The following is a 57,671-nucleotide window of genomic DNA, read 5'->3' on the forward strand; positions in this document are numbered from 1 at the left end:
ATTATTCAACTTAACAATAATAAGCAAATTATAAATATATTTAATAACATGAATATGGCAACTAATGAAACATCAGAAAGCCGATCAACAATTACAAACAGTTCAAACAAAGATAGATTAACCAAACGTGGATATTATTGGAAATTTGCATCTGATATATCATCAGACAATCTAAATTTTATTAATGAAGATATTAAAGAAAAATATTATGAAATGACCGCATAAAATTTTATGGGTAGTCAGGCATTATGCTTGGCTACCCATTTTTTTACTTTTATGTTATACTTCTTTTAGAGAGGTGAACGCAATGACAAGATATGGATATGAACCAGGATTCTGCAAATTACTCCACTACAATGGTCTGTGGAGAGTTGAGTATGAAGGATTCCCTGGGCACTTCAAAAAAGTTAGAATGGCATGCACTTGTATGAAAGACGGGTGCGACAAAGATTGTGAAGTGTTCGAGACTGTTCCAGATATTAAAGCTTCAGATATGGAATGGTATTTACGAGATGAAGATGGAAATATAGTTTAAAAAAAATAGACAGTTGAGTATAACCTCTTCTGTCTATTTTTTGCTTAATTGGAAAAAAGTGTGTATGTGTATGTACGACAACCTAAAAGTTATCATACATATATTTTATTCCGTTCTTCTTTATTTGTCAATGATATTCCTAACTTCTTCTACAGTTAATCCTTTTTCTTTAAGTAAATTAGCAAGATCCTTCATAGCCTGTTCTTCTTTCACAGCTGTCTCTTTCTTCTCTGCTGCAATGAGATCTTTAGCAAGCTCTTTTTTCTGTGCTCTCAATCCTTTGATATCTTCTGTGAGTTTTATAATCTGTTCTTCTATGGATGTAATTTGTGATTTAATTTCTTCTGATGTTGATTCTACTACTCGTCTTTTACCTCTCATTTGAAGCACCTCCTAATATAATTATAAATAATCATATCATAAAATTATAAGAGGTGCAAGATATTACCGGAGTGTTAACATTGTTTCATCTACCTCCTCTGGTAGTTATTTTAGGAAAATTGTCTCATTGTACTGTTCGGTTTTGACACCATTTGTACACCATTTTTGTGTTAAGTTACGTGAAGATATAACATGATACGTGAATGTTAATCCTTTAAATTCAATATATAATGGTTAAAAATGGCCATATTTATTTATTTCCATTTTCTTCATGAAAATGCTTATATTTTTCTACAAACATCAGCAGGAAACTGACCATAAGAAATCCGCAGGATACCCAGATCATTCTGGTTCCATAACATATGGACAGGTTTCCACCAATTCCGGCACCCAATGCAAACATAAAAATGATTCCGAAATAATACATTGCCTGTTCCAGCTGTTTTGATTTTCTCTCACGAAAATAAACGGACAATGCTGCAGTACCGCTACGCAGGTTTCCGATACACATGGTACTTGCATAAGAATAACCGTTTACCTTGCGGAAGGACTGTACCTGCATTGCACAGGCAAAGGATGCCATGGCATTTGCCAGCATGTTGTATTCGGTTGGCAGGAAACCTACTGTAAATAAGATCAGGATTTCTGCCAGCAGAACACCCTGTCGCCAGTGGAGCTTCTGAGCATATTTATAATTTGCCTGTATTTTCTCCGCAACCCATACGCCCAGTGCAAAGAAAATAATAGGAAAGAAGTACCCCAGTCCTGCAGTCACTTCCCCTGCCATAAAATGCTGGCTCATAAGAACCACGTTTCCTGTCTGTGCATTACAGAATACTTCGTTTCTTGCATTATAGGTATAAGCATCCTGGAAACCTCCTGACAGTGCCAGGAATGCACTGTTTAAAAAGGCTTCCGACATTTGTATTTCGTGTTGATTATGATCTTTCATGATTTTCCCCGTTCAAGTTTATTTGCAGTTATCTCCTGTACAGATAACTGCCTTTATCCTTTTACCGTTTATTCTCAAACATTCGAAATCCGCTGCTTTACTGCGTAAATTGCTGCTTTTTCATGTTTGGCGGGTCCCTTTTTGACCCTGATTATCATGTTATACGTTTATAGACCAAATGTAAAAGATATAATTCATATTATTGCATATATGATTTTTATATATTGGATACAATATATATATAATTTTGGCTATATAAAGCAACTTCCATATACTGTATGTCTACAGCATATGGAAGTTATTTTTTTATGTATCTGCAGAATTACTTATCTCCGTGTTCTTTGAGATATTCTGCTTTTCCCATCTCGTACAGATTATTACCTTCTGAGTCAATGATGACTACAAGAGGCATATCCTCTACATATAATTTACGAAGTGCTTCTGCTCCCAGATCTTCATATGCGATCAGTTCGGCCTTTTTGATGCATTTTGCAAGAAGCGCACCTGCACCGCCGATAGCTCCGAAGTATACACCATCATATTTCTTCATGGCATCTACTACTTCCGGAAGGCGGGCACCTTTTCCGATCATTCCTCTTGCTCCTACAGACATCATTGTGGGTGCATAGGCATCCATACGTCCGCTGGTTGTAGGGCCTGCGGAACCGATGACTGCACCTGGTTTTGCAGGAGTTGGTCCTACATAGTAGATGGTTGCATCTGTAGGATCAAATGGAATTTTCTCACCTTTTGCAAGGGCCTCGCACATTCTCTTGTGTCCTGCATCACGGGATGTATAAATAGTACCTGTTAATAATACCTGATCACCTGCATGGAGAGTTCTTGCCAGCTCTCTTGTAAGTGGAAGTGTAATTTTCTTTTTTTCCATCTCAGATCACCTCCGATTTATGGCGTGTTACATGACAGTTAATGTTAACTGCACATGGCATACCTGCAATATGAGTCGGCATTGTTTCGATATTCAGGCCGATGGCTGTTGTCTTTCCACCAAATCCCTGAGGTCCGATTCCAAGCTTGTTTACTTTTTCCAGCATTTCTTTCTCAAGATCAGCATAGAACGGATCCGGATTCTGAGTATCCAGAGGTCTCATCAGTGCTTTCTTTGCAAGAAGTGCACATTTGTCAAAGGTACCTCCGATACCAACTCCCACTACCATTGGAGGACATGGGTTCGGACCTGCGGTCTCTACTACTTCAAGGATGAAATCCTTGATTCCCTGTAATCCTGCAGATGGTTTGAACATACGAATCTGGCTCATGTTCTCACTTCCGAAGCCTTTCGGGCCTACTGTAATCTTTACCTGATCCCCGGGAACGATTTCTGTATAAATCATAGCCGGTGTGTTGTCGCCTGTGTTTCCACGGCGAACAGGATCCTTTACTACAGATTTTCTTAAATATCCCTTGTCATATCCCCGGCGTACACCCTCATTGATGGCATCTGCAAGATTTCCCCCGACAAAATGTACATCCTGTCCGATTTCAAGGAATACGCATGCCATTCCTGTGTCCTGGCAGATCGGTACATTCTCTCTGTCTGCAATGTCAAAATTCTCGATAATGTTGTCAAGGACACCCTTGGCAATCTCTCCGTCTTCGCATGCGCGGCATGTTTTGATAGCGCATTTTACGTCTTCCGGAAGATGTTCATTTGCTTCGATACAGAGTTTTTCGATGACATCTGTAAGTCTGCTTACTTCTACTTCACGCATTCTGGTAAGCTCCCTTCTCTATTTCTGGATATGTCATTAAGCAATGACCTATTCCCTTTTTTATTATATCAAAGCTTTCCGGTAACGGCAATTTCCTGTCACCGATACCGGAATATTTTTTATCAGCGCTGCTCGTGACGGGCATATTTTGGAAGCAGTAATGGAGATACTTTGTCAGTATGTAAATCTGCTTTGTCCAGTTCGTCTGCATATTTGTAGATATGATCCAGGTTCATTTCACCAAGCTCTACATTCTTGCATTTTGCAGCTGCTTTTTTACCTGCATTTCTTCCGAATACGATCACATCCAGAAGAGAGTTACCCATCAGTCTGTTTCTTCCGTGGATTCCGCCTGCCGCTTCCCCTGCAACTAAAAGGTTGGGAAGTTCTTTTGTAAATCCGTCACCGTCAATCTCAAGACCACCGTTCTGGTAGTGAAGTGTTGGATAAATAACGATGGGAACTTTTCTCATGTCAATACCATAGTTCATATACATACGGAACATAGCCGGGATTCTCTTTTCGATCGTTCCCTCACCACCAAGAATTTCGATCATCGGAGTGTCAAGCCATACGCCTTTCAGTCCGCCAGGAACTTCTACGCCGCGGCCTTCTTCGCACTCGCGGATAACACCGGAAGCATTTACGTCACGGGTTTCAAGGGGATGGATATAAGCTTCTCCGTTTGCATTGACAAGCTGTGCACCAACGGAACGAACCTTTTCTGTTACCAGAGCACCCATGATCTGGGAAGGATAAATTGCTCCTGTTGGATGATACTGGATAGAATCCTGATAAAGAAGGGAAGCACCTGCTCTGTATCCAAGTACAAGTCCGTCTGCAGTTGCACCGTAGTGATTGGATGTGGGGAATCCCTGATAATGCATTCTTCCTGCACCACCTGTTGCGATTACAACTGTTTTTGCTCTTGCCACAGAATAATCTCCTGTTTCCATATTAAGGAGAACTGCACCTGCAACCTGTCCTTTTTCATCTTTGAGAAGTTCAACAGCTGAAGTAAATTCAACTACCGGAATACCAAGGTTGATTACTTCGTCTCTGATGGTACGCATGATCTCAGAACCGGAATAATCCTTTGCAGCATGCATTCTCTTTCTGGAAGTACCACCGCCGTGTGTAGTAACCATGGTTCCGTCTTCTGCTTTATCAAATTCAACACCAAGGTCATTGAGCCATTTGATGGCATCCGGAGCTTCCATTACTAGTCTCTTTACAAGTTCCGGTTTTGCTGCAAAATGTCCGCCGCCGAAGCAGTCCAGATAATGCTGTACAGGAGAATCATTCTCTTTATCTGCTGCCTGGATACCGCCTTCTGCCATCATTGTGTTGGCATCACCGATACGAAGCTTTGTAACGATCATAACGTCTGCACCTGCATTGTGTGCTTCAATGGCACAGGAAGAACCTGCACCGCCACCGCCGATTACAAGTACGTCTACATCATAATCAATTTTTGTAAGATCGATTTTTTCGTTGATCAGACGACTTGTTGAATGCAACATTTCTGCCAGTTCCAGAGGAGCTTTCTGTCCTTTGTTTGGTCCGACTTTAATTTCTGCAAATGCGTCTGGATTATAATCTGGATGGAATTTCTGAAGAAGAGCGTCTTTTTCATCTGCTGTCAGACGTCTTGGCTCTGTTGCCATACGCTCTGCTCTTGTAGCCTCTACCTTTTTGATGGATTCCATCATATTTTCTGGATATGGTGCATACATATTCTTACGCCCTCCTTATTTCTCAATGTCTCTGTTGTTATAAAGTTCCTGCATCTCTGTGATAGGTTTCTGCATGATCTGCTCAATCAGGTCATCAAATTTACCTTCGTGGATCTCTTCCACACGGTTTTCAAGATGTTCGCTCTTAGGTGCAATATATTTACCTGTGAGACGTCTTGCCAGAAGACCTACCATCGGGTGAGAAATGCCGGCCGGGCATCTTACGGAACAGCATCCGCAGCTTACGCAGTCAAAAGATTCTTCTGCGCATTTTTCCAGTTCACCTCTCTGCGCATATGCGATGTACTGCATTACATTTAAGTCCTGAGTACATGCTTTTGTACAGGCATTACATCCGATACAGCTGTAGATTTCCGGATAAAGTTCCATCATTACCTGCTGATTTGGCTGAAGTTCTTCTATATTGTAGGTTCTCTTGTCTGTAGGGAAGAATGGGATGCTTGCTACATACATTCCTTCTTCTACCTTTGTCTGACAGGCAAGACAGGTTTTCAGTTCGTTCTGACCTTTGATTCTGTAGATGGTTGCACAGGCTCCGCAGAATCCGTGTCTGCATCCGCAGCCTCTCTTCAATGTATAACCGGCATATTCCATGGCAGTCATAATTGTAAGTTCTGCAGGTACACTGTATTTCTTACCGAAAAAATATACGTTTACCTTATTTTCCATGTTGAAGGTCCTTTCTTTTATTGTTCATTGTCTGTATGCTTTTTTTAATCAGGGGGGACGCCAGGGAAATTGGGTCTCGCCCACGGCCCCGTCGTAACGCGCTGCCGAACTAATCGCCAACTACGACTAAGCCGCTCGGGAGAGCCCTCGCGCCTAAGTCTGCGTAGGCGCTGGATTTCGTCATCGCTAAAACCACTCCTTAAAAGGGCACTTAGGTCGAGACCCAATTCCCCTGGCTGTGCGCTGGCCAAGCGGCGCCGTATACAGGCAAGGTCTCCTGCCATTAACGATAATGCCCACTCCATATATAGAGCGGAAAATCAGGAGGGGCCTCACTGCGCCCTCGCCCCAGCCAGCTTTTACAAAAAAATCATCCAAGCTCCATTACTGTCTCGTAAATCCATTACAGTAAAACTAGCGTCTCGCCCTACCGTCTTGAAGGCTCAGCATTTCGGAAATTTATATTCCTAAGCAGGCTTTTTTGGAGCGTTTTTAGGCGAGGTGAAATCCACTGGTGCATCGCTTCGCAAATAACTATGCCAATCACGCAGGATGCGGATTCGAGTGTGCGGATGAAAAGACGCAGGTGTAGCGGGCTACGCCGAGGCTTTTTCATTTGTGCAATCGGATTCGCAGACAAGTGAGTGGTATAGCTATTTCGATAGTGATGTGCCAGCTACGGAGACTTAGGCGCGAAGGCTCTCCTGAGCGGCTTAGTCGTAGTTAACAGTTAGTTCACCGAACCGTTGCTCCTTTGCCTGCGTGGAATATAAATTTCCGGAATGCGTCCGTCCCTTCACCAACCAATCAGTATTCTGCCGGCAGTTCGTCGATTTCGTCGCAGCGGAATACCGGGCCGTCTTTGCAGACGTATTTGGAACCGATATTGCAGCGGCCGCATTTACCTACACCGCATTTCATACGAAGCTCCAGAGTTGTATAAACCTGTTCTCTGGAGAAGCCCAGTTCTTCCAGTCCTGCAAGAACGAACTTGATCATGATCGGCGGTCCGCAGACAAGTGCTGTTTTGTTTGTATCGAATCCAATCTCTTTTAAATAGGAAGGAACGAATCCAACATGTCCGTCCCAGCCTTCCTGTTCGCGGTCAATTGTCAGATAAACATTGACTCCCTCTGCCTTCATCCAGACTTCCTGGATTTCTTTTAACTGTACCAGGTCATCTGCAGAACGGGAACCATAGAGGATATCTACTGTTCCATAGTCAGCACGGTTATCCAGTACATAGTTGATCACAGAACGAAGTGGTGCAAGTCCGATACCACCTGCGATAAACAGAAGGTTTTTACCTTTTAATTTATCTTCTACAGGAAAATGGTTTCCGTATGGTCCGCGGACTGTGATCTCATCTCCAACCTGAAGGCTGTGAAGATAATCAGTCAGGGAACCGCACTTTTTGATACTGAATTCCTGATATTCTTTATTTGTAGGTGAAGAAGTAATGGAAAACATACCTTCACTGACACCTGGTGCGCAGACCATTGCACACTGTCCTGGCATATGTTCAAAAAGCTTTCCTCCTTCAGGAGCATTTACACGGAAGGTCTTAACATCCGGTGTTTCCTGACGGATATCTGTGATCACACCAACCTTCGGGATCAGTGTATCTAATGTATAATTTTTATGGCAGGTACATTCACTCATTATTTTTCACCTCCCTGATTTTCAAAAGCTTTGATAACTTTTACGATATTTAAAGAGGACGGACATTTCTCTACACAGCGCCCACATCCTACACAGGAGAACATTCCATTGTTATTTACCGGATAGTAAACAAGCTTATGCATGAATCTCTGACGGAAACGCTGCATCTGGCTGTTACGGTTATTACCGTGTGCCATCATGGTAAAGTCAGAGTACATACAGGAATCCCAGCAACGATAACGCTGTACGCCATGGCCTGTGTTGTAGTCTTTGATATCGTAGCACTGGCAGGTCGGACATACAAATGTGCAGGTACCACATGCCAGACATGGTTTGTAAAGTTCTTCCCATACAGGAGAATTAAAACGGTCCATGTAATCTTCCTGTCCCCATCCTTCAAGAGAAAGATTAGAATATGGAAGTTTCTCTACGATCGCACGAATTGCAGTTTTCTCTGCTTCTACTTTCGTCTCGTCTGTATCTGTAAGAAGCTCTGCAACTGCTTTTGTAAGAGCTTCACCCTTCTCTGTGAGAGGTTTCCAGTAAAGTTCTCCTTCAATCATCCATGTTGCAACATCTGCTGCCGGATCAGCACAGTCAATGCCAAACACTTTACAGAAACAGCTCTCTTCCGGTTCATGACATGCAAGTGCAACGATTGTTCCATGCTCTCTTCTTGCTGCATAGAAAGTATCGACCGGATCACTTAAAAATACGTTGTCCAGAACCTTTACTCCCTGTACATCGCAGGCTTTCATACCGAATACAACGAAATCCTTTTCCTGTAATGCCTGTGGCTCGATGGAAATATTTTTTTCCTCTTTTTTACAGGTGTAAAGATTTTCACTCTGCGGAAAGAATGCATCTTTTGGTGATTTTACGGTTTTTAAAGTATCAAGACAAACTTCTGCATCTTCACTCCATGCCTTAAAGTTTACCTGGTCACTGACTTTAACCGGTAAATATAAATCCCGATCTGCGGCAATCTTATGGAATAATGCCTGCAGATTCTCTGCTGCTATTTTATACATACATTATCCCCTTTCTGCCACGATTCCTGGCTCAACATCTTCAAATGTAAAGTTTGTAAGAGGCCCTTTGGAAGTAGTATCCTCTCCGGCCTGATATTCTCCGTAGAACTCATCGATATCTTTGATAAATTTACGGTTAAACAGGTGAAGGGGGATTCCCTGAGGACAAACTCTGCTGCATTCACCACAGTCTGTACATCTGCCTGCTACATGGAATGCACGGATAATGTGGAACATCTTTTCTTCAAAGGAATCCACATTTGCTTTCTGTGCACTGTCAAACTTGTTGCTGTCAAATACACATTTACGGCAGCTGCATGCAGGACAGACATTACGGCAGGCATTGCAGCGGATACATTTGCTTAATTCATTCTGGAAGAAAGCAAACTTCTCTTCAGGGCTCATTGCCTCGATCTTTTCTACTTCCGCAAAACGGTCTGCATCTTTTGTCTCTTTGGACTCTCCCATCAGCTCATCGTAGATCTTATGTTCTTTTCCTTTACATACATGACATCTTTCAAGCATTGCATCCTTGTATGCACAGGTTTTCTCACCATAAATAGTCTGAATAGTCAGTGTTTCTGCTTCATCTGTGATCTCTGCACCGGAAACGCTCTCAATACCTTTGATTCCCTGTTTGCGGATCTTCTCAATATCCAGTTTTCCTTTACATCCAACACCAATGATATAAGCTTTCTCACGGTCTACACGATGCTCTTTGATCAGCTGGTTAAAGCTGTAGGTATCGCATGGTTTTAAACAAACCAGTGTCTTGCCTTCCAGTTTGGAAGCTTCGATCATATATTTGCTTAAGTTTGCACCGCAGAATCCGTTATATACAAAATCTTTCAGAGATTCTTCTGTTTCAAAGTAAGCCGGTTCCGGATTGTAAGGCAGATCTCCGGCTTTCCATCCCAGAACTCTTGCAACTGTACCGCCAGCAAGCAGTTCTTTTGCACGATTTATCAGCTCCTGCATCTTAAATCCTCCAATCTTACGTTCTTACCGAGTGAATGGATCTTCTCTACAAACTCATTCATAGTCTGGGAGAATTTCACACCTTCAGCAGCGGAAACCCATTCTACTCGTGTTCTTCCGTTTTCCACACCGATGTAGTCCAGCATGGAGAAAAGAAGTGTCATACGTCTTCTTGCATAGTAGTTACCTGTGCTGTAATGACAGTCTCCAGGATGACATCCACACATGATCACACCGTCAGCACCTTTCTCAAAAGCACGGAGGATGAACATTGGATTGACACGGCAGGAACATGGAACACGGATGATCTTTACGTCAGCCGGGTAAGAAAGACGGCTGCTTCCTGCAAGGTCTGCACCTGCGTAACTACACCAGTTACAGCAGAATGCTACAATCTTAGGTCTGAATTCTTCGTTTGTTTCTATCGACATATTGCATCTACCTCCGCGATAATCTGTCTGTTGGAAAAGCCCTGCAGATCCATAGCACCAGACGGGCAGGCTACTGTACAAGCGCCGCATCCCTGGCAAAGTGCTGTATTTACAACGGCTACTCTTCTTGTTTCACGGATACCGTGGTCATTTACCTGTTTATCCTCATAGGAAATTGCTCCATACGGGCAGACATTTGCACATGTAGAACATCCGTTACATAACAGTTCATCGGATTTTGCTGTACATGGGTTAGTTGTCAGTTTATCTTTTGCAAGAAGACCGATTGCCTTAACTGCTGCAGCACCGGCCTGTGCAACTGTCTCCGGAATATCTTTCGGTCCCTGGCATACACCGGAAAGGAAGATACCTGCTGTAGGAGATTCTACAGGACGAAGTTTTGCATGGGCTTCTGTGAGGAAGTTGTTTGTATCAATACTTGCTGTAAGCATAGTAGCGATCTTACGAACATCCGGGTTCGGTTCAATGGCTGTTGCAAGAACGACCATATCTGCTTTCTTAAGGATTTGTTTGTTGTCGATCAGGTCAGATCCCTGTACAAGAAGGCTTCCGTCCGGCTGTGGAATAACTTTTCCTACCTGGCCTTTGATGTAGTTTACGCCGTACTGTTCTACGGCTCTTCTGTAGAACTCATCGAAGTTTTTACCTGGAGTACGGACATCAATATAGAATACGGTTACATTTGTATCCGGATATTTATCACGGATCAGCATTGCATGTTTTGCTGTGTACATACAGCAGATCTTGGAACAGTATGGTTTTCCTCTGTCATCGGAGCAACGGCTTCCAACACACTGGATGAATACCAGTTCCTTCGGAGCTTTTCCATCGGAAAGACGCTCTAAGTGTCCTTTTGTAGGACCTGCTGCGTTCATGATACGTTCCAGTTCCAGGGATGTGATAACATCTTTACTCTGGCTGTACGCATATTCATCATATTTATCAAGTTTGATGGTATCAAAACCTGTAGCAACTACGATTGCACCGTATTTCTGTGTTACGATCTCATCCTGCTGATCGTAATCAATGGCTCCTGCCTGACATACTTTGGAGCAGACACCACATTTTCCGGTTTTAAACTTGATACAGTTCTCACGGTCAATAACCGGAACATTTGGGATGGCCTGTGCAAACGGAGTGTAAATAGCAGTTCTGTTGTTTAATCCTCTGTTAAATTCATTAGGGATCTTCTTGGACGGACATTTTTCCTGACAGACACCGCAGCCTGTACATTTGTCCATATTTACACTTCTTGCTTTCTTTCTGATATCAACGGTGAAATCACCTACGAAACCGCTGACATGTTCTACTTCACTGTATGTATAGATATTGATCTTCTCATGGGCTGCTGCCTCAACCATCTTCGGTGTGAGGATACATGCAGAACAGTCAAGTGTAGGGAATGTTTTGTCAAGCTGTGACATTCTTCCGCCGATACTTGGAGTTTTCTCTACAATATCTACTTCATATCCTGCATCTGCGATATCCAGGGCTGTCTGGATTCCGGCAATACCGCCGCCGATGATCAGGGCTCTCTTTGTAACACGGCTCTCTCCTGGCTGAAGAGGTGTGTTTAAGTTTACTTTTGCGATTGCTGCCCTGGCAAGGATCACGGCCTTCTTTGTAGCCTCTTCCATATCCTTGTGGATCCAGGAACAATGCTCACGGATATTTGCAATCTCCACCATGTATGGATTCAGGCCAGCTCTTTCAGCTGCTTTTCTGAATGTTGCCTCATGCATACGTGGAGAGCATGAACAGACAACAACGCCTGTCAGGTTTTTCTCTTTAATGGCTTCCTGAATTTTAGCCTGGCCTGCTTCTGAGCACATGTACTGGTAGTCTTCTGCATGAACGACACCCGGCTCTTTGGCAGCTAATTCAACAACTTTTTTTACATCTACCGTAGCGGCGATATTACTTCCGCAATGACAGACAAATACACCAATTCTCTGCACGCTGGCTTACCTCCTGTATCTTCTGAATGCACTTACCAGAAGCTGCTGTGGCAGTTCCGGATCAAGAAGCTGTGGTATCTCATCTGCTTTCAGATAATCGCCGCCTTTTTCACGGACAACTAACTGTCTTGCTGCATCGATGATCTTTCCCGGTTTTACATCTCTTGGACAACGCTCTACACAGGCGAAGCAGGAAAGGCATTTCCAGAGAGACTTTGAATTGACAAGTGCTTCGATATCTTCATTTACAACATAGGATACAAACTGATGTGGCTTGATATCCATTTCATTGAAAGATGGGCAGGTAGCAGAACATTTTCCACATTTCATACATTTCAGCGGATTGGTTCCGGAGATCTCTTTGATCTTTTCTGCTGCTGAATGCTGGTTTCTCATTTTGCCACCTCCTCTTTTACTCCGAGGGCTTCTGCAAGGAGCTCTGTGAAATAATATACAGGCAGTTCGCTGGAAGCGTTTTTATTTAAATTATATTTACACAATGGACAGGCTGTGATCAGCATATCTGCGCCAAAGCCTTGGGCACTGTCTTCTATTTTCTGACACATGTTCTGGGACATTTCTTTTTCTTTGAGAGAAATGTAACCGCCGCAACATTCATTTCTATATGGATAGATCACCGGTTCTGCACCAAGTGCGCGGATGAAATCTTCCATGATAGTTGGATTCTCCGGATCATCGAAAGCCATGATCTTGCCCGGACGTAATAAGAGACATCCGTAATAGGCTCCGATTTTCTTTCCTGTAAGCGGGTTTACTACCTTCTCTTTCAGCTTGTCGAAACCGACCTTGTCGCGAAGTACTTCCAGATAATGGAGCACTGTTGTCTCGCCTTCATAAGGCTCATCAAGCTGCATGTAATTATTTGCTCTGGTGCGGATATCCTCCACATTTTTCATATCATCATTGACACGTTTGATCACGTGATGACAGGCAGAGCAGATTGTTACCAGATCCTGGCCCTTTTCTTTGGCCTGATTAAGAGCACGTACAGAAGAAAGCTTCGTAGCAATCTCGTCAGTTCCCAGAGGATAAACACCTCCGCAGCACTGCCAGTCTTCGATCTCTTCCAGTTCAAACCCAAGTGCTCTGGCGCTGGCTCTGGCATATTCGTCCAGATCTTTCGCCTTGTTTCTCAGGGTACAACCCGGATAATAACTGTACTTCATACTTAACATTATCCTTTCTTAGTTGTTCAGGTAAATAGTGATAATCATATGATTCTTTGTCTTTTTTTTAACGATATATAGACAAAAATATAAATCAAGTCTAATACAATTACTTTTTATATCTTTGTTGAGACATAGAAAATAAAAGAGTTTGCACACCCTTCCTCCGCATTAAAGGAGTGTATCAGCTCGATTTCCGAAAACATCATATCATATTGATAACAATTTAACAAGTATTTTTTTCTGATTTTTCTCTTTTTTTGTTATTTTACAAACAATCTTTTAATTGATTCTGACGAAATATAAATCCAAAGGAAGCAGGATTTCCCACTTCCTTTTGGACTTTTATTTTTAAAGGTCAAGCTGAGCAATAATCTCTTTCAGTGCGTCTGCACTCTTCTGCAGCTGTTCAATCTCTGCTTTGTTCATTCTCATAGGAATTTTACCCTGCACGCCATTTGGTCCTACCAGAGTCAGGGTACTGAGGCAGACATCTTCGATTCCATATTCTCCATGCATCATAGTGGATACTGTGGAGACAGATTCTGAGGAAGATACAAGAAGGCTGCAGAGTTTACAGACGGAAGAGGATACCGCATAGAAGGTTGCACCTTTCTTGGAAATGATCTGTCCGCCGGATTTCTGTACATACTGAAGCATAGCCTCTTTATCCACAGGTTCAATATCTTTGCCCAGTTTTTTCTCAATTTCATAGTATTCATCTACACTTACGCCTGAAATATAGGCACCGGTCCATGGGATAAAGGAGGTATCTCCATGTTCCCCGAATACATAGGCATGAATGTTACTCTGCGCAATCTGGAAATGCTGGGAAAGTCCGCAACGCAAACGTGCTGAGTCGAGAATGGTACCGGAACCAAGGATCTGGTTTTCCGGAAGTCCTGAAATCTTTGTAAAGACATAAGTCATAATATCAACAGGATTACTTACAATAAGATAAAGAGCATCCGGTGCTGCCTTTACGATCTCCGGTGTGATGGATTTAAGGATGTTTACATTTGTCTGTGTAAGCTCAAGTCTTGTCTGTCCAGGCTTACGCGCAATACCGGAGGTGATGATCACAATATCGGAATCCTTTGCATCTTCATAATCACCGGCAATAATAGAGATTGGATCTCTGAAGCAGGTTCCCTGAATGATATCAAGAACTTCACCCTCTGCCTTCTGTTTGTTGATATCGATCAGAACAATCTCAGATGCGATATCCTGGCTTGATAAAGTGTACGCAATTGTAGACCCGACGCTGCCGGCACCAATGATAGTAATTTTACTGCTCATAACCTTAATACTCCTTTTTTCCTGATAAATTTTCAGCCATATCTTGATGATATTGTATCTAGATATGTACAATAGTGGTCTTGAAAATCATATCACATCGTCAATCATTTAACAAGTTATTTTTATCAAATAAAGTGTTAAATTTTATTTTTATAGCTTTTTGATGACTTTTTTTCAATTTTTTCTTTTGTTTTGTTATGTTTTTCACAATCATTCGCAAATACTGGGGCAAAAAAAACAGGGTTTGACTTTATTCTATCATCTATAAAGTCAAACCCTATTTCATATCTCCTGGTCTGCCATTGCAGTAAACTGCTCTTCCGGATGAGGACGTGAATAATAAAAGCCCTGGATGGCATCACATTTCATCTCTTTCAGCAATTGAACCTGACCGGAGTTTTCAACGCCTTCTGCAACCACCTTCATATCCAGTCCATGAGCAAGGGAAATTACCTGCTGCACCACCTTTTTTCCCTTTGGCTGTTCAATATAATCTATCAGCTTTTTATCAATCTTCAAAGTAGAAAAGGGCAGCTCATTCAAACTGGTGAGAGAAGAATATCCGGAGCCAAAATCATCCATATGTAAAAGGAATCCGGTTCTGACAAGTGCCTCTGTAATCCTCCTGATCCGGTCGCTATACAGGGCAACAGTCTCCGTAAGCTCTATAGGTACACAGGAAAAAGGGATTTCTGCACCCTTCACAATCTCCACATAGCGCATCACCGTACCGCTGCGATGCAGACTTGCCCTGGACAGATTGACTGAGATCGGAATCAGCTCCTTTCCCTGCAGCATCCGTCTTCTCTGATAACAGCAGACTCGTCTGAATACATATTCATCCAGTTTTACGATCTGACCATTCTTTTCATACACAGGGATAAACTCTCCGGGAGATATGATTTCTCCATCCGGTTTCTGCCAGCGCACCAGTGCCTCCGCGCCTACAATTTTTTCTGTTCCCACGCTGTACTTGGGCTGATAATACACCACAAATTCCCTGTTTGCCACAGCACCCTCAAAATCACTTTCCAGCTGTCGGCTGCGTATCTGCTTTTCCCTCATCTCCGCAGTATAATAAGAGACATTACTTTCATAATTACCACGGATATTTTTGATTGCCATAAAGCCACGACCGCAGATTGCAGATACAGGAAGTGTTTTATCAATGTGCATATAAACTCCATAATTAATGGTCACATTAGGAATGGGTGCATGATCTGCGATCTCTCTGATATACGTTTCCATTTCGTCCTTATCAATCTCCGGTATCCCATAAATAAGACAGGCAAACTGGTCACTTCCATATCTGGAAACCAGCCCATGCCGGATAAACCCCTGATATGCCTTTGCCATATAGCACAGCAGTTTGTCCCCTGCAGTCGCTCCATAACTGCCGTTGATCAGCTTAAAATCCTTTACATCCGCAACCACAACATGAAAATCTTCCTCTTTTTTTAATTTGAACAGAGTTTTGGCATGATGAAAAAAGGCCTGTCTGGTATACAGACCAGTCAGCTCATCGTGTTCCACGGCAGCCAGAATCCGGGCAGATTCTCTCAGCTTGATCACATTGTTGATCCTTCCAAGCACAATCTGCGGATTATAGGGCTTAATTATAAAATCCACAGCTCCCAGCTCCAGACATTTTAATTCTGTCTCCTGTCTGCCACTGGCAGTCATGACGATGACCGGAATAGATGAAAGCAGTGAATCTCCCTGCATTCTTTCCAGGAATTCATATCCATCACATATGGGCATGCATACATCCAGAAGAACTACTGCCAGCTCCTGGTAATGCTCTGCCAGGCATCGCAGACCTTCTTCCCCATCACAGGCTGTCAATACCTGATATCTGTCAGACAAAATTTCTGCAAGCATTTCTCTGTTTAACTGGTTATCCTCTACCACTAATACCTTACGCTTTGCATCATTGCCGGCTTTTTTCAAGGTATATTCTGTCATCTCTTTTCTCTGCCTGTGGTTCTTCATTTTTTCACATTTTCCCTTCTATGTGATTTGGATAATTTACTCCCTCCGGAAGCGGATCCCATTCATTCAGGCCCAGACTCTGCCGATATCTGGCCTGTTCCATCGTCAGCTTTGGAAGATCGTCTTTCAGATATTCCATCAATTCATCAATTCCCTCTCTGGTCACATTGTTTACCAGAAAAATCCTCTCACAGCCCGAATTGATCAGCCACTGCCTCACCATGGGAATATTGGCATAAGGAGAATCTATCTTGGTTATGATCCCGATCAGCGGCCTCTGGATAAAGGAATGACTGCCGGAAGCAAAAAGATTAAAAGGCTCATCTGCCGCCTGCACAATACCTACCACATCTGCCTCAAAAGAGAAACAGGCAAGCCCCACACTAAAGCGTTTGGACTCTGCATATTCTCCCGGTGAATCAATGGTATCATCCTCGGTATTGGTATATTGTGTTTTTACATAGTGAAGCTCTTCCCCTTTCAGCGCCTGGGTGAGGGAAGTTTTCCCTGCCTCACTTCTTCCCATAAGAAAAATTTTCTTCATATATTGTCTGTCACCTTATTCTGTATCAGCTTTTGTAAACCGGGCAGGTTTTAAAGCCCAGCACCTGGTCAAAAAATCTCACAACCTCTTCTACTGCTGTCTGTACTTCTGTCAGCCCGCCTGTCAATATCAGAGAACCACAGAAACGATCCATAAAACCAATCTGTACATCAGCGCTTTTCAACGCCACATCAGCAGCCACTACAACTGCCTCCCAGGGCGTAAAGCGGATCATCCCCACAGCTTCCCCTGTATGGTCCTCTCCCTCATGGGTGCCGATATGCAGTCCCAGATTCTGATAAATACAGGAAGAAGAAGGACTGATCACATGAGCCAGACAGACTTCCTTACCCGGAACCCGGACCCTGATCATACGGAGCTTCTCTCCCTTAAGTTTCTCAAAATCCTCATGATATATCTTTTCCAAAAGCTCCTTTGTTGTTATTCCAGCCATTCCAACACTTCCTATCTCTTGGTGATGTCACATACTACATAGCCCAGAGTATCCCGGAAATAATCCACGATCTCCGTCAATGCAGACATTACGTCAGAAATCTCCCCTGTAATGATCAGTGTTCCTGTAAAACGGTCTGCAAAGCCAAGATATACATTTCCGCTCTTTACTGCAATGTCAGAAGCGATCACTGCAGATTCCGGAGGTGTCATATTCATAATTCCAATTGCAGAAGAGCGATAGTCCAGCTGAGGGTTCAGACCCAACTTCTGATAAATGACAGGGGCCGGACCTCCCATTACATGTGCAAAAGTAATCTCTTTACCTGCCACTGTTTCCTGTACAATTCTTATCTGTTCGCCATGGTCATTTGCCATTTTAAATCTTCCTCACTTTCAAAGCATACTTTCACTTAGTACTCTAATCGTACTATCTCCCCCATTTTATGTCAAGTTAAAATCTTCCATTTTTGTGGTTTTTTGTTACTTTTCGATTATCTTTGTTACTGTTTGTTACTGTTTGCGCACACTCTGCTGCAAGGTATTTGGAACAAAAAAAATCCCGGAAGCTCATTTTCTGAGTCTTCCGGGCCTTTTTGCTTATGTATTACAGTCCAACAGCTCCTGTCACATCACCATTGATCACATAGTATGCTGCATTTTCTTCTGGTTTGATGTATATTTTAACATCCTTCAGATCTTTTTCCTTCTTGCCCATTTCTTCTGTCCAGATCTTCTTCACATTTTCCAGAACATCCTTTGCATAAACCTCTTTGCCAAGGAACTGTACATAAACTTCTGCGTTTACCTCTTTCTTTACAGTTCTTCTTGCTGCCGGTTTTTTCTCTGTTGCCGGCTTCTTTTCTGCTGTTGGTTTCTCAGTAGTTTTCTTTGCAGTTGTTCTGGTTTTTCTGACTGTAGTTTTTGCAGGAGCCTCTTTTACTTCGGTTGTCTGTACTGTAGATGTATCAGGTTCTGCTTTTTTTGCAGTTGTTTTTGGTGTCATATTTATAGCCTCCTTACAAGGTAATCCAACTGTAGACTCTGGAAATCCACAGCTTTCGATATCCTGTTACCGGAATAGAATACTACTTTTTCTGTTTTTTTGCAATAATTATATTCCCAGATTTTCCAAATCCTCCTGCATATAAGCTTTTAACCGCTGTTTCAAAATTTCATTTTGTTCCAGACTCAGGTTCTCATCCAGCTCCAGGATCTGCGCTGCCGTTTCACTGGCAGCCTTCAGAATATCCCCATCCTGATAAATATCACCCAGTTTGAACTCTAGCAGACCACTCTGTCGGATCCCAAAGAAATCTCCCGGTCCCCTCAATTTCAAATCTTCCTCTGCAATATAGAAACCATCATTGGATTTATTCAAAATTTCCAGACGTTTTGATATTTCCTTTTCTTTATTTCCCTGCATAAAAATACAATAAGACTGGTGTTCTCCTCTTCCCACACGCCCCCGAAGCTGATGAAGCTGCGCCAGGCCAAAACGCTCTGCATTCTCCACCATCATTACGGTTGCATTGGGAACATTCACTCCTACCTCAATCACTGTGGTGGATACCAGAATCTGGATTTCTCCGGAAGCAAAGGACTCCATAATCTCATTCTTTTCTCTGGAATGCATTTTCCCATGGAGAAAAGCAACTTTAATATCAGAAGGGAAAATCTGTTGAAGCTTTGCTGTATAATCCAGAACATTTTCCCCGTCCATTCCCTCGCTTTCCTCCACCATTGGACAGATCACATATACCTGTCGTCCCTGACGGATCTGCTGTTCCATAAAAGCATAGGCTTTGGGCCGGTAAGAAGTATCTACCACACAGTTTTTTACCGGCAGTCTCTGTGCAGGAAGCTCATCGATCACAGAAATATCCAGATCTCCGTAAATAATAATTGCCAGGGTTCTAGGAATAGGCGTTGCACTCATAACCAGTACATTGGGAGGATTTCCCATGGTTGTCAGGGCCTCTCTCTGTTTCACCCCAAATCTGTGCTGTTCATCTGTGATCACCAGTGCCAGCTGGTTATATTGGACCTTTTCCTGGATCAGAGCATGGGTTCCAATTACAATATTTGCCTCTTTGGATGCAATCTGTGCATATTTTTCCCTTTTCTCCCTGGCTGTGTCCGATCCGGTAAGAAGCAGAGGATGGCAAAAATCAATTTTCTGTTCCTTCAGAAGCTTTTCCATAGCCTGAAAATGCTGTCTGGCAAGTACCTCTGTCGGTGCCATCAGCACCGCCTGGTAGCCATTTTCCGCAGTCATGATCATAGACAGAAAAGCCAGGATTGTTTTGCCGCTTCCCACATCTCCCTGCACTAGCCTGGACATCAGCCCATGACCGCTCAGGTCTCTTTCAATCTCATGCCACACATTTTGCTGGGCTTTTGTCAAAGCATAAGGCAGATTTTCAATGATCTCCTCTGTAGTCCATACAGTATGCATGGGAAAAGTATTGACTGTACTCTCTGTTTTTTCTTTCAAAAGGCGCACTGCAAGAATAAACAGCAGAAACTCATCAAATACCAGCCTTCTCCTGGCCGCGATCAGCTCCTGCATATTTTTTGGGAAATGAATGGCAGACAATGCAAAATTGCAGTCTGCCAGATGATACCGTTCCCTGTACTCCTGGGAAAGATATTCCTGATGGAGATATCCGTCCTCCAGAGCCTGATGGAGCAGCTTCACAATGGTTTTATTGGACAGCCCTGATGTGAGGGCATAGATTGGCTGGAGACTGTGCAGAATCTCTTCGTAAGCTGCAGGGGTAAATATTTCCGGATGTTCCATCTGAAGCTTTCCCTGCTTGCGGGTAATCCTGCCCCTGAGAACAAATACACTTCCCTTTTTCAGAGTGGAACGTAAATAAGGCATATTAAACCAGGTAACAGGAAGCCTCCCTGTTTGATCTGCCACTGTGGTTGTTACCACCTGGAGATTACGTACCTTGTTAATATAGACACCCGTTGTAACGGTAGCTGTTATGGCAGCTACCGTAGATTCCTCCAGAGAACGAATCTCTGCCGGTGCTTCATAAATATCATAGGTACGGGGATAATAATGGATCAGGGAATCTGTGTCAATAATGCCCAGTCTGGCAAACAGGGCTTCCGTTTTCGGGCCTACACCTTTTAGTGTATGAAGTGAGGGCATCTGTTTATTCTACCGAAATCACGTAGTAATAAATAGGCTGGCCCCCTGCATTTACTTCTACGTCACAGTCAGGATAAAGCTCTTCTACTGTGGATGCAAGTGCTTCTGCCTCAGCCTGGTCAGTATCCGCACCGTAGTAGATGCTGACTACTTCTGAGTCATCGTCCATCATAGCTGCGATAGTTTCCTTCGTTACCTCCAGTCTGTCCTTGCCAACTGCAAGGATTCCGGAATCGCCGATTCCCATAATATCGCCTTCGTGGATTTCCTTGTCATCAATACGTGTATCCCTGACAGCATAGGTGATCTGTCCGGTTTTTACCTGGGAGATCGCCTGGAGCATATTTTCAGTATTTTCAGCGCTGTTTTTCTCCGGCACATAACTGATCATTGCCGTGATTCCCTGAGGAATGGTCTTGGTAGGTACTACCACGATTTCCTTGTCTTCTGTCAGGTCACGGGCCTGGTTGGCTGCAAGAATAATATTTTTATTGTTTGGGAAGATGTAGATGGTCTTTGCATTTACTTTTGCAATGGCATTTAACATATCCTCTGTACTTGGGTTCATGGTCTGTCCACCCTCAATCAGGTAATCCACTCCCAGTTCCTTGAAGATTTCAGTCATTCCCTTTCCTACAGATACAGAGATAAAACCTACCTCCTTAGGCGGCTGAGCTGCAATTGCTGCCTCCTCCTGCTTCTCCTGTTCTCTGGCCAGCTTCTGTGCATCTTTGATCAGCTTCTCCTGATGCTCCTCACGCATATTATCAATCTTCATACGGGACAATGCTCCGAAAGTAAGAGCCTTCTCAAAGGCAAGTCCCGGATGATTGGTGTGTACATGTACCTTTACAATCTCATCATCTGCCACCAGAACAATAGAGTCACCGATAGACATGAGGAATTTCTTGAATTCATGCTCTGTCTCCTCAGGCATTGGCTTATCCAGAAGAATAATGAACTCTGTGCAATAACCGAATTTAATATCCTTCTCTGTCTGTGCATCGATTTTGGTCACTGCAGGACCTTTGGAACCGCTGAACTGTGTATAATCCACTTCTTTGCCCAGATAACCATCATAAGCTCCGTGGAAAACTTCTACCAGTCCCTGTCCGCCTGAGTCAACAACTCCTGCTTCTTTGAGAACCGGAAGCATCTCCGGTGTTCTGGCAAGAGTCTCCTCTGCATGAGCGATCACTGCCTGGAAAAAAGTATCCAGATCCTCTGCAGTCTCAGCAAGCTCCACAGCCTTGGCTGCAGCTTCCTTTGCCACTGTAAGGATCGTTCCCTCTTTCGGCTTCATTACTGCTTTGTAGGCAGTTTCCACGCCTTTCTCCATAGCTGCTGCAATGGCTGCCGCATCCAGATTTTCACTTTTCCGTACACTTTTGGTGAAGCCACGGAGAAGCTGTGAAAGAATTACACCGGAATTTCCGCGCGCTCCTCTAAGGGAACCGGAAGAAATGGCTTTTGCAAGAGTTTCCATATCTGTCTCACCCAGGGAGCCTACCTCTGCTGCAGCTGCCATAATTGTCATCGTCATATTTGTTCCTGTATCTCCGTCCGGTACCGGAAACACATTCAGTTCATTAATCCATTCTTTCTTCGCTTCCAGATTCTTGGCTCCTGCAAGAAACATTCTGGAAAGTACTCTGGCATCTATGGTTTTGTTATTCACCACAAGTTCCTCCTCTATCCTAATCAATTGCCCGTACACCTTCTACAAAAATGTCGATTTTTTCGATCTCCATTCCTGTAAAGGCCTCGACTTTATATTTTACATTGCTGACAAGATTGTCTGCAATTGTACTTATATTTACTCCATATGCTACAATTACATGGAAATTCAGGCGGATTTTATTGTCCTCTGTAATCTTAACACTGATACCATGTTTCAGGCTTTTTCTGCCTAAGAGCTTTACCAGTCCGTCCTTTACGCTGACTGCTGCCATGCCCACAATACCAAAACACTCTACTGCCACACTTCCAGCATAGGTTGCAATTACATCTGTGTCAATTATGATCTGACCCAATCCGGAATCTATACGTCCATTCATATGGTTACCTCCAATGCTCTATATTGTTAGATAAATGTATTATAACCTTTTTTTAGTGATTGCACAATGTTAAATTTCGTCTTCTCCCCTTTCATATAAAAGAATTTTTAGAATTTTCTTTTTTTTGCTTGCAAAAGAGTCATTCATCTGTTACAATGTAGACTGTTGAAAAAAAGCGTCAAGGAGGTGCTATCATGGCTAAATGTGCAATCTGTGAGAAAGCTGCTCATTTCGGAAACAATGTAAGTCATTCACATAGAAGATCCAATAAAATGTGGAAATCTAACGTCAAATCCGTTAAAATCAAAACTGCTGAAGGCGGAGCTAGAAAGACATATGTATGTACTTCTTGCTTAAGATCCGGTAAAGTAGAAAGAGCATAAATAACACCTGTACCCCTGTTCTGACAGGGGTATTTTTTTGTCTTTTTATGTGTTTGATTTGATTAAAAAGAAGGCTGCAGATTCCGCAGCCTTCTATAGTCTCTATAGTCCTTTGATTCTTCTGCAGTTTCCTGCATTTTTACTGACTCAGTGGCAGAACAGATGATATCCCAGGAGCAGAAAAGCTCCGGCTGTAACTACCAGAATCACATTCTCAGCAATAAGAAATCCTATCACCATCCCCAACCCAATAAAAAACAACATAAAGCCAATCAGCTTTTCCACTTTTTCTCTGCCTTTTCATTGGTTTGGTATAGTTTATGCTTCTTCCCCTTTTCCTGATGCAAAACGATCTACAAAATCAGGAACCATATCCAGAATCTTGGTAAGTCCATCCTGATTTTTTACATTTACCAGCTTGGTAGTACCATTCTGAATGACCAGAACTGCACAGGGAGTCATCTTACCGGTCATTCCGCCGCCGCCATTGTCCTTCTTGTCACCGGAAAAAGCACCGGCACCTACGCCAAAAGCCACATCAACCAACGGAAGAATAATGGTATCACCAATGTGAATCGGTTCCCCTACCACAGTTTTTGCAGCAATAAAGCTGTCCATACCTTTGAACAATGAGTTTACAGTTTCTTTGAAATTATTCTCGTTTGCCATTCTTATGCCCTCCTGGTTTTCCATCGTCTTATGACATATTTTATATTTTTATTGAAATAAATACTAACCGCTGCCCGTACAAATACAATTCCGTATATCCTGCCTTTTATTCTCACATTTCCCTGACAGTAATTTTCTCCGCTAAACAGGGGTCTGACCTCGACACAGTTTTTATGGAAAGGAATGGTCATTCCAAGCACTGCAAGGATAGCTCCTGTTATAGAGAGATCCTCTGTGGAAAAAGTAATCTCTCCATCCATCTTGGTTGGCATCACATGGCGAATCAGAAATTTTGCATGTGTCCATACAAGAGAAATCCCTGCCTGCACCCTTGGGTGTTCCAGAAAATCTCTCCACCAGGTTATCTGCTCTCCCACTCTGCACAGCGCAGTCCGGATATGATGTATTCTGTCCCATATTCTCTTTCTCTTGCTCTGTATTCCTGACAGCAGTTTCCTGACAGGGTTTACCTTCTTTTCTTTTTTATCTGAGTCTGTCTTTTGTTGAGATTTTTCCGGTGCATCCTGTGGCTGGCTATCCACCGGACTGCTGATCATTTTCTCAGATTCTGCATTCACCGGCTTTTCCGGAATTTCCTCTGATCCGGCATTCACCGGTCTCTCCGGGATTTTCTCCGGTTCTATTACTTCCCTTTGATTCTCCTCACTCTCTGAGGGATCCAAGGAATGCTCTTTGGTTTTTTTTCGCCTGTTCAAAATTTTGTCCACAGGAATTCCAAACAACCGGAATGAGGTCTGCAGATTTCCCTCTGCCCAGACAGCCCTCAGCACAACTCCATGAAACAGCCAGCTGATCTGTCCCTCTCCTCTTATCTTTTTCCAGTCATCCTGCTCCTTGGTCCCGGATGCCTTGTACCTGACCGGACAAAAAAGAATCAGCAGAATTGCCAGCAGAAGCAGTCCCAGCACAATTCCCAGCAGGATCAGTATAAACTTTAATATCAGCCATAAAATATGTAACATCTACTCACCTCTGCACATAAGTCTCCTGTACCAGACTGCGAACCATTTCCAAAGCCTCGTCCTTCCCTTTTGCCATGCCAATGATCTCCGGACAGATTCTGTAATAGCTTTTCTGGAGAAGCATGGCTGCCGGAATGATCTCAAACAGATTAGATGGATTGTCAGACAAAGTAAGAAGATAAATTCCATATACATATTTTCCGGCATCCAGTTTATTTTTTATTTTCTCAGGATCATCAATGCCCTCTCCTGTAAGATAGTCCTTCTTCCATTTCAGCATTCTATACCTGCCTCTCTCTTTTTCAGCATTCCCCTTTTTCATAATTTTAAACAGGGCTGTGTAAAAAACGCAGCCCGGTTTCCGTTAATAATACTTATGCTGTTTTCCCCAGAGCCCATTGCTCCTCATGTCCAGATATTCCTGATAGGCCTTCTCCACAATCTGCTTTTCATTGGAAAAGCGCAGCAGATGATAAATCTCATGGTACTTATAATATCCGGAATCCACAAAAAATTCCTCTCTCTGGGGCTTACTATGATAATTATCCGCAGTCATCAGGTACCAGTGTACCTCCTTTGTAACTACGTCCTCCGGAACGGTAAAGTTATATTGGCTCTTTCCGATATATTTTACAATAGACGCCCGCACTCCGGCTTCCTCCAGCACTTCCCTCAGCGCTGTCTGCTCATGTGTCTCCCCTGCTTCTACTGTTCCTTTCGGCAATACCCAGCCCTCATAACGGTTCCTGTAAGATTTATACAATGTAAGAATCTTACCCCGATGAATTACCACACCGCCACAGCTCGTTGCTTCTATCATAATGCAATCCCTCCTGTTTTGCGTGGTATTAAAAACTGGTTATAGTATACCCCTTTTTTGAGAATGCCGCAACTGTTAAAAACAGTGCAGAATAAATTTATTTCTGTGTTACTGTCCCTTATGGTTCACACACTGCTATCCATTGTTCTGATCATAGTAATATGCATCAAAAAGCTGGCCTGCAATAGGCACTGCAGCCTCACTGCCGGTTCCTCCGTTTTCAACAATAATGGCAACTACCAGATCCGGATCATCTACATTGGAATAACCCACAAACCAGGAATGACTAGATCCGTTTTCATCAAATTCCGCCGAGCCCGTCTTACCTGCCGCTGTATAACCCCTTCCATTCAGGGCAGAAGCAGTTCCTTCCTCTACTACCTTCTTCATCAGCTTTCCCATAAGATTGGCTTCGTTTACACTCATAAGTCTTTTATATTTTTCCGGTTCTGTAGTCTTTATTGTTTCACCGTCACTGTTTTTCACAGAATCAATGAGATATGGCTTCATCAGTTCCCCTCCATTGGCAATGGCACTTGTCAGCAATGCCATATGCATAGGGGAAACCAGAGTATTTCCCTGTCCGATGGCTGTCTGCATCACCTCAGCAACAGAGGATTTCCCATTCAGGCTAAAAGTACTCTTTCTATAGGAAGTAAGAGGAAGACCTTTGTTAAATAAAAGATCCTCTGCAGTTGACCTCAGTGAACTGCCCCCCAGCATGGTTCCTATTTCTGCAAAAGCACTGTTGCAGGAATGGGCAAAGGCACTGTAAAAATCTTCCTGGCCATGTACTTCCCCGCCATAACACCTGATCGTATGTCCTTCCTTGGTAATGCCTCCCTCACAGAGATAGGAAAAATCCTCCAGTGTACCCCTGGTCCGGAAATAGTCCAGGGCAGTGACGATCTTAAAGACAGAACCCGGAGGATAGGCTCCGTTTGTGGCACGATTCAAAAGACTGCTGTCATTCTGATCGTTCACAAGAGCTTCCCAGTTCTGGGCGATCGTGCTGGGATCAAAATCCGGTTTGCTCACCTCTACCAATATCTTACCTGTGGAAGGCTCTATGGCAACCACTGCCCCTCTTCTGTCCCCCAGCGCCTGATATGCTGTTGTCTGCAGATCTGCATTCAAAGTAGAGACTACCGTATCTCCCATATTTTTCTGACTTTTAAACTCATTTTTCATCTGATTCAGGAAAAACTCATGGGAAGTCAGAAGCAGAAAATTCGCCTCGGATTCCAATCCGCTTTTTCCATTGGAATCATAGCCTACCACATGGGAAAATATATTTGCATAAGGATAAGTACGCTCCTCTGTGCCATCTTCATATACATTGGTCTGAGCCAGCACCTCTCCGTCTGATGATTCAATCTTGCCTCTGACAACACGGTCTGAAAAAGTATCCTGTCTGGTGTTATAGGGGCTATTGATAAAATCCTCGCTTTTCACCTTGTCAAAATAAACCAGATAACCGATCAGACTGACAAAAATCAGCACAAAAAAGCAGGATACAAAAGTATATTCCCTGTTGCGGGATCTTCTTTTTTTAGAAATTTCCTGAGCCTTGCGCTTCTGCTGTTTTTCCAGCTCTCTGCGCCGCTTCCTTTCTTCGTTGTCTCTCAATCTCTTCGTCCTCGTCTTCTCTCAAAATATAAAGTCCCTGAATAATTGCCAGCATTAATACTGTACTTGCCACAGAACTTCCTCCATAGCTTACCAACGGAAGGGTCACACCTGTCATAGGAATAAACTTAGTGGCACCGCCAATGGTCAGAAACACCTGAAATGCATACTCAGTGCCAAGGCCCAGGGCGATCAGCTTATAAAAAGGCTTCTTGATCTTCAATGCAATATTTACGATCATCAGGAAGAAACTCATGCACACCAGGATCAGACAGATTCCAAAGATCCCTCCCAGTTCCTCACAGATCGCACTGAAAATAAAGTCATTCTTAACTACAGGGATCTTCTCCGGGGATCCCTGGCACAGTCCCATTCCGAACCAGCCTCCTGTACCAATTGCAAACAAGGACTGCACGATCTGGTATCCCTCATTCTGGTAAACTGCCATGGGATCCTTCCATGCACTCACTCTCTGGCGTACATGACCAAACAGATGATAGGCAATTACAGACCCTGCCGCACCTCCGCCAAGCCCCAGGGCCAGATAACCCACATTTTTGGTAGCTACATAAACCATTACCAGATATGCCGTAAAAAAGATCACTGCACTTCCCAGGTCACGGGAAAGCACCAGAATTCCTACATGAAGTCCTGCCACGATCGTAGCCTGGACTACTGTTCTGAAATCCGCCCCTCTGCGAAGCAAAGCAGCCATAAAAAACACAAAAGTGATCTTGATGGCCTCTGAAGGCTGAATTCCCATCAGCGACAGCTTGGCTCCATAACTGGTCCGAGCCAGCACCAAAACTGCTCCCAGCAAAAGAATTCCCACACCTGCATACAGCCAGGTAAGGTCTTTCAGAAATTTCATCTTACGGATCAGTACAGGAACTGCAAGGGCAACTAAATTCACCGCCGTAACGATAATCAGCTGCCGGGTGGCCGTAGCCACATCCAGTCTGCACAATATGATAAATCCCACACTTAACAGCATACACATATTATTCAGCAGCAAAATGGATGCCTTTTTGTACAGCAGTCTGTACAGGATCTGGATTCCGGCAAAAAATGCCATCATCTCTGCATAAAAGGTTACAACCTGAAATTTTCCGGTTTTCAGATAAATAACCAGAAATGCCGTAAAATCCATAAAGAAGATGAGCATCAGCTGCTGACGTAATGACTCATTTCTCTCCTCCTCACTTTGCTGCTTCACCATATAGAAACAGTGAAAGGTGTAGACCACCATCAAAGTAAGGATCACATATTTGGATAATTCCACAATCACATTAACCATGCATTACTCGGCTCCTCTTTTAAAATGTCCCTTTGTATACTCTCTCTGAGGGGGATCTGCCTCATTCTGATAAACATTCACAAATTCATCCAGAATCCGCACTGCCTCATTCTGATCTTCAATGGTAAAAGAAAGGCGCAGTGCTGCCGGTCCAAGCTTCCTTACCTGTTCTCTTTCTCTCAGAAGTCCATAAGGAATACTATTGTAAATGATATTATAGCAAGGTGTCTTATCCCCTGTATTTTCCATTTTCCATGGATCACAGAAACAGGCTGCAGTGAATTTCTTATCATATCTGTCCTTTAACTCTACCCTTCCCTCATTATGATCACATCTGTAAACATTTTTGCGGACACATTGGGCAGACATCATCAAAGGCAGATATCCATATACCAGCATCTCACTGTGGCTGTTATCTCTGTGCCGGAGTTCCCCTTCATTTAACTCCAGGGGAATGGTATCCCTGAGAACCTTCTGCCCCTCCCAGAAAGCAACTGCCTCATTGTTCCAGGTATACATGCTGTGATCCAGAACACAGTTTTCAGCCAGTCCTTCCTTCTGCAATATGGCAAAGGCCTCCAGATTCCGCACCAGAAATCCTGTCATTCCCTGATTCAGCCATTCTCTGGCCTGCTGCAGATATCCCTCCGGAAGTTCTCCCCGTATGATATGGGGCAAAGCCAGATACATTTCCAGTCCTCTGTCTGTGCCAGCCTTCAGGCACTGCTTCATAGCAGAGAATGGAAGATACATTCCTCTGATCCCCTCTCTTTTATATAACGCAAGAGCTGTCTCAATGTCTTCACAGGAAACATAGATTGGAATGTTTTTCCGTACAGATTTCTTTGCTGACGAGGGAGCAAGGGAAACAGAAGCTGGTTCCTGTCTTCTGTATTTCTGCAGAATTTCCTCCTCCAGTGCAGCCAGGGCCTGTCTGCGCAGCTCGTTCAAAAGCTTCATTGGTACAAAAACACTGTCATCCATCTGGATCTCCAGGCTTTCCCACTCATAGGGAGTATTTCCCAGTTTCTCCATCTGTATCCCCACACGTTCTCTGGTAAGAGGCTGATTCTGTGCATACTGTACCTCTCCCAGGGCCGCTGTCCCATGGGCATCCCCCAAGGATACATCCAGGATGGCAGCGCTTCCGGGATAAAGGATCAGACTGCCCCTGATTTTTTCTTTTTTCTGCACAGGAGCGCAGGTTACATTTCCGGTTTTCTTCTCATTGGTAAAAGCCATCATATCAGGACCATTCTGCATCTGATAATATCCTGTGCAGGAACCTCCACGGTTAAACAGGTCCAGAAGATACTGCCTGTCCTTCTCTTCCACCTTATAATTATCCGGTCCCTTTTCAAAAAGCAGATCCAGGTATTTCCGGTATACCTTTGTCACTCCGGCCGTATATCCAGGCTGCTTCATTCTTCCCTCGATTTTCAGAGAAGTTACTCCTGCCTCCAGGATTTCCGGCAGAATTTCAATAGTGGAAATATCCTTAAGACTGAGAGGACAAAGTTCCCCTTTGTTTTTTGTTTTCCGGCGGATTCCCTTCTCATCCGGCAATAACACCTCATAAGGCAGTCTGCATGGCTGGGCACACTTTCCCCTGTTGCCGCTTCTGCCGCCAAGCACGCTGCTCATAAGACACTGTCCAGAATAACTGTAACACAATGCCCCATGAATAAAAGCTTCTATTTCAATAGGGCTTGTCCTGTGCATCCTGCGGATTTCCTCCAAAGATAACTCCCTGGCAGTTACTACCCTGGATGCGCCCTGTTCCTCCAGAAATTTCATCCCTTCCGGGCCAGTTACTGTCATCTGGGTGCTGGCATGAAGAGGAAGCCCCGGAAACATTTTGCGGACAGCTGCAAAAACTCCCATATCCTGTACGATCACTGCGTCCAGTCCCTCCCTGTAATAGGGCAGAAGATAGTCATACAGCTGATCTGTAAGCTCTCTGTTTTTTAAAAGCGTATTCACTGTCAGATATAATTTTTTGCCATGGATATGCGCGGTATCAATGGCTCTGAGCAGTTCTTCCTCACTAAAATTCTTTGCATAGGCTCTGGCTCCAAAGGCTGCGCCGCCTACATATACCGCATCTGCCCCTGCCCCCAGTGCTGCTTCAAAGCCTTCGTAGGAACCGGCAGGTGCCAGAAGTTCTATCTCTTCTCTTTTCAAATTAATTCCTCTCTTTATTTATAAGCTGTCAGGATCCACAGATTTTTATGCATAAAGGGGAAATCACCGAAGCAATCCCCCCTTTATTATTTCCAGTCTGCTATTTCAGCAGCTCATCGATCTGTTTTTCCAGTTCTTTATTCTTGCCTTCCAGAAGACTTTTCTGCTCCAACGCTTCCTTCTCTGCCTTCTGTGCCTCTTCGATCTGCATACGCAGAGCAATGAGCTCATGCTTCAGATCATACATCTCCTGGTCCTTCTGCTGAAGATCCTGTTCAAAAATCTCTGCCTGCTTTTTTGCCTTAAAATAATCATCTGTAATATTCAGGCTGATGAGAGTATGCTTTGTCTCCATAGGCTGTCTGCCGTAGCCCGGAAGAGCACTTAATTCATCGATTTTTTTATTAATATAGGATGCTACCTTCTGGAAATATTCTTCCGATTCGTAACCTCCCAGCGTAATAATCTTACCCCCTATGATTACCTTTGCTGTATTTTTGACTGCCATCCTATAGCCTCCTGTATCTTAATCACTGCCGTTTCACTGACGCAGCAGCACTATCTTTCGTCATGTCAAGCGGATATTCGCAATCCGCTTCGCTACTTGCTCATAACCGACATACAAGCCGATATCAAATTTATTATACTCGAAAGCAGCTCAAATGTATAGAAATTTTTAAAAAAGTTTTACGAAGCCCCGAGAATTCCTTATTCCTTATCCGGAACAGCATATCCCAGGTGCTCATAAGCCAGCCCGGAGGCCATTCTTCCCCTGGGAGTACGATTGAGAAATCCGTTCTGCAGCAGATAGGGTTCATACACATCCTCCAGAGTTCCGGAATCCTCCCCAATGGCTGCTGCCAGTGTTTCCAGGCCCACCGGTCCTCCCTGAAAATTTACAATAAGAGTCTGCAGGATCCTGCGGTCTATCTTGTCCAGCCCATACTGATCCACTTCCAGCAGATCCAGGGCAAAGCATGCCACATCATAAGTGATCCTGCCATCATATTTCACCTGCGCAAAATCCCTGACCCTTTTTAACAGACGATTGGCAAGTCTGGGAGTTCCCCTGGAGCGCTTGGCGATCTCCGCCGCTCCCCTGGCATCAATCTCTACTCCCAACACCTGGGCAGAACGGATAATGATCGTCTGTAGTTCCTTCTGATTATAGAATTCCAGATGATGCATCACTCCAAAACGATCTCTGAGAGGAGCTGACAAAAGTCCGGCTCTGGTAGTCGCTCCTACAAGGGTAAACTTCGGCAGATCCAGGCGGATAGACCTGGCTGAGGCACCTTTTCCGATCATAATATCAATGGCAAAATCCTCCATAGCCGGGTACAGCACCTCCTCCACCTGACGATTTAGGCGGTGGATCTCATCTACAAAGAGAATATCTCCCTCCTGCAGATTATTCAGGATCGCAGCCATCTCTCCCGGCTTCTCAATAGCCGGACCGGAGGTTACCTTCATATGCACACCCATTTCATTGGCAATAATTCCGGATAATGTAGTCTTTCCAAGTCCCGGAGGGCCATAAAAAAGCACATGATCCAGTGCATCATGCCTCTGTTTTGCTGCTTCAATATAAATTTTCAATGTATTTTTGGTCTTCTCCTGACCAATATATTCATCCAGCGTCTGAGGTCTCAGATTTCCCTCAAGGGCAAAATCCTCCTCTATAACGTCTGTTGTAATTACTCGCTTCTCCATTCACGAAACCTCTGTTTTATTTTTAAAGCATATTTTTCAAAGCGGCCTTCAGCAATCCCTCCACATCATCCGGAGACACCTCTGTCACCTTACGCACTGCCCGGAGTGCATCTGTGCTGCTGTATCCCAGAGCAACCAGGGCCGCTACAGCCTCCTGTCTTCCATCTGAAACATCACCGGAAGCTTCTGCTTTCTCCTGCTCATGGGCAAGCTTTAACTCAAACGCATCTTCAAGCTTTAATTTATCCTTTAATTCAAGAATCAACTTCTGAGCCGTTTTCTTACCGATCCCCGGAGCCTTTGACAGGGTTTTCACATCATCTGAAAGAACTGCAAAGCGAAGTTCATCCGCGGTAATCCCAGATAAAACTCCCATAGCAGCCTTTGGTCCAACTCCATTTACTCCCAGCAGAAGCTTAAACATCTGCAGGTCATCTTTTTTGAGAAATCCATACAACTGCATGGCATCCTCTCTGACCTGAAAATATGTATGGATCTTTACTTTCTCTCCCATAGTAAGCTGGGAAAGACTTTCACCAGTCATATAGATTTCGTATCCAATACCGCCGGTTTCAACGATCACTGAATTTTCCGTCATATCTGCGGCAATTCCATGGACAAATGCAATCATGATAGACCCTCCTGTTTCATTTTCCCCAGAATCTGGCTGCTCTTGGATACAAACAGATCAAAAGCTATATCATTCTTGCCACTGTTGATCACCACATCCGCTTTGGCACGGGTAGGTTCCACATAAAGATAATGCATTGGCTTCACTGTGGTAAGATACTGATTAATAATTCCCTTCATATCTCTTCCCCGCTCTTCCACATCTCTGGAAATCCTTCTGAGAATACGCTCATCTGCATCTGCCTCCACATAAACCTTAATGTCCAAAAGCTCTCTCACTCTTGGATCCGCCAGCAAAAGGATTCCCTCTACCAGGATCACAGGTTTGGGATCGATCCTTAATACCTGGGAAGAACGAGTGTGCCTTGTAAAATCATATACCGGGCATTCAATAGATTCTCCTGCTTTCAGCTTTTTCAGATGCTCTACCATCAGATCTGTTTCCAGGGCATCCGGATGGTCATAATTCACTGTCACCCTCTGTTCAAAAGGAATCCCATCCTGACTGCGGTAATAATTGTCATGATAAAGCACCACCACATCGTCCCCAAAATATTTCTTGATCCTGTTGGTAAAGGTAGATTTTCCTGAACCGGATCCTCCGGCAACTCCGATTACAATACTTTTCATTCTGTATCACGCCCTTCCTTTTTCTGTGCTTTATCATAGCATAAAACCTCATTCCCGTAAAGTCAGGATTCCGCAAAAAAGGAGCCCTGCCCCTTTCGGACAATGGCTCCTTTAAACTTACTGAATAATGTGTCTTGGGCAGGCTTCTTTACATGCCCCGCAATTTGTGCACTTGCTGTAGTCAATATGTGCGCAGAAATTATCCACTGTAATTGCCCCATTGGGACAGGTCTTCTCACATTTCTTACATCCAATACATCCAACTTCACAGGCAGATGTAACTGCCTTGCCTTTTGCATGAGAGCTGCACTGTACGAATGTAGTCTGGTCATAGGGCACAAGCTCGATCAGATGCTTCGGACACTTGGCAACACATTTGCCACAGGCCTTACATGCCTCTTTATCCACCACAGCCACACCATTCACCACCTCAATGGCACCGAAGGGACAGGCTTTTACGCAGCTTCCAAAGCCAAGGCATCCATAAGTACAGGACTTGGCACCACCACCGGGAATGAAAGCCATCATCTCGCAGTCTTCCACACCTGTATATTCATAGTTGTCTTTTGTTTTCTCACAGGTACCTGCACACTTCACATAGGCCACCTGGCGGGCAGTCTCCACAACTTCCTGTCCCATGATCCCTGCGATCACTTTCCCCACAGGCTCACCGCCTACCGGACATCCGTTTACAGGTGCCTCACCTTTGGCAATTGCTGCTGCCAGACCATCACAACCAGGATAACCACAGCCGCCGCAGTTATTACCGGGAAGCGCTTCGCGGACTGCAACTTCCTTCTCATCTACTTCCACAGCAAATTTGTTACCAGCCACCCCGAGGAAAATACCAATAAAAAGACCTACTGCCGCAACCAGTACGGTTGCCGCTATAATTGCTCCTATATTCATAACATTTCCCTCCTTAAATCAGTCCTGAAAATCCGAAGAAGGCAATTGCCATCAGTCCGGCTGTCAGCAGAACTGTAGGGAATCCCTGGAAGGATTTTGGAATGTCATTGTATGCGATTTTCTCACGGATACCAGCCATCAGCACAATAGAAATCGTAAAGCCCACTGCTGTTGCAAATCCGTTCACTGTTCCCTGAAGAACATTATACTCTTTCTGCACGTTTGTAAGGGCAACACCAAGAACTGCACAGTTTGTTGTGATCAGAGGAAGATACACGCCAAGTGCCTGATACAGGGAAGGCATTGCCTTCTTAAGGAACATCTCTACAAACTGTACCAGTGCCGCGATCAGCAGGATGAATACGATCGTCTGCAGATAAGTCAGGTTTGTAGGAACCAGGATAGCATTGTAAATAATACCTGTCACAAAAGATGACAGTGTAATAACGAAAATGATCGCGCCGCCCATGCCGGCTGCTGTCTCTACACTCTTGGAAACGCCAAGGAAAGGACAAAGGCCAAGGAACTGGCTGAGGACTACGTTATTTACAATTGCTGAGCTTACAAGTATGATCAAAAGTTCTTTCATAATCCATTACCCCCTTTTTCCCTTACACATGGTATTGCCGCAGGCTGCACAGCTTCCACCGCAATCAGGATTGCTGGGATCAATGCCACGTTTGGCTGCACCGATTTTAAATTTGTTCTGCAATGCAGAAAGTGCTGCCAGAACAAAGAATGCTCCAGGTGCCAGGATAAAGATTGTGATCGGTTCATAACCGGCCTTACCTGCTGCAGCATCTGCCAGAGGAAGAATCTGATGTCCGAACAGGGAACCTGCACCGATCAGCTCACGTACTGCACCGATACAGGTGATACTTAAGGTAAATCCAAGGCCCATACCAATACCGTCAAACAGAGAGGCAATGGGTTTATTCTTGGATGCATAAGCCTCTGCACGTCCAAGAATGATACAGTTAACTACGATCAGAGGAATATAGATTCCAAGAGAGTCATACAGACTTGGGATAAATCCCTGTAAAAGAAGCTGTACAACTGTTACAAAGGAAGCAACAACTACGATAAATGCAGGCATACGCACTCTGTCCGGGATAAAGTTTCTCAGAAGAGAGATCATTAAGTTGGATGCTGCAAGGATCACTGTAGTAGTAAGTCCCATTCCGATACCATTGGTTGCAGATGTGGTGATAGCCAGTGTAGGACACATACCAAGCATCAGTACAAAGGTAGGATTTTCTTTGATGATTCCGTTATATAAACGTTCAGCAGGTGTGTTTGGTTTCATCACTGATTTCCCCCTTTCTCATACTGGAATGCACATAATCCGGCATTGACACCGTTTGTCATGGCATTCGTTGTAATAGTGGCACCACTTAACGCATCGATCTGGTTATCCGCTGTGGCACCGGTCTTTGTATATTCAAATTTGTCTACTTTCTTATCTTTGAACTGATCCTTAAATGCATCTGTGTTTGCTCTCATACCAAGACCTGCGGTCTCACCGATGGAAAGAATGGAAATTCCATTTAAGGTACCGTCATCCTGGATACCCATTGCAAACTGGATATCTCCGCCGTAACCTTCAGAAGTAGTTACTGTAAATGCATATCCCAGTTCATTGCCTGAAGCATCTTTGGCAAGCATAGTTTCATCTATGGACTGTGCCGCATATCCATTTTCATCCAGATAAGACTGCATGGCATCTGCATCCACATCCACGGTCTCAAAGCTGTCCGCATCTGCAAATACTGCCTTATACGCATCCTGTTTCGCCTGAGCTTCCTGCTTTGCAATAGGATCTGCTGTAATATCCTGGACTACACCAAGGGCAAGTCCTGCCACAAGTGTGATCACTGTAATGGCTATGGTATCTTTGATAATTCTGTTACTCATGCCTTTTTGCCCCCTTTCCCAAATGCCGGGTGACGAGTCACACGTTCAATCATCGGAACTAACAGGTTGCAGAAAATAATCGCATAGGATACGCCCTCTGCGGAACCGCCGAAAAGACGGAAGATCGCAGTCAGTACACCAAGACAGACACCGTATACATACTGTCCTCTTGGTGTGATCGGTGTTGTGACATAGTCTGTAGCCATAAACCATGCACCAAGCATAAGACCACCGCCGAAGATGTGGCTGAACAGATAGTTCACGTCGAATCCCTTGCCTGTTCCAAGCATGTAAAGGATTACAAATACTGCGAAACTTCCAATATAGGTAAGCGGGATCTTCAGATCGATCACCTTGAAAACCAGAAGGATTGCAGCTCCGATGAGGATTGCAAGGGCAGAAGTCTCACCGATGGTTCCCTGGATATCACCGATAAACATATGTAATACAGATACAGAACTGTCTGTAAATCCATTCTGTTTCAGAGCTGCCAGAGGAGTTGCACCGGATACAGTATCTACTACACCTCTGAAGCTGTCGCTTACTGCGAAATCTGTCATCTTTCCTGCGAAAGAGATCATCAGGAAACATCTTCCTGCAAGTGCCGGGTTCATGAAGTTCTGTCCCAGACCACCGAAAAGCTGTTTTACAACGATAATCGCAAATGCACTGCCAAGTACAGGCATCCAGAGCGGAATTGACGCAGGCATATTTAATGCAAGCAGCAAACCTGTAACAACTGCACTGAAGTCTGTAATTGTGTTCTTCTTATGCATCAGCTTGTCATAAATCCACTCAAAGAACACACTGGAAGCAACGGTGATCACTACTACCAGTAAGGCGCGAAGGCCAAAATTATAAATTCCAAACAGTGTGGTCGGCAGAAGTGCCAGTACCACAAGCTGCATGATTTTGCTTGTTGTCATCTTATCCCGGACATGGGGATTGGATGATACATGTAACATCTGATCCATTATGATGTCCCCCTTTTACTTTTTCTTACGGCTTGCCAGAACCATCTTACGCATAGATTTGATCATCTGGGTCAACGGACGCTTGGCTGGACAGATATAACTGCAGCAGCCACATTCGCAGCATTCCATACCATCAAATTTCTGGAAGCTTTCCATGTCACCATGCTCTGCAAAGGTTGCAAGTCTTGCAGGAATGACATGGCCGGGACAGACTCCTACACATCTGCCGCAGTTAATACATGCAGTCTGTTGGGCATCTGCCACATCATCCTTCTCCAGACAGAGACATGCGGAACTGGTCTTGATACATGGTACATGAGTGTCATACATGGCAAATCCCATCATAGGACCACCTGAGATTACTTTGGATACATTATCTGTCAGTCCACCGGCAGCTTCAATCAGTTCTGCCATATCTGTTCCGGAAAGAACATCAAAGTTCTGGGGATTCTTAATCCCCTGTCCTGTTACTGTTACGATACGGTCCATAACAGGTTTTCCAAGGATAACGGCTTCATAAACAGCGATTACGGTATCTACGTTATCAACTACGCATCCTGCATCTGCCGGAAGCATTGAAGAATTAATCTCTCTGTCTGTGACAGCCTTGATCAGGAAACGCTCACCACCCTGTGGGTACTTGGTCATCAGCTCTGCTACTTCAATACGTGGAATATCTTTCACCATTTCTTTCAGCTTGGCAATACAGTCAGGCTTGTTATCCTCAATACAGATGTATCCCTTCGCATTGTCAAAAAGCTTCAGCATAACTCTTAAGCCTTCGATCAGCTTCTCAGAGTCATCCAGCATTCTTCTGTAGTCGCTGGTAAGATAAGGCTCACACTCGGCACCGTTTACAAGAATATGATCGATCTTCTCCGGTTCCTTTGGCGCAAGCTTTACCTGTGTGGGGAATCCGGCACCGCCCATTCCCACAACTCCACCTTCTTTAATTCTCGCCAGAATTTCCTCCTTCGAAAGATCTTCCAGTCGTGCAGGAGTAAATTCCACACTTTCATACTGCTGGTCATTTTCAATGATAATGGAATTGACCATGGAACCCGTTGCTGTCAGTCTGGGTTCCATTCCCTTAACTGTACCGGAAACAGATGCATGGATCGGTGATGACACAAAGCCCGTAGCATCTGCAATCTTCTGGCCTGCAAGCACGTGGTCTCCTTTCTGAACTACAGGCGCGGCCGGCGCACCGATATGCTGTGAAAGAGGATATACCATATCTCCCTTAGGCAGATATTTCACTACCGGACTGTTCTTGGATAATTCTTTTCCGTCATAAGGATGAACACCACCCTTAAAGGTTAAAATTCCCATTTTATTCCCTCCTTTTTATATTAAGCATCCGAAAACGCTTTATTTTTCTTTTTTGTTTCTCAGGTTCTTCAGATTATGTAATTTGTATCCGCGGTTCAGATTTGGATATGATTTTACGAAACGCTGCATATTGTGACCGACCTTTGCTGCCATAGCTTCTTTTCTCTTCTGAAGCTCTGCACTGATCTCTGCTGTAATTGCAGCACGTTTCTGTTCCATTTCTTTAAGGACTTCCACATCTCCCAAGCGTTCTTTTACACTCTCAAGCGTAGCTTCTTTGGCAAAACCAACACTGGCAATCTTCTCATGCATTTTCACAAGCATTTCGCCCTTTGCCTGCTCCATAGCCGCCTCAATAACAGGCAGTTTCTCGTGAATACGGAAAGCCGCAGCTGCTGAGAAAGCAAAATCCACAACATATCCCACTCCTATCACACATATGCCGATCTCACCTACGTAAACCGGATACAGGATCACAATGGATTCCACAAGAGGATGCAACACCTTAAACAGAATCACTGTAAATGCCCCCCAGCCAAGGGATGCTCCCAGACAGATACGTCCCTGGAAATTAAATTTATTATCACTGTAATCCCACCAGGATGTATGAAAAATAGACTCCATCAATACGGCTGTCACATACTCCAGCGCAGTTGCCACAACGACTCCTCCCAGATACAGATACAGAAGATTGTCGCTAAAGGGTCTCAGGATCACATACACAGATACCGCCCCAAATCCATATATGGTACATAAGGGTCCATTGATAAAACCACGGTTTACAAATTTGCCGCTTTTAACAGATACATAACAGGTTTCCCATACCCAGCCAAAAAAACTGTATATAATCAACCAGTTCATAAGATGATAAAAATCAATCCCGCAAACAGTTAAATCCCACATGCTTTTTCTTCCTTTTTGATATATTTTTTTAATTATATTTATACTATAAACCATTTTTTTCAAAAAATCACTACCCAATTTCCAATTTCTTGTGTATAATTAAATACAATTTAGGAAAGGAAAATTCTTAACATGATTGTTAAAAAAATGCCCATTTTACAAGGGTTTCCAGACTTTGAGACTGTTAATTTTTTCACTGGGAAATACATTCAAAAATACAATTTATCGCCGGTTTTTTATGATATCGAAACCACCGGATTATCCCGAAAATCCACGTTTTTGTACCTGATCGGAGCTGTTGGAATTGAAGATGAAACTTGGTATTTTCACCAATGGATGGCCGAAAGTGACAAAGAAGAAGAAACAATTCTGAGAATTTTTTCACAATTTCTTCAACAAAGTGATTTGCTGATTTCTTACAACGGAGAGCGATTTGACCAACCCTATCTGGAAGCCAGATACGAAAAATACGGACTGCCCTCTCCTTTTGATCATAAAATGTCCCTAGATTTATATCTGACTCTGAAGCCTTTGAAAGCACTTCTGAAACTGCCCGCTCTGAAACAGCCATGCCTAGAAGAATTTCTCGGAATCAAAAATCGAATTTATAACAATGGAAAAGAATGCATTCAGCTTTATAAAGATTTTCTGAAAAAACGAGATGTCATTATGGCAGAAGAAATACTCGGTCATAACCTGGAAGATGTGCTTGGACTTGGAAGAATTTTTGAAATGCTCAGTTATCTGTGCATTTATGATTCTGAGTATGAGGTTACATATGCGGAACTGGATGATGAAAATCTGATTCTGGAATTAACGCTTCCTTATAAACTTCCGCAGAAATTCTCCAATGGAAATGAACAGTTTTATCTCACAGGAGAAAAAGAAACAATAAAATTTATTATCAAAACAACAGACGGTAAACTGAAACAATATTACGCCAATCCAAAGGACTACTATTATCTTCCGGAGGAAGACACAGTTATTCCCAAAGCCCTTGGATCCGGAATCGATAAGAAACACCGGAAAGCGGCTACTAAAGATACCTGCTATACCTGGTTTACATGCTCCCATATTTTTCTAAGCGATCCGTTGAAGCAGAAACAATATCTGGAACATGCACTTCCCTATTTGCTGAACACATTAAAATAATTTTCCCAAAACAAAAACACCATCTCGGCATAAATCTGATTATGCAAAGATGGTGTTTTTCAATTTCACTACAATTCTGTATAAAGAAATTATTCTTCTGTAGCTTCCTCAACCGGTGCTTCAAGAGCTTTCATGCTCAGGCTGATCTTCTTGTCTTCGCCGTTGAAGTCAACAACCTTAGCTTCGATTTCCTGTCCGATAGAAAGTACGTCTGCAGGTTTTGCAACGTGCTCTCTGGAGATCTGGGATACGTGAAGAAGTGCATCTACACCAGGTGCAAGCTCAACAAAAGCTCCGAAATCTGTCATACGCGCAACTTTACCGGTTACCACATTACCTACAGCAAATTTTTCAGCTGCTGTAAGCCATGGATTCTCCTCAGGGAATTTCAGGGAAAGTGCAATCTTATCTCCATTGATATCCTTGATCAGAACTTTCAGCTTCTCGCCAACAGTGAATACCTTCTTTGGATTCTCTACTCTGCCCCAGGACATTTCGGAAATGTGAAGAAGTCCGTCTGCACCGCCAAGGTCAACGAATGCACCGAAATCTGTAACATTCTTAACAACACCTTCTACAGTGTCACCAACATGAATCTTTTCCATTAATTCTTTCTGTTTTTCTGCTTTTTCAGCAAGAAGAAGCTGCTTACGGTTACCGATGATGCGGCGTCTTCTCGGATTGAATTCTGTAATAACGAATTCGATTTCCTGATCTGCATATTTGGAAAGGTCTTTCTCGTATGTGTCGGAAACAAGACTTGCAGGAATGAATACTCTTGCTTCGTCTACGTTTACACAAAGTCCGCCGTCAAGTACCTGAGTTACAGGAGCCTTTAATACTTCCTGATTCTCAAATGCTTCTTCAAGACGTTTGTTGCCTTTCTCTGCTGCCAGTCTCTTATAAGTAAGAGTTACCTGACCTTCTCCATCATTTACTTTGAGAACTTTTGCTTCCATTGTGTCACCAACATGAACAGCATCTGTGAGTACAAGGCTTGCATCGTTAGAGTATTCGTTCTTTGTAATAATACCGTCTGCTTTATAACCGATATTCAGAATAATCTCATCTTCTTTTACATCGATGACAGTACCCTGTACAATCTCTCCATTTCTGATAGTTTTTACGGAATCTTCCAGCATCTGTTCAAAACTTAATTCTGACATGTTCTTGAACCTCCTCAATAATTTTGTTTGGGGTGGAAGCCCCTGCTGTAATACCTACATAACTACTGCATTGGAACATTTCAGAATCCAAGTCTACAGGTGTTTGTATATAGTAAGTATTTCCACATTCCTTTTTACATATTTCAAACAGCTTTTGAGTATTGGAACTGTGCCGACCGCCTACGACCAGCATAGTGTCTACCTCTCCGGCTATGTTTTTTGCTTCTCTCTGCCGTTCTTCGGTAGCATTACAAATAGTGTTTAAAATATTGAGAATATTTAAAACATTATTATCATACCTCTTTTTGCAAAGAATTTCAACTAAATCTTTAAATTTGTTGTAATTAAATGTCGTCTGGGACACAATACTTATTTTTTTCCCTTTTGGAGGTACAAATGCCGCTGCTTCTTCCTGGTTTTTGATGACTGTGTATGGTCCCTGACACCATCCGCAGATTCCCTGTACTTCGGGGTGGTCTTTATCGCCGATGATGATAATGTGATTTCCTGCAAGGCTTTCTTTTTCCACGATCCTGTGGATCTTTAGGACAAAGGGGCAGGTCACATCTACGTAAGAGATGTTTTTTTCTTTCAGCTTATCGTAAATAGGTTTGCCTACACCGTGGGAACGGATGACTACAGTTCCGTTCTGCAGGGTATTATCCGGGGAATCCAGGTCTACTTCTGTGATAACATGAACGCCACGGGCTTCCAGATCCGCTACTACGCCTTCATTGTGGATGATCGGACCCAGAGTGAAAATAGGTTTCTGTTCTGTGTCGATCAGTTCGTAGACTTTGTCTACTGCCCGTTTGACACCGAAGCAGAAGCCTGCTGTCTCTGCTACTTTTACTTTCATGACTAATCCTCTTAATTTATATTCATTGCCATTCTTCCGGAATTTAACCGAATAACCGCTCCTCTGATGAACTACAGGCAGTTATTTGATCCTGGGCAAATAGCGTAGTCTGAAACAGATAATCTGTCCGCCTGACCGTTATTTCTGTAGCTTCTTATTATACACATCAAGAATAGCATCTACAACATCATCGATACCCATCTCAGAGGAATCAACGAGCACTGCGTCATCTGCCTGCTTCAGAGGGGAGACTGCGCGGTTCATATCACGTTCATCACGCTCGATGATGTCTTTGCGGATCTGGTCCAGATCAAAGGGTTCGCCTTTCTGCTCATATTCCAGTGCTCTTCTCCTGGCTCTGGTGTCCGCGCTTGCTGTAAGGTAAATCTTTACTTCTGCATTTGGAAGGATGGTTGTGCCGATATCTCTGCCATCCATAACTACGTCATTTTTCTCAGCAAGAGTTCTCTGAAGCTTCAGGAGATGTTCTCTTACCTTCGGGTTTGCGGAGCTCTTGGATGCCATATTTCCCACCTGCTCTGTGCGGAGCATGGAATTCACATTCTCTCCGTTGAGAAGTACGATCTGCTCTCCGTCCTTGTATTCAATGGAAACGTCAGCGCCGGAACATACTGTTTCAATCTCCTCCTGGCTATCTCCGTTCACTCCGTGGTTCAGAAGATATAAAGCCATTGCTCTGTACATGGCTCCTGTATCCACATAGATAAATGATAATTTCTTTGCTACTTTCTTTGCAATGGTACTCTTACCTGCTCCTGCAGGTCCGTCGATGGCTATATTACATCCCATTTTCACGGTTCCTCCTGTTTCTATTATTCGAACAGATTTTCTCTGTTTTATTATTGATTGATATTTATGAATCGGTCAAGCAGCTTACTGTATGGCCTGTGCCGCCAGATATGCGGTAGACCATGCAATCTGCAGATTGTATCCGCCTGTCACTGCATCCAGGTCCAGCACTTCACCTGCGAAGTAAAGGCCTGAGATTTTCTTTGATTCCATTGTTCCGGGGTTGATCTCTTTGACTGAGACACCGCCTCTGGTGATAATGGCTTCCTTGAACTCGCCCATCCCTGTGATTGTGAACGGAAATGCTTTGATCAGATCAATAAAGTACTGGCGTTCTTCCCTGGAGATATCGTGGATTTTCTTCTCTGCCGGGATTCCGCCCAGTTCCAGCATTACCGGGGTCAGAGATGAGGGAAAAAGTACGCCGATCACGTTCTTGAACTGTTTGTTTGGTCCTGCTTCAAATTCACGCAGGATTCTGGCATCCAGCTGTTCTCTGGTAAGTGCCGGCTTCAGATCCAGGTATGCGGACAGTTCGCCATTTGGTGCTTTTGCCAGTTTTGCACCAATATGGGCACTGGCAGAAAGGATCATGGGACCTGTGACTCCGAAATGGGTGAACATCATCTCTCCAAAATCCTCGTAGAGTACTTTCTTGCCGTTCTTTATGGTAAGTCCTGTGTTCTTAAGGGAAAGTCCCTGAAGTTTAGGGATATAGTCTTCTTTTGTCTTTAATGGAACAAGGGAGGGGGCAATGTCTGTGACTTTCAGTCCAAGCTCCCTTGCGAAGCGGTATCCATCACCTGTGGAGCCTGTACTCTGATAAGAGAATCCACCTGTAGCTACAATGACTGCATCACCTTCCATAAAGGTGTCATCTGTCAGGTTCACTCCTGTTACAGAATCTGTTTCAGATTCTGTAACAATTTCTTTTACGGAAGTGCGAAGATGGATCTTTGCTCCTGCTTTCTTCAGTTCCCGCTCCAGAGCACGGATAATGTCCGAAGAATGATCAGACTGTGGAAAAACGCGGTTTCCTCTTTCAACTTTCAGAGGAACTCCTGCTTCCTCAAAGAACTCCATTACATCCTGAGGAGTAAATGAATAGAAGCTGCTGTAGAGGAACTTGGGATTGCTCATCATTGCAGGAAAGAGTTCTTCTGTGTCGCAGGCATTTGTCACATTGCATCTGCCTTTTCCTGTAATAAATATTTTCTTGCCCAGTTTCTCGTTTTTTTCTAATATATGAACTTTATGATGGTTACGGGCCGCGAAAACACCTGCCATCATTCCGGCAGCGCCGCCACCGATAATTAAAACTTTACTCATGGAATATTCTCCTGTATTTTATCATATGATATCAGGGTCAAAAATTCAAAAGTCGTTCATGCTTGCATGATAAGACTTTTGAACTTGGGACCCTAACATCACCATGCTCTTTATAATAACGCAAAGGAGCCTGCCTGCGCAAGCTCCTTTTTGTTTTTATTTCATATTATACAGGATAAGCTCCATTCTTTTTGTCAGCTGCTTTCTCATCAACTTTTGTTTTCTGAGCCTGACGGTATTTGAAGAAGTCCATAGCTACCTGTGGGAACAGTGCGTATGTTAATACGTCTTCATCCTGTTCCTTGTACTGAGCCATTTCGCTCTCAAGTTTCTCAAGCTCATTGTCAAGAAGGTCTGCAGGACGGCAGGTGATCGGTTTCTCATCGCCGATGCACTTCTTCTGCACTTCCGGATTAAACGGTTTTACAGTTGCGCCGTATTTTCCTAACAGGATATCTTTTGTTTCTTTTGTAACCATTTTGTATCTCTCGCCCATAAGCACGTTGAATACAGCCTGTGTACCAACGATCTGTGAAGACGGAGTAACAAGTGGTGGTTCACCAAGATCTTTACGTACACGTGGAACTTCCTCGAGAACATCGTAGAATTTGTCTTCTGCGTGCTGTTCTTTTAACTGAGAAGTCAGGTTGGAAAGCATACCGCCCGGTACCTGATACAGTAAAGTTTTAATATTAACACCAAGGTTCTTCGGATTGAGCAGTCCGCTGTCAAGAGCCTCGTCACGAATCGGACGGAAGTAGTCAGCGATCTCAGAAAGAAGCTTCTGGTCAAATCCTGTGTCGTATGGTGTATCCTTGAATGTCTCAACCATAACTTCTGTTGCAGGCTGGGAGGTTCCCAGTGCGAATGGAGACATTGCTGTATCGATGATATCCACACCTGCTTCTACTGCTTTTAAGTAAGTCATGGAAGCTACACCTGAGGTGTAATGTGTATGAAGGTCGATCGGGATCTTAACTGTTTCTTTTAATGCTGTAACAAGCTCTGTAGCTTTGTTTGGAAGGAGAAGACCTGCCATATCTTTGATACAGATGGAATCAGCGCCCATATCTTCGATACGTTTTGCAATGTCTGTCCAGTATTCCAGTGTATAAGCATCTCCTAATGTGTAGGAAAGAGCTACCTGTGCATGAGCCTTCTCTTTGTTTGCAGCGCTTACAGCTGTCTGCAGGTTACGAAGGTCATTGAGGCAGTCAAAAATACGGATGATGTCGATTCCGTTTGCAGCAGATTTCTGTACGAAGTACTCTACAACGTCATCTGCATATGGACGGTATCCAAGGATGTTCTGTCCACGGAAGAGCATCTGAAGTTTTGTGTTCTTAAAGCCGTCACGTAATTTACGAAGTCTTTCCCATGGATCTTCGTGAAGGAAACGAAGGGATGCATCAAATGTTGCACCACCCCAGCACTCTACTGCGTGATAGCCGACTTTGTCAAGTTTATCTACGATCGGAAGCATCTGTTCTGTGGTCATACGTGTTGCGATCTGGGACTGATGAGCATCACGGAGAATGGTTTCCACAATTTTAACAGGTTTTTTCTCTAATTCTGCCATTATTATATCTCCTTATATAATTCTGTTGATTCAATTAAACGCCAAAAATAGCCATGAATGTTCCGGCTGCTACGGCTGTACCGATAACACCGGCAACGTTCGGACCCATTGCGTGCATCAGAAGGAAGTTTGTAGGATCTGCCTCTGCACCCACTTTCTGGGATACACGGGCTGCCATAGGTACTGCAGATACACCTGCAGAACCGATCAGCGGGTTGATCTTTCCATGAGTCAGTTTGCAAAGCAGTTTACCAAGCATACATCCGCCGAATGTACCGATGGCAAATGCAACAAGACCTAAAACTACGATCTTCAGAGTATCTACGTTTAAGAATGCTTCTGCACTTGTGGAAGCACCTACGGATGTACCCAGAAGGATAACTACGATATACATCAGGGCATTGGATGCTGTTTCTGTCAGCTGTTTTACAACACCGCACTCTCTGAACAGGTTACCAAGCATAAGCATACCAACCAGAGGAGCTGTTGTAGGCAGGATCAGACAAACAACGATTGTGATAATGATCGGGAACAGGATCTTCTCCAGTTTGGAAACCGGGCGAAGCTGATCCATTTTGATCTTACGTTCTTTCTCTGTTGTGCAGAGCTTCATAATAGGCGGCTGGATGATCGGAACCAGTGACATATAGGAATATGCTGCCACTGCGATCGGTCCCATCAGTGCAGACTGTCCAAGTTTACCTGCAAGGAAAATGGAGGTCGGGCCGTCAGCACCACCGATGATGGAGATAGCTGCTGCTGCTTTTCCGTTGAATCCAAGGAAGATTGCCAGGAAGTAAGCTGCATAGATACCAAGCTGCGCTGCAGCACCCATCAGGAAGCTGATCGGGTTTGCGATCAGCGGACCGAAGTCTGTCATGGCACCTACACCCATGAAGATCAGGGATGGTAAAATACTCCACTCATCAAGGATGTAGAAATAATGAAGAAGTCCACCTACACCATTAGACATGTCTTCCGGGTTTGCCATAATGTCCGGATAGATATTTACAAGCAACATACCGAATGCGATAGGAACCAGCAGAAGTGGCTCAAAACCTTTCTTGATAGCAAGATAAAGGAATACGCAGGCTACTGCGATCATCAGGTAATTGCCCCATGTTAAACTGAAGAATGCTGTCTGGTGAATCAGGTTGGACAATGTTTCTGTTACATAAGACATTTGACTACCTCCCGTCTTAGTTCATTGTTGCTAAAGTATCTCCGTTTTCTACAGAGGCACCTTCTGCAACATCAATGCTTGCAATGGTACCGTCCTGAGGAGCTACTACAGGGATTTCCATTTTCATGGATTCAAGAATAACTACGCTGTCTCCGGCTTTTACTGCCTGTCCAACACTTGCTGCTACTTTGACAACCTTACCAGGTACGGAAGCAGTTACTTTTACTGCGCCGGCGCCTGCTGCAGGTGCTGCTGCTTTCGGAGCTGCTGCAGGTGCAGCCTTAGGTGCTGCTTTTGGAGCTGCTGCAGGAGCAGATACACTTCCTGTTTCTTCAACAGTTACTTCATATGCTGTACCATTTACTGTAATTGTATAGCTTTTCATTTTAAAATCCTCCTAAATAAATGACAATTATCTTCTATTTCTTTTTACTTTACGGATGGAACGAACTACGAAGCCGTCTGTTGTAGTTCCTTCTGCTGCTGCGATAGCTGCTGCAATTACAGCTACCAGCTCTCCGTCATCTGCAAGATTCTCTTCTGCCTGTACAGGAGCTGCTGCAATTACTGCTGCCTGTGCTTCTTTCGCTGCTTTTGCTTCTGCTGCTTTCTTAGCTTCCGGGTTCGGAATGAAGCGGAAGAGAGAGATCAGAAGGCTTAACAGGATCAGCATTACGAATACAGTTCCAACACCCATCAGAGTGTTAAGTCCGGCTCTCTGGAGAGTTTTGCCCAGACCATACTGTACATCTACAGACATGGAAACCGGTGTTCCTGTTGACTCAAAAACATATACAAAGTTTGCATTTGCTTTCTCAAATTTTACAGGGACAGTTACTATATACTGATCATCTTTTAAAGTTACAGTTGTCTCGCCGTTGCTTTCCTTCTTCGCACCAAGTTCATCCTTGGAGGTCTGCCAGGACTGCATTGCGCTTGTAGTAAAGTCATCCCCTGTGTTCATGTAATTCTCGATGTCTGCATCCTTCAGTGCGACAATGGCATCTGTCAGACCCTCTGCAGTTGTTACCAGTGAGGTTTTTACAGATTCATCGATCTTATCAGCTGCAAATACCATGGAAGTACTTCCGATCACCAGTGCAGCCATTACAAGAAATGTCATGAATACAGAAGTTATTTTTTTGATCATTTTCATATGCGTCACCCCGCTTAAATCGTTCCGTGTTTCTTAGACGGACGATCTTCCCTTTTTGTGAACAGCATCTCAAATGCACCGATTACATATTTTCTTGTGTCAGCCGGGCTGATCACAGTGTCAACATAGCCTCTTGCTGCTGCAGAAGCAACGCCATTCTGAAGCTCTCTGTACTGAGCAGCTTTCTCATTTAATTCAGCAGCATCTGCATCTGCATACATGATCTTGGCTGCCAGGGAAGCATCCATCATACCGATCTCTGCGTTATCCCATGCATATACAAGGTCTGCACCGATAGATTTGCTGTTCATTGCCACATAAGCGGTACCATAAGCTTTGCCGATGATCACATTTACCTTGGGAACAGTTGCATCTGCAAATGCAGCAACCAGTTCACCTACGGATTTTGCCATCATTTTCTCGCTGCATAAGGTTGCCATGAAGCCTGTAGCATTGGTAAGTGTAAGTACCGGGATATCAAAAGCATCACAGAATTTCACGAAATCTGCTGCTTTTCTTGCGCCTCTTGCAGAGATGCTTCCATCAAAGGTTTCTACTTTCTTACCTTCTGCATCATATACTTCGCTTCTGTTTGCAACAGCACCTACTGTAGCACCGTTTAAACGGATGAAGCCTGTAACCATGTCTTTTGCATAGTCTGCTTTTGTCTCAAAGAATTCACCGTTATCAGAAATCTGAGAAAGTGCGATTGCAGTGTCTCCTGCACAGTTTGCAAGGTCTGCGCATACACGGTTCAGATCATCTGTACACTCTGCATAGTTATCTGTATCTTCATTATTGGATGGGAGAAGTGATACTAAAGAACGGATCTGGCCAAGAACCTCTTCTTCTGTACCAATGCCATCGATCACACCTGTCTCTTTGCTCTGGAAATCAGCTGCTGCTGTATCACATTTGTCTGTGTTATTTCCTTCCAGCGCGTTTGGTGTGTTAACGAACATTTTTCCTTTTTTGGATTCCATAAATGTGAAATCTGTCAGAGACGGGATAACTGCCATACCACCGCCACATGTTCCGAAGATTGCTGTGATCTGCGGAATCACGCCGGAGGCCATTGTCTGTTTCAGATAGATTTCTCCGAAAGCTTCCAGTGCATCTGTTGCTTCCTGCAGACGGATACCTGCACAGTCAACCAGACCGATAACAGGAGCACCTGTTTTCATGGCAAGATCATAAAGTCTTGTGATCTTCTTGGCATGCATTTCGCCAACAGTACCGTTTAATACGGATGCGTCCTGGCTGTATACATAAACCAATTTGTCATCAATGACACCATATCCGGTGATTACACCGTCAGATGGTGCTTTGTTTGCAGTCATGTTGAAATCTGTAGATCTGGCTGTTACGCTCTGACCGATTTCGACAAAACTGTTTGCGTCAAGCAAAGAAGTAATTCTTGTGCCTGCTAAGCTTTGTGTTGCATTACTCATTCTTGTTTGCCCTCCATCTTTATGAGAATATTTTAAAGTTAACCCAAAAATTTAGCCAATTTTAATTCTACCTTTTTTAACACAATATTTCAATATTTTTTTATCATTTTTGTTAAAAAAATGGCAGAAATTGTGTTTCTTCCTATTAAAATGGCAATACAAATTAATATGACAATACAAAAAGGTGTTGACGGTTACTTTTCACACTTCAAATAAAAACTTTACAACAAAACATGAAAAGGAGTATTATAAATGCTGAAAGAATCTTAAAAAGCAATAAAAATATGAGGATAAAAAGATGAACACAGTTCAGGTAAAAAACATTGTGATCGGCGAGGGCAGACCTAAGATCTGCGTTCCCATCGTAGGAAAAACAAAAACAGACATTCTCGAAGAAGCAAAAAAGATCACCACTCTTCCTGTTGATGTAGTTGAGTGGCGTGTAGACTGGTTTGATGATGTCTTTGCTACTGAGAAAGTATTAGAAACCGCTAAAGAACTTCAGGAAGTTTTAAAAGACGTTCCTATTCTCCTTACATTCCGTACTTCCAAAGAAGGCGGTGAGAAGGAAATTTCTGTAAGTGATTATGCTGCTTTAAATATTGCAGCTGCACAGAGCGGTTATGTAGATTTAATTGATGTAGAAGCATTTACAGGTGATGAAGTTGTCAAGACAATCATCAATGCTGCTCATGAGGCAGGTGTAAAGGTAATTGCTTCCAACCATGATTTCTTTAAGACTCCGGAGAAGGAGGAGATCATCCGCCGCCTCTGCATGATGCAGGAGCTGGGTGCTGATATTCCTAAGATTGCAGTAATGCCTACCTGTAAGCAGGATGTTATCACACTGCTGTCTGCTACTCTGGAAATGTCTGAGAAATATGCAGACCGTCCGATTATCACCATGTCCATGGCAGGAACAGGCGTTGTCAGCCGCCTTACAGGTGAGACATTTAGCTCCGCTCTCACCTTCGGTGCTGCTTCCAAAGCTTCCGCACCGGGACAGATCGGTGTGAATGAATTAAAGCAGGTGCTGGATATTATTCACAGCAGTCTGTAATCTGTTGACGAATGATGTGATAGCACTCCTTAAGATACTGCCTCTTGTCTCCCCTAACTGACACAAAAAAGCATCCGCTTAGAATTATAAAATTCCCGGCGGATGTCTTTTATTGTAATTTATTCATCCATAGAGCGGAGTCTATGTACCAGTTCTTCGCAGATTTCCAGCTCGTTCTTGCCATCTGTTTCGATGATGATGTCAGCTGCCGCCTCGTATTTGGCACGGCGTTTCTCCATCAGGTCTGCGATAAATGGAACTGTCTTGTTGTTCTCGATCAGCGGACGGTCGTGGTTGTCTTTGACACGGTCCAGGATTGTCTCCGGTTTTGCAGTGAGGAGCACAACCCGTCCGTTCTTCTTCATCTCCACTACATTGCACTCTCGCATTGGAGTACCGCCGCCACAGGAGATCACCACATTGCTGCGTGACTGCATTTCAATAAGCAGATTTGTCTCAAGGTCACGGAAATACTGCTCCCCGTATGTTTCGAAGATATCGGAAATACTCATTCCCTGTCTCTGGGCAATAATCTGATCCATCTCTACCACATCCATTGCAAATACATTCTTAAGGAAATCAGAAATTGTGGATTTTCCCGCACCCATGAAGCCGATCAGCACGATGTTGTAGCTGAAGAGTTTTCTTGCCTGGATCCGTTTACTGTTAGTGCGGATGCAGTCAAATACATCAGCTACCTCGTCTTTATGTCGTCTGCCTTCCATTCTGTTCTCAAGCCATTCTTTCTGTTTTGCTTCCTGCTCCGGCTGCAGGATCTGAAGCCCGTTGGCTTCCTTATATGCCATGATGTCCTCTGCGATTCTGTTTCTCATAATCAGGGCATCCAGGATGATCTCATCACACTGTCCAAGACTCTCTCTGAGTATTTCTAACTGATCCATATCTGTTTCCTCTGTCTTTCCTGTAATTTTTGCTGTTGGGATTTATTATATCAATATCGCCTCAACATTTCAACCCTTTAAACCATTAAATTGTTTCTGTTAATGGAAAAAGTCATGAAATACCTTTTCCGCATACCATTTAAAGCTGATCTTCTCCACGGATTTCTCTGCATAAACCGGATAATCGTCTATTAGTTTTCCATCCAGATAATAAGCAATACGTCCCAGTTTTTCTCCCTTAACAACAGGTGCAGTGACTTTGGAGGGAATTTCCGTCCTGCAGGTTACGGTCTCTCCTTTTCTCAGCAGAATTTCTTTTTTCCTGTCCTCTGCCGTCACACTGCACTTTCCTCTCAGATAAACTTCCGCTCCTATCTCCCGGTTATCTGCAGCCCCATCTGTCACCAGGACTCTTTTTGTCTGCGGCTCCTGCCAGTAAGTTTTATAATCAAAATTATAATCTCCAAAGCTCAGCAGTTTTTCTGTATCACTCCATTTATAGTTTTTATGGTTAGGCCATCCGCACCCCAGAAGACTGACGATAAATGTCCTGCCTTCCTTTTCCCAGGCGCACACGTAGCAATAGCCTGCCTGAGAAGTATAACCTGTTTTTCCGGCAAGAACGCCCTTCATCCTGTCCAGAAGTGCATTCGTATTATGTACAGAAAAAGTTCTCTTTCCGGTAATTTCCGAAAATGTATAGTCTCTGGTCTGTGCAATGTGGAGAAATGTCCGGTTTCTGATGGCATATCTCATGATCAAAGCCAGATCTTTTGCAGTTGTATGGTGCTTTCCATTTTCATCCTCTGCATCCAGCCCGTTGGGTGTAATAAAATAAGTATCCTCACATCCTATCTGCTTTGCTTTTCGGTTCAGCATTCTGGCAAAGCCTTCCACTGTACCGCCGCAGTGCTCTGCAATTGCAACTGCAGTATCATTATGACTCTTAAGCATCAGGGAATACAACAGATCCTCCAGATAATACTGTTCCCCTTTCTGAAGTCCAAGCTTCACCTCTGACTGGGAGACTGCATTTTGAGAAACCTGAACATAATCATCTCCCGGCGCACTTTCCAGTGCCACAATACAGGTAAGTACTTTCGTGGTGCTGGCATTTGCCAAAGGTGTTTCCCCATTCTTTTCATACAGTACTCTACCAGAATCCCCATCCATAAGAACAGCAGATAAAGCATACAGTTGCTTCGGCTCCTCTGCAACCGGCTTCATATCTACCAGCTGAGGTATTTCCTTCTCCTCTCCCCACACAGAAGCATAAGTCTGTGTAAACAACAATACCGCCGTCACAATAATGACAGCGGCAATATGCTTCATTCTCATATTCCACCTCACATGCTCAGAAATCTTATCTATAAGATAATTTATGCCTGCATGTCCGGAATATGACTATATCCGTTCAGAAAAAAATATGTTCAGGGTACTGTCAAATCATCCATTATAAGTCCGGTTCCATCTGGCACTCAGATGATAAGCCCCTTCCCTTAAGGTATAAAGCTCCTTCAGATATTCCACCGTCTCAGGAATGGCCTCTCTGTAAAGCCTCTCCAGCTCAGGCATAGGAGCCTTTGCCTGAGCCACTGCTTCTGCAGTCATAAAGTGCTCAATGACCGAGCCTGCAGATTTTCCGCCAAGGCTCAGAAGCTTTCCTATGATCCGGCGCTTTCTGCCATGATCATCGCATACCATAAAATTGGTCAGAAGCTTCATCATTTTGACAGAAATATAAATATTTACTGTTTTCACCAGAGGTATCGCCCTGTGGATCACTCTGGCATATTCTATCCTTGGCACAATACCACAGGCCGGATAATAATGATCCGGATTCCTGCCGGTTTCCTCCATAAGCACACGGTCAAATTCTTTTTCTAAAACAATGTGGGGAATCACTCCCTCTTCTGCCATCCGGTTCACATAAGGATGACATGCAGAGTCAAGCATATAATGGCATCCAAACCCCAGAAGATATGCCAGAAGTGCTTCGTCCTTATTTCGGCGTACCTGGCCCATTCCCTCTTCAAAAAAAGCCTTTGCCTTCTCTCTGTGCATGTCAATTCCAAACTGAGTGACCGGATTTTTGGAAACCATATAATAAAACAGAATATCCGGTCCATGAAGTCCGATCCTGTACAGATCTCCATGTCTGCGGATCAGTCCCTTCATATCCGACGGCAATCTCCTATATACTTCTCTTCCAAACAAATCATGTGCATATGTGGTTGGCATAACTGTTCCCTCCTGATCTCTGATCATAGATCCAGTTTCAGCTGGACCTCTTCTTCTGCCTCTGCCTTAAAATCCTCTACCTTGACCGGATCCGGCATAGGCAGTTCATCCAGATCCTGTACCCCAAAGCTTCGCAGAAACTCCTCTGTGGTTCCAAAGAGAATCGGCTTTCCCGGTGCATCCAGTCTTCCCAGTTCCCTTACCAGATTATATTCTACCAGCTTATTTACTGCATGATCACATTTTACACCTCGGATTTTCTCTAGTTCTGCCTTTGTAACAGGCTGTTTATATGCAATAATAGAAAGGGTCTCAAGCATTACCTCTGTAAGTACCGGCTTCTGGGGATGGAGGGCAATATTGATCAGATATTCATAATATTTCTTTCTGGTACACATCTGATAGGAATCCCCCAGTTCTATGATCTGGATTCCTCTTTCCTCCTGCTCATACCGGTCCATCATATTGTGAATGAGCTTCTCCGTTGTTTTGGTGTCCATATTAATTGCTTTGGCTATACGGGACAGCTCCACCGATTCTCCCATTGCAAAAAGGATTGCCTCGATGGCTCCCTCTAGTTCTTTTATTTTCACTGAATACTCCTTATCCTTCTTCTGCTTCTTCTGCAAATTCTGTCAGATTTTTCCAGGTATCCGGGTCTGTCTTTACTTCAATGGAAATATCATCAAAAAGTTCCTTCTGCTCCACCTGGATGTGTCCCATTTTCATCAGCTCCAGCACAGAGAGAAAGGTTACGATCACCTGAACTCTGGAACACTGGCTCTCCAGAAGGTTCCGGAAACTGAACTTCTTATGGGTTCTGGCAAATTCTTTCATCTCCAGCATTTTCTCCGAAAGACTAACCTCCTCTTTCTCAATGGTTCCGAACTTACTGCGGATAGGATCCAATTTATTCTCCTGACGGCGGATAATGGATTTATATATGGCATTTAATTTCTCCAGAGTCAGTCCTGCCAGAAGCTGGGAAGTGTCTACCGGTTCCCTGTATACAGCAACCTCCTTTGGTATGGTAGGCCCCTTAAAAAAAGAATTAGCTGCTTCATCCATTTTATCCTTCAGTTCATAAGACATAAATTTATACATCTTATATTCCAGAAGCTTTTCCACCAGCTCTGCTCTGGGGTCTTCTTCCTCTCCGTCCTCATTTACTTCCTTAGGCAGAAGCATCCGGCATTTAATATCCAGAAGCGTGGCAGCCATAACCATAAACTCACTCATGATTCCCAGATCCTCACGCTCCATAGCATGGATATATTCCATATACTGATCTGTGATCTCAACAATAGGAATGTCATAAATATCTATTTTATTTTTCTCAATAAGATGCATCAGCAGATCCAACGGACCCTCAAATACCTCAAGCTTTATGGGGATTCCCATTATTTTTCCTCTCTTCCTCTGTAATCCACGATCAACAGTTCTCTGGGATTGTGGATCCTTACCGGAATTGTATGTTCTCCAAGACCGGCACTTACATACATATGCTGATTTTTCCTGTGAAAAGCCCCACAGCAATAAGGGGGAAATAACTGAAACTGAGGAGACAGAACTCCTCTGTTCCTGCCAAACCGCATAACCCCTCCATGATAATGGCCGCAGAAAATCAGATCTGCCCCCCATTTAAAATATGCATTTCCATATTTGGGATTATGAGCCAGCAGCAGATTGACCCTGTCCTGATCCGGCTTTCCGATCAACTGCTCGATTTCTTCTGTCTGCAGCATGGGGGATTTTGGCTTTTTATAGTAAATCAAGGGAATTTCCAGACCATACACAGTAAAAGGACAGCCCTCTGCTTCCAGAAGCTCACACTGGTTATGCAGGATTCTTACTCCGGCCTTTTTCAGCCTTTCTTCATATTTCAGATATTCTTCTGCCAGCTCATTCTCTTCGGGATCTGCAGTATATAATTTATATTCATGATTTCCCAGTGCATAAAACACCGGATAACTTTCTGCCAGTCTGGTCAAAAGCTCTGCTGCTGTATGGAAGGTGTCTGTACAATTCCGCACGATCACATCTCCGGATACCAGCACTACATCCGGAGAGCATTCATGTATTTTTTGTATCAGCCGTTCATTTCCCGGACCAAATTCCAGTCCATGGAGATCTGCCAGCACTGCAAATCGGACAGTTTTTCCAGGGATGATCCTGTGTGTATTTATTGTATGGTATACAGTTCTAAATTTCTTCATAAATCTCCTAATTTCCAAAACTGTTGATCAGATATGACTGCGTTACTGCCCGCACATCACAGCATGGGTGCAAAAGCCCGAAGTACATTCTGCATGATACGTACCGGGATTTTGCGGTTTTTGCAGAATTCCAGAGACACTGTATGACAATCCTCCAGAGTCTGCACAAAGTCCTCCTTCATAGACCAGATCACATCATTGCCATAGATCCACACACCATCCTCAAAGTGCAGGTACAGACTGCGGTAGTCCAGATTGATGGTTCCCACCACTGCGATCTCGTCATCACACACAAAGGTTTTTGCATGGAGAAATCCGGGCTGATACTCATAAATCTTTACTCCGTTTTCCAACAGCTGTCTGTAATAAGACTGGGTCAGTAAAAATACCAGCTTCTTATCCGGGGTACCAGGTGTCATGATCCTTACATCCACCCCGTTTTTGGCAGCCAGACACAATGCTGTCATCATCTCATTGTCTATGATCAGATACGGTGTACAGATATATACATACCGTCTGGCCTTATTAATAATATTCAGATATACATTCTCCCCTACAATTTCCTCATCCAGCGGAGTGTCACAGAAGGGCTGGACAAATCCATTTCCCATAAACTGTTCCTGGTGATTTTTGTGGGGCAGATATACTTCATAGTCGATTTTCTCCTCTGTACGTCCAATCACTGCCCACATATGGAGAAACATCACCGTCATATTCCAGACCGCTTCTCCCTTCAGCATAATAGCCGTATCTTTCCAGTGCCCGAATCGTTCTTTCTGGTTAATATACTC

The 57,671-nt window shown here is 43.7% G+C and carries 61 protein-coding genes (1 of these 61 running past the window's edge); 5 read left to right on the plus strand and 56 right to left on the minus strand.

Annotated features, from left to right (window positions below):
• Together H8Z82_RS17115 and H8Z82_RS07840 are read left to right on the plus strand one after the other, a co-directional pair.
• Positions 1-225 (plus strand): hypothetical protein (locus tag H8Z82_RS17115; protein WP_207724641.1); only part of this gene is annotated, 225 nt, incomplete at its 5' end.
• A gap of 82 nt (positions 226-307) precedes the next feature.
• Positions 308-535 (plus strand): hypothetical protein, encoded by a 228-nt coding sequence (locus H8Z82_RS07840; RefSeq protein WP_186994815.1) that lies wholly within the window; start codon positions 308-310, stop codon positions 533-535.
• 120 nt (positions 536-655) lie between these two features.
• Here H8Z82_RS07840 and H8Z82_RS07845 read toward each other — a convergent pair whose 3' ends face one another.
• From H8Z82_RS07845 to H8Z82_RS07950, 22 genes are all read right to left on the minus strand, one after another.
• Positions 656-916, minus strand: coding sequence for a hypothetical protein (locus tag H8Z82_RS07845; protein ID WP_186994816.1), 261 nt, complete (start codon positions 914-916; stop codon positions 656-658).
• 250 nt (positions 917-1,166) lie between these two features.
• Positions 1,167-1,838 carry a YoaK family protein gene (locus H8Z82_RS07850; protein WP_186994867.1) on the minus strand — a complete coding sequence of 224 codons (672 nt, stop codon included), beginning with the start codon at positions 1,836-1,838 and terminating at the stop codon, positions 1,167-1,169.
• A gap of 352 nt (positions 1,839-2,190) precedes the next feature.
• Complete coding sequence (locus H8Z82_RS07855) at positions 2,191-2,757, minus strand: Fe-S-containing hydro-lyase (protein WP_186994817.1); 567 nt, start codon at positions 2,755-2,757, stop codon at positions 2,191-2,193.
• Between the two features lies 1 nt (position 2,758).
• Positions 2,759-3,601, minus strand: a complete 843-nt coding sequence (locus H8Z82_RS07860; RefSeq protein ID WP_019161514.1) for a fumarate hydratase — start codon at positions 3,599-3,601, stop codon at positions 2,759-2,761.
• Positions 3,602-3,723: 122 nt separating this feature from the next.
• The gene (locus tag H8Z82_RS07865; protein WP_186994818.1) at positions 3,724-5,337 is read right to left on the minus strand and encodes an FAD-dependent oxidoreductase; all 1,614 of its coding nucleotides are present in this window, start codon (positions 5,335-5,337) and stop codon (positions 3,724-3,726) included.
• Positions 5,338-5,352: 15 nt separating this feature from the next.
• A complete protein-coding gene (locus H8Z82_RS07870; RefSeq protein ID WP_019161512.1) occupies positions 5,353-6,027 on the minus strand; it encodes a 2Fe-2S iron-sulfur cluster-binding protein in 675 nt (224 codons plus the stop codon).
• 807 nt (positions 6,028-6,834) lie between these two features.
• Entirely contained in the window at positions 6,835-7,689 is an 855-nt protein-coding gene (locus H8Z82_RS07875; protein ID WP_019161511.1) for an FAD/NAD(P)-binding protein, read from the minus strand.
• The gene (locus tag H8Z82_RS07880) at positions 7,689-8,720 is read right to left on the minus strand and encodes a 4Fe-4S dicluster domain-containing protein (protein ID WP_186994819.1); all 1,032 of its coding nucleotides are present in this window, start codon (positions 8,718-8,720) and stop codon (positions 7,689-7,691) included. Before H8Z82_RS07880 ends, H8Z82_RS07875 begins: the two co-directional genes overlap by 1 nt.
• Positions 8,721-8,723: 3 nt before the next feature.
• Positions 8,724-9,698, minus strand: coding sequence for a 4Fe-4S dicluster domain-containing protein (locus H8Z82_RS07885; RefSeq protein WP_186994820.1), 975 nt, complete (start codon positions 9,696-9,698; stop codon positions 8,724-8,726).
• The gene (locus H8Z82_RS07890) at positions 9,686-10,129 is read right to left on the minus strand and encodes a hydrogenase iron-sulfur subunit (protein ID WP_008703025.1); all 444 of its coding nucleotides are present in this window, start codon (positions 10,127-10,129) and stop codon (positions 9,686-9,688) included. Before H8Z82_RS07890 ends, H8Z82_RS07885 begins: the two co-directional genes overlap by 13 nt.
• Positions 10,120-12,108, minus strand: a complete 1,989-nt coding sequence (locus tag H8Z82_RS07895) for a 4Fe-4S binding protein (protein WP_186994821.1) — start codon at positions 12,106-12,108, stop codon at positions 10,120-10,122. Before H8Z82_RS07895 ends, H8Z82_RS07890 begins: the two co-directional genes overlap by 10 nt.
• A gap of 6 nt (positions 12,109-12,114) precedes the next feature.
• Positions 12,115-12,504 (minus strand): 4Fe-4S dicluster domain-containing protein, encoded by a 390-nt coding sequence (locus tag H8Z82_RS07900; protein ID WP_008703021.1) that lies wholly within the window; start codon positions 12,502-12,504, stop codon positions 12,115-12,117.
• The gene (locus H8Z82_RS07905) at positions 12,501-13,295 is read right to left on the minus strand and encodes a CoB--CoM heterodisulfide reductase iron-sulfur subunit B family protein (protein ID WP_026649558.1); all 795 of its coding nucleotides are present in this window, start codon (positions 13,293-13,295) and stop codon (positions 12,501-12,503) included. Before H8Z82_RS07905 ends, H8Z82_RS07900 begins: the two co-directional genes overlap by 4 nt.
• Positions 13,296-13,646: 351 nt before the next feature.
• Positions 13,647-14,594, minus strand: coding sequence for an L-lactate dehydrogenase (locus H8Z82_RS07910; RefSeq protein WP_186994822.1), 948 nt, complete (start codon positions 14,592-14,594; stop codon positions 13,647-13,649).
• A gap of 282 nt (positions 14,595-14,876) precedes the next feature.
• Positions 14,877-16,586 carry a two-component system response regulator gene (locus H8Z82_RS07915; protein ID WP_186994823.1) on the minus strand — a complete coding sequence of 570 codons (1,710 nt, stop codon included), beginning with the start codon at positions 16,584-16,586 and terminating at the stop codon, positions 14,877-14,879.
• Between the two features lie 4 nt (positions 16,587-16,590).
• The gene (locus tag H8Z82_RS07920) at positions 16,591-17,130 is read right to left on the minus strand and encodes a EutP/PduV family microcompartment system protein (protein WP_019161503.1); all 540 of its coding nucleotides are present in this window, start codon (positions 17,128-17,130) and stop codon (positions 16,591-16,593) included.
• A gap of 25 nt (positions 17,131-17,155) precedes the next feature.
• A complete protein-coding gene (locus H8Z82_RS07925; RefSeq protein ID WP_019161502.1) occupies positions 17,156-17,584 on the minus strand; it encodes a BMC domain-containing protein in 429 nt (142 codons plus the stop codon).
• Positions 17,585-17,595: 11 nt separating this feature from the next.
• Positions 17,596-17,961: a BMC domain-containing protein gene (locus tag H8Z82_RS07930; protein ID WP_019161501.1), complete on the minus strand. Its 366-nt coding sequence runs from the start codon at positions 17,959-17,961 to the stop codon at positions 17,596-17,598.
• 229 nt (positions 17,962-18,190) lie between these two features.
• Positions 18,191-18,589 carry a DUF6465 family protein gene (locus H8Z82_RS07935; protein WP_186994824.1) on the minus strand — a complete coding sequence of 133 codons (399 nt, stop codon included), beginning with the start codon at positions 18,587-18,589 and terminating at the stop codon, positions 18,191-18,193.
• A 108-nt stretch (positions 18,590-18,697) separates the two neighbouring features.
• The gene (gene recG, locus H8Z82_RS07940) at positions 18,698-20,749 is read right to left on the minus strand and encodes an ATP-dependent DNA helicase RecG (RefSeq protein WP_186994825.1); all 2,052 of its coding nucleotides are present in this window, start codon (positions 20,747-20,749) and stop codon (positions 18,698-18,700) included.
• Positions 20,750-20,753: 4 nt separating this feature from the next.
• Positions 20,754-22,427, minus strand: coding sequence for a DAK2 domain-containing protein (locus H8Z82_RS07945; RefSeq protein WP_186994868.1), 1,674 nt, complete (start codon positions 22,425-22,427; stop codon positions 20,754-20,756).
• Between the two features lie 19 nt (positions 22,428-22,446).
• Positions 22,447-22,806 carry an Asp23/Gls24 family envelope stress response protein gene (locus H8Z82_RS07950; RefSeq protein ID WP_019161497.1) on the minus strand — a complete coding sequence of 120 codons (360 nt, stop codon included), beginning with the start codon at positions 22,804-22,806 and terminating at the stop codon, positions 22,447-22,449.
• A gap of 194 nt (positions 22,807-23,000) precedes the next feature.
• Between H8Z82_RS07950 and rpmB the strand changes: the two genes are divergently transcribed.
• A complete protein-coding gene (gene rpmB / locus H8Z82_RS07955) occupies positions 23,001-23,189 on the plus strand; it encodes a 50S ribosomal protein L28 (RefSeq protein ID WP_019161496.1) in 189 nt (62 codons plus the stop codon).
• 318 nt (positions 23,190-23,507) lie between these two features.
• On the opposite strand, the gene H8Z82_RS07965 is transcribed toward rpmB, so the two are convergent.
• The 18 genes from H8Z82_RS07965 to H8Z82_RS08050 form a co-directional block, all read right to left on the minus strand.
• Complete coding sequence (locus tag H8Z82_RS07965; RefSeq protein ID WP_019161494.1) at positions 23,508-23,858, minus strand: GerW family sporulation protein; 351 nt, start codon at positions 23,856-23,858, stop codon at positions 23,508-23,510.
• Positions 23,859-23,860: 2 nt separating this feature from the next.
• Positions 23,861-24,841, minus strand: a complete 981-nt coding sequence (locus H8Z82_RS07970; protein WP_186994826.1) for a hypothetical protein — start codon at positions 24,839-24,841, stop codon at positions 23,861-23,863.
• 4 nt (positions 24,842-24,845) lie between these two features.
• Entirely contained in the window at positions 24,846-25,121 is a 276-nt protein-coding gene (locus H8Z82_RS07975) for a hypothetical protein (RefSeq protein WP_019161493.1), read from the minus strand.
• 84 nt (positions 25,122-25,205) lie between these two features.
• Complete coding sequence (locus H8Z82_RS07980; protein ID WP_019161492.1) at positions 25,206-25,661, minus strand: NUDIX hydrolase; 456 nt, start codon at positions 25,659-25,661, stop codon at positions 25,206-25,208.
• Between the two features lie 135 nt (positions 25,662-25,796).
• Positions 25,797-27,290 carry a peptidoglycan D,D-transpeptidase FtsI family protein gene (locus tag H8Z82_RS07985; protein WP_019161491.1) on the minus strand — a complete coding sequence of 498 codons (1,494 nt, stop codon included), beginning with the start codon at positions 27,288-27,290 and terminating at the stop codon, positions 25,797-25,799.
• Positions 27,214-28,587, minus strand: a complete 1,374-nt coding sequence (locus H8Z82_RS07990; protein ID WP_186994827.1) for an FtsW/RodA/SpoVE family cell cycle protein — start codon at positions 28,585-28,587, stop codon at positions 27,214-27,216. Before H8Z82_RS07990 ends, H8Z82_RS07985 begins: the two co-directional genes overlap by 77 nt.
• 3 nt (positions 28,588-28,590) lie before the next feature.
• Positions 28,591-30,771 carry a peptidase U32 family protein gene (locus tag H8Z82_RS07995; protein ID WP_186994828.1) on the minus strand — a complete coding sequence of 727 codons (2,181 nt, stop codon included), beginning with the start codon at positions 30,769-30,771 and terminating at the stop codon, positions 28,591-28,593.
• Between the two features lie 100 nt (positions 30,772-30,871).
• The gene (locus H8Z82_RS08000) at positions 30,872-31,279 is read right to left on the minus strand and encodes a cell division protein ZapA (protein WP_019161489.1); all 408 of its coding nucleotides are present in this window, start codon (positions 31,277-31,279) and stop codon (positions 30,872-30,874) included.
• A gap of 200 nt (positions 31,280-31,479) precedes the next feature.
• Positions 31,480-32,484, minus strand: a complete 1,005-nt coding sequence (gene ruvB, locus H8Z82_RS08005; RefSeq protein WP_019161488.1) for a Holliday junction branch migration DNA helicase RuvB — start codon at positions 32,482-32,484, stop codon at positions 31,480-31,482.
• A 22-nt stretch (positions 32,485-32,506) separates the two neighbouring features.
• Complete coding sequence (ruvA, locus tag H8Z82_RS08010) at positions 32,507-33,115, minus strand: Holliday junction branch migration protein RuvA (RefSeq protein WP_186994829.1); 609 nt, start codon at positions 33,113-33,115, stop codon at positions 32,507-32,509.
• Positions 33,112-33,744: a uridine kinase gene (gene udk, locus H8Z82_RS08015; protein WP_186994830.1), complete on the minus strand. Its 633-nt coding sequence runs from the start codon at positions 33,742-33,744 to the stop codon at positions 33,112-33,114. Before udk ends, ruvA begins: the two co-directional genes overlap by 4 nt.
• A gap of 117 nt (positions 33,745-33,861) precedes the next feature.
• A complete protein-coding gene (locus tag H8Z82_RS08020) occupies positions 33,862-34,653 on the minus strand; it encodes an RnfABCDGE type electron transport complex subunit B (RefSeq protein WP_186994831.1) in 792 nt (263 codons plus the stop codon).
• A 13-nt stretch (positions 34,654-34,666) separates the two neighbouring features.
• Positions 34,667-35,242, minus strand: a complete 576-nt coding sequence (locus H8Z82_RS08025; RefSeq protein ID WP_019161484.1) for an electron transport complex protein RnfA — start codon at positions 35,240-35,242, stop codon at positions 34,667-34,669.
• A gap of 6 nt (positions 35,243-35,248) precedes the next feature.
• Positions 35,249-35,959, minus strand: coding sequence for an electron transport complex subunit RsxE (gene rsxE / locus H8Z82_RS08030; protein WP_019161483.1), 711 nt, complete (start codon positions 35,957-35,959; stop codon positions 35,249-35,251).
• The gene (locus tag H8Z82_RS08035) at positions 35,959-36,567 is read right to left on the minus strand and encodes an RnfABCDGE type electron transport complex subunit G (protein WP_019161482.1); all 609 of its coding nucleotides are present in this window, start codon (positions 36,565-36,567) and stop codon (positions 35,959-35,961) included. Before H8Z82_RS08035 ends, rsxE begins: the two co-directional genes overlap by 1 nt.
• Entirely contained in the window at positions 36,564-37,541 is a 978-nt protein-coding gene (locus H8Z82_RS08040) for an RnfABCDGE type electron transport complex subunit D (RefSeq protein ID WP_173742548.1), read from the minus strand. The genes H8Z82_RS08035 and H8Z82_RS08040 overlap by 4 nt, the downstream gene beginning before the upstream one ends.
• A 15-nt stretch (positions 37,542-37,556) precedes the next feature.
• Positions 37,557-38,873: an electron transport complex subunit RsxC gene (gene rsxC / locus H8Z82_RS08045; RefSeq protein ID WP_186994832.1), complete on the minus strand. Its 1,317-nt coding sequence runs from the start codon at positions 38,871-38,873 to the stop codon at positions 37,557-37,559.
• 39 nt (positions 38,874-38,912) lie between these two features.
• Entirely contained in the window at positions 38,913-39,776 is an 864-nt protein-coding gene (locus H8Z82_RS08050) for a putative ABC transporter permease (RefSeq protein WP_186994833.1), read from the minus strand.
• A gap of 147 nt (positions 39,777-39,923) precedes the next feature.
• On the opposite strand from H8Z82_RS08050, the gene H8Z82_RS08055 reads away from it, so the two are divergent.
• On the plus strand, positions 39,924-40,928 hold the full coding sequence (locus H8Z82_RS08055; protein WP_243176424.1) for a ribonuclease H-like domain-containing protein: 1,005 nt from the start codon (positions 39,924-39,926) through the stop codon (positions 40,926-40,928).
• A gap of 89 nt (positions 40,929-41,017) precedes the next feature.
• On the opposite strand, the gene rpsA is transcribed toward H8Z82_RS08055, so the two are convergent.
• The 9 genes from rpsA to H8Z82_RS08100 all read right to left on the minus strand — a co-directional run bounded on the left by rpsA (position 41,018) and on the right by H8Z82_RS08100 (position 50,461).
• On the minus strand, positions 41,018-42,094 hold the full coding sequence (gene rpsA / locus H8Z82_RS08060) for a 30S ribosomal protein S1 (RefSeq protein WP_186994835.1): 1,077 nt from the start codon (positions 42,092-42,094) through the stop codon (positions 41,018-41,020).
• A complete protein-coding gene (ispH, locus tag H8Z82_RS08065) occupies positions 42,075-42,953 on the minus strand; it encodes a 4-hydroxy-3-methylbut-2-enyl diphosphate reductase (RefSeq protein WP_186994836.1) in 879 nt (292 codons plus the stop codon). The genes rpsA and ispH overlap by 20 nt, the downstream gene beginning before the upstream one ends.
• A gap of 138 nt (positions 42,954-43,091) precedes the next feature.
• Complete coding sequence (cmk, locus tag H8Z82_RS08070; RefSeq protein ID WP_186994837.1) at positions 43,092-43,763, minus strand: (d)CMP kinase; 672 nt, start codon at positions 43,761-43,763, stop codon at positions 43,092-43,094.
• Between the two features lie 84 nt (positions 43,764-43,847).
• Positions 43,848-45,092 (minus strand): BaiN/RdsA family NAD(P)/FAD-dependent oxidoreductase, encoded by a 1,245-nt coding sequence (locus H8Z82_RS08075; RefSeq protein WP_186994838.1) that lies wholly within the window; start codon positions 45,090-45,092, stop codon positions 43,848-43,850.
• Between the two features lie 166 nt (positions 45,093-45,258).
• Positions 45,259-46,671, minus strand: a complete 1,413-nt coding sequence (locus H8Z82_RS08080) for an oxaloacetate decarboxylase subunit alpha (protein ID WP_008704465.1) — start codon at positions 46,669-46,671, stop codon at positions 45,259-45,261.
• 34 nt (positions 46,672-46,705) lie between these two features.
• Complete coding sequence (locus H8Z82_RS08085) at positions 46,706-47,854, minus strand: sodium ion-translocating decarboxylase subunit beta (protein WP_186994839.1); 1,149 nt, start codon at positions 47,852-47,854, stop codon at positions 46,706-46,708.
• A 16-nt stretch (positions 47,855-47,870) separates the two neighbouring features.
• Positions 47,871-48,239 (minus strand): biotin/lipoyl-binding carrier protein, encoded by a 369-nt coding sequence (locus tag H8Z82_RS08090; RefSeq protein ID WP_008704467.1) that lies wholly within the window; start codon positions 48,237-48,239, stop codon positions 47,871-47,873.
• A 27-nt stretch (positions 48,240-48,266) separates the two neighbouring features.
• Entirely contained in the window at positions 48,267-49,010 is a 744-nt protein-coding gene (locus H8Z82_RS08095; protein WP_019161470.1) for an OadG family transporter subunit, read from the minus strand.
• 14 nt (positions 49,011-49,024) lie between these two features.
• On the minus strand, positions 49,025-50,461 hold the full coding sequence (locus H8Z82_RS08100; RefSeq protein WP_186994840.1) for an acyl-CoA carboxylase subunit beta: 1,437 nt from the start codon (positions 50,459-50,461) through the stop codon (positions 49,025-49,027).
• A 298-nt stretch (positions 50,462-50,759) separates the two neighbouring features.
• On the opposite strand from H8Z82_RS08100, the gene aroD reads away from it, so the two are divergent.
• Positions 50,760-51,521 carry a type I 3-dehydroquinate dehydratase gene (gene aroD / locus H8Z82_RS08105; protein WP_186994841.1) on the plus strand — a complete coding sequence of 254 codons (762 nt, stop codon included), beginning with the start codon at positions 50,760-50,762 and terminating at the stop codon, positions 51,519-51,521.
• A 119-nt stretch (positions 51,522-51,640) separates the two neighbouring features.
• Here aroD and H8Z82_RS08110 read toward each other — a convergent pair whose 3' ends face one another.
• From H8Z82_RS08110 to cls, 7 genes are all read right to left on the minus strand, one after another.
• Positions 51,641-52,423, minus strand: coding sequence for a shikimate kinase (locus tag H8Z82_RS08110; protein ID WP_186994842.1), 783 nt, complete (start codon positions 52,421-52,423; stop codon positions 51,641-51,643).
• Between the two features lie 99 nt (positions 52,424-52,522).
• The gene (locus H8Z82_RS08115; RefSeq protein ID WP_186994870.1) at positions 52,523-53,755 is read right to left on the minus strand and encodes a D-alanyl-D-alanine carboxypeptidase family protein; all 1,233 of its coding nucleotides are present in this window, start codon (positions 53,753-53,755) and stop codon (positions 52,523-52,525) included.
• A 114-nt stretch (positions 53,756-53,869) separates the two neighbouring features.
• Positions 53,870-54,664: a zinc dependent phospholipase C family protein gene (locus H8Z82_RS08120; protein ID WP_243176422.1), complete on the minus strand. Its 795-nt coding sequence runs from the start codon at positions 54,662-54,664 to the stop codon at positions 53,870-53,872.
• Positions 54,665-54,687: 23 nt separating this feature from the next.
• Positions 54,688-55,257, minus strand: a complete 570-nt coding sequence (gene scpB / locus H8Z82_RS08125) for an SMC-Scp complex subunit ScpB (RefSeq protein ID WP_026076948.1) — start codon at positions 55,255-55,257, stop codon at positions 54,688-54,690.
• Between the two features lie 10 nt (positions 55,258-55,267).
• Entirely contained in the window at positions 55,268-56,065 is a 798-nt protein-coding gene (locus H8Z82_RS08130) for a segregation and condensation protein A (RefSeq protein WP_019161455.1), read from the minus strand.
• The gene (locus tag H8Z82_RS08135; RefSeq protein WP_019161454.1) at positions 56,065-56,880 is read right to left on the minus strand and encodes a metallophosphoesterase; all 816 of its coding nucleotides are present in this window, start codon (positions 56,878-56,880) and stop codon (positions 56,065-56,067) included. The genes H8Z82_RS08130 and H8Z82_RS08135 overlap by 1 nt, the downstream gene beginning before the upstream one ends.
• Positions 56,881-56,936: 56 nt before the next feature.
• On the minus strand, positions 56,937-57,671 hold the 3' end of the coding sequence (cls, locus tag H8Z82_RS08140) for a cardiolipin synthase (protein ID WP_243176425.1). The gene runs 753 nt beyond the window's last position; only the last 735 of its 1,488 coding nucleotides appear in the window; the start codon falls outside the window, past its right edge — the gene reads right to left on this strand; the stop codon is at positions 56,937-56,939.

This window comes from Blautia difficilis, from assembly GCF_014297245.1.
GTDB lineage: Bacteria > Bacillota > Clostridia > Lachnospirales > Lachnospiraceae > Blautia_A > Blautia_A difficilis.

Excerpts from the sequence above, each read along its gene's own strand:
- H8Z82_RS07840 (WP_186994815.1), top strand. The coding sequence starts at position 308 with ATGACAAGATATGGATATGAACCAGGATTCTGCAAATTACTCCACTAC.
- H8Z82_RS07845 (WP_186994816.1), bottom strand. The coding sequence starts at position 916 with ATGAGAGGTAAAAGACGAGTAGTAGAATCAACATCAGAAGAAATTAAA.
- H8Z82_RS07850 (WP_186994867.1), bottom strand. The coding sequence starts at position 1,838 with ATGTCGGAAGCCTTTTTAAACAGTGCATTCCTGGCACTGTCAGGAGGT.
- H8Z82_RS07855 (WP_186994817.1), bottom strand. The coding sequence starts at position 2,757 with ATGGAAAAAAAGAAAATTACACTTCCACTTACAAGAGAGCTGGCAAGA.
- H8Z82_RS07860 (WP_019161514.1), bottom strand. The coding sequence starts at position 3,601 with ATGCGTGAAGTAGAAGTAAGCAGACTTACAGATGTCATCGAAAAACTC.
- H8Z82_RS07865 (WP_186994818.1), bottom strand. The coding sequence starts at position 5,337 with ATGTATGCACCATATCCAGAAAATATGATGGAATCCATCAAAAAGGTA.
- H8Z82_RS07870 (WP_019161512.1), bottom strand. The coding sequence starts at position 6,027 with ATGGAAAATAAGGTAAACGTATATTTTTTCGGTAAGAAATACAGTGTA.
- H8Z82_RS07875 (WP_019161511.1), bottom strand. The coding sequence starts at position 7,689 with ATGAGTGAATGTACCTGCCATAAAAATTATACATTAGATACACTGATC.
- H8Z82_RS07880 (WP_186994819.1), bottom strand. The coding sequence starts at position 8,720 with ATGTATAAAATAGCAGCAGAGAATCTGCAGGCATTATTCCATAAGATT.
- H8Z82_RS07885 (WP_186994820.1), bottom strand. The coding sequence starts at position 9,698 with ATGCAGGAGCTGATAAATCGTGCAAAAGAACTGCTTGCTGGCGGTACA.
- H8Z82_RS07890 (WP_008703025.1), bottom strand. The coding sequence starts at position 10,129 with ATGTCGATAGAAACAAACGAAGAATTCAGACCTAAGATTGTAGCATTC.
- H8Z82_RS07900 (WP_008703021.1), bottom strand. The coding sequence starts at position 12,504 with ATGAGAAACCAGCATTCAGCAGCAGAAAAGATCAAAGAGATCTCCGGA.
- H8Z82_RS07905 (WP_026649558.1), bottom strand. The coding sequence starts at position 13,295 with ATGAAGTACAGTTATTATCCGGGTTGTACCCTGAGAAACAAGGCGAAA.
- H8Z82_RS07910 (WP_186994822.1), bottom strand. The coding sequence starts at position 14,594 with ATGAGCAGTAAAATTACTATCATTGGTGCCGGCAGCGTCGGGTCTACA.
- H8Z82_RS07915 (WP_186994823.1), bottom strand. The coding sequence starts at position 16,586 with ATGAAGAACCACAGGCAGAGAAAAGAGATGACAGAATATACCTTGAAA.
- H8Z82_RS07920 (WP_019161503.1), bottom strand. The coding sequence starts at position 17,130 with ATGAAGAAAATTTTTCTTATGGGAAGAAGTGAGGCAGGGAAAACTTCC.
- H8Z82_RS07925 (WP_019161502.1), bottom strand. The coding sequence starts at position 17,584 with ATGGCTGGAATAACAACAAAGGAGCTTTTGGAAAAGATATATCATGAG.
- H8Z82_RS07930 (WP_019161501.1), bottom strand. The coding sequence starts at position 17,961 with ATGGCAAATGACCATGGCGAACAGATAAGAATTGTACAGGAAACAGTG.
- H8Z82_RS07935 (WP_186994824.1), bottom strand. The coding sequence starts at position 18,589 with ATGACACCAAAAACAACTGCAAAAAAAGCAGAACCTGATACATCTACA.
- recG (WP_186994825.1), bottom strand. The coding sequence starts at position 20,749 with ATGCCCTCACTTCATACACTAAAAGGTGTAGGCCCGAAAACGGAAGCC.
- H8Z82_RS07950 (WP_019161497.1), bottom strand. The coding sequence starts at position 22,806 with ATGAATGGACGTATAGATTCCGGATTGGGTCAGATCATAATTGACACA.
- rpmB (WP_019161496.1), top strand. The coding sequence starts at position 23,001 with ATGGCTAAATGTGCAATCTGTGAGAAAGCTGCTCATTTCGGAAACAAT.
- H8Z82_RS07965 (WP_019161494.1), bottom strand. The coding sequence starts at position 23,858 with ATGGCAAACGAGAATAATTTCAAAGAAACTGTAAACTCATTGTTCAAA.
- H8Z82_RS07970 (WP_186994826.1), bottom strand. The coding sequence starts at position 24,841 with ATGTTACATATTTTATGGCTGATATTAAAGTTTATACTGATCCTGCTG.
- H8Z82_RS07975 (WP_019161493.1), bottom strand. The coding sequence starts at position 25,121 with ATGCTGAAATGGAAGAAGGACTATCTTACAGGAGAGGGCATTGATGAT.
- H8Z82_RS07980 (WP_019161492.1), bottom strand. The coding sequence starts at position 25,661 with ATGATAGAAGCAACGAGCTGTGGCGGTGTGGTAATTCATCGGGGTAAG.
- H8Z82_RS07990 (WP_186994827.1), bottom strand. The coding sequence starts at position 28,587 with ATGGTTAATGTGATTGTGGAATTATCCAAATATGTGATCCTTACTTTG.
- H8Z82_RS08000 (WP_019161489.1), bottom strand. The coding sequence starts at position 31,279 with ATGGCAGTCAAAAATACAGCAAAGGTAATCATAGGGGGTAAGATTATT.
- ruvB (WP_019161488.1), bottom strand. The coding sequence starts at position 32,484 with ATGGAGAAGCGAGTAATTACAACAGACGTTATAGAGGAGGATTTTGCC.
- ruvA (WP_186994829.1), bottom strand. The coding sequence starts at position 33,115 with ATGATTGCATTTGTCCATGGAATTGCCGCAGATATGACGGAAAATTCA.
- udk (WP_186994830.1), bottom strand. The coding sequence starts at position 33,744 with ATGAAAAGTATTGTAATCGGAGTTGCCGGAGGATCCGGTTCAGGAAAA.
- H8Z82_RS08020 (WP_186994831.1), bottom strand. The coding sequence starts at position 34,653 with ATGAATATAGGAGCAATTATAGCGGCAACCGTACTGGTTGCGGCAGTA.
- H8Z82_RS08025 (WP_019161484.1), bottom strand. The coding sequence starts at position 35,242 with ATGAAAGAACTTTTGATCATACTTGTAAGCTCAGCAATTGTAAATAAC.
- rsxE (WP_019161483.1), bottom strand. The coding sequence starts at position 35,959 with ATGAAACCAAACACACCTGCTGAACGTTTATATAACGGAATCATCAAA.
- H8Z82_RS08035 (WP_019161482.1), bottom strand. The coding sequence starts at position 36,567 with ATGAGTAACAGAATTATCAAAGATACCATAGCCATTACAGTGATCACA.
- H8Z82_RS08040 (WP_173742548.1), bottom strand. The coding sequence starts at position 37,541 with ATGGATCAGATGTTACATGTATCATCCAATCCCCATGTCCGGGATAAG.
- rsxC (WP_186994832.1), bottom strand. The coding sequence starts at position 38,873 with ATGGGAATTTTAACCTTTAAGGGTGGTGTTCATCCTTATGACGGAAAA.
- H8Z82_RS08050 (WP_186994833.1), bottom strand. The coding sequence starts at position 39,776 with ATGTGGGATTTAACTGTTTGCGGGATTGATTTTTATCATCTTATGAAC.
- H8Z82_RS08055 (WP_243176424.1), top strand. The coding sequence starts at position 39,924 with ATGCCCATTTTACAAGGGTTTCCAGACTTTGAGACTGTTAATTTTTTC.
- rpsA (WP_186994835.1), bottom strand. The coding sequence starts at position 42,094 with ATGTCAGAATTAAGTTTTGAACAGATGCTGGAAGATTCCGTAAAAACT.
- ispH (WP_186994836.1), bottom strand. The coding sequence starts at position 42,953 with ATGAAAGTAAAAGTAGCAGAGACAGCAGGCTTCTGCTTCGGTGTCAAA.
- cmk (WP_186994837.1), bottom strand. The coding sequence starts at position 43,763 with ATGGGATGTAATATAGCCATCGACGGACCTGCAGGAGCAGGTAAGAGT.
- H8Z82_RS08075 (WP_186994838.1), bottom strand. The coding sequence starts at position 45,092 with ATGAGTAAAGTTTTAATTATCGGTGGCGGCGCTGCCGGAATGATGGCA.
- H8Z82_RS08080 (WP_008704465.1), bottom strand. The coding sequence starts at position 46,671 with ATGGCAGAATTAGAGAAAAAACCTGTTAAAATTGTGGAAACCATTCTC.
- H8Z82_RS08085 (WP_186994839.1), bottom strand. The coding sequence starts at position 47,854 with ATGTCTTATGTAACAGAAACATTGTCCAACCTGATTCACCAGACAGCA.
- H8Z82_RS08090 (WP_008704467.1), bottom strand. The coding sequence starts at position 48,239 with ATGAAAAGCTATACAATTACAGTAAATGGTACAGCATATGAAGTAACT.
- H8Z82_RS08095 (WP_019161470.1), bottom strand. The coding sequence starts at position 49,010 with ATGAAAATGATCAAAAAAATAACTTCTGTATTCATGACATTTCTTGTA.
- H8Z82_RS08100 (WP_186994840.1), bottom strand. The coding sequence starts at position 50,461 with ATGAGTAATGCAACACAAAGCTTAGCAGGCACAAGAATTACTTCTTTG.
- aroD (WP_186994841.1), top strand. The coding sequence starts at position 50,760 with ATGAACACAGTTCAGGTAAAAAACATTGTGATCGGCGAGGGCAGACCT.
- H8Z82_RS08110 (WP_186994842.1), bottom strand. The coding sequence starts at position 52,423 with ATGGATCAGTTAGAAATACTCAGAGAGAGTCTTGGACAGTGTGATGAG.
- H8Z82_RS08115 (WP_186994870.1), bottom strand. The coding sequence starts at position 53,755 with ATGAAGCATATTGCCGCTGTCATTATTGTGACGGCGGTATTGTTGTTT.
- H8Z82_RS08120 (WP_243176422.1), bottom strand. The coding sequence starts at position 54,664 with ATGCCAACCACATATGCACATGATTTGTTTGGAAGAGAAGTATATAGG.
- H8Z82_RS08130 (WP_019161455.1), bottom strand. The coding sequence starts at position 56,065 with ATGGGAATCCCCATAAAGCTTGAGGTATTTGAGGGTCCGTTGGATCTG.
- H8Z82_RS08135 (WP_019161454.1), bottom strand. The coding sequence starts at position 56,880 with ATGAAGAAATTTAGAACTGTATACCATACAATAAATACACACAGGATC.